A 49850-nucleotide genomic window follows, 5' to 3' on the forward strand; every position below is an offset into this window, starting at 1 on the left:
CGTCTCGCGCGGCATGTCGGCCACTTCATCGATGTAGAGAATGCCGCGATGGGCTTCCTCCAGCGCGCCGACCTTGCGTTCGACGCCGTTCGATTCGGTGCCGAACAACTCGATCTCCATACGCTCAGGCGTGATGTTGGCGGCGCTCAGCGTCACAAACGGTGCACTCTTGCGCGCCGACAGTGCGTGGATGGCGCGCGCCGCCAGTTCTTTGCCCGAGCCGGAGGGGCCAATGATCATGACGCGGCTGTTGGTCGGCGCGACGCGCTCGATGGTCTGGCGCAATTGGCTCATTGCCGACGACATGCCGATGAGGTCGAAAGTCTCGCCGCTGCGCAGCTTGAGATCCGAAACCTCGCGTCTCAATTTGGAGGTTTCGAGCGCCCGTTCGGCAATGAGGATCAGCCTGTCGGCCTTGAATGGCTTTTCGATGAAATCATAGGCGCCGCGGCGGATGGCCGAGACTGCCGTTTCGATATTGCCGTGGCCCGAGATCATCACCACCGGCAGGTTCGGGTGCATCGTCTTGATCTCGTCCAGCAAGGCCAGGCCATCGAGCCGCGAGCCCTGCAGCCAGATGTCGAGGAAGACCAGCCTGGGTGCCCGGTCGGCAACCGCCGCAAGCGCGCTGTCGGCGTCAAACGCCGTGCGTGTTTCGTGACCTTCGTCGCTCAGGATACCGGCGACGAGTTCGCGGATGTCTTCCTCGTCATCGACGATGAGAATATCAGACGCCATTTCCGACCTTTTCAGTTTCTTTTTCGTGTTCCGTCTTGCCCTCGCCGCGTACCGGAACGGTGGCGGCAACCGGCAGGATGATGCTGATCATTGCACCCCGCCCATCGTGGAAGTCCGCTGGTGCATCGTGCAATTCGAGTCGCCCGCCATGGTCCTCCACGATCTTCTTGACGATAGCGAGGCCAAGCCCGGTGCCTTTCTCGCGTGTCGTCATGTAAGGCTCGAGCAAGCGCTGCCGGTTTTCGCGCGGCAAGCCCCTGCCGTTGTCGATGACGTCGATTCGAATCGCGCCATTCTGACGCCCGGCTTGAATCCGGATTATGCCGTGCGGACGATCCTCTGCATCAAGTCCGTCGATGGCTTCGGCAGCATTCTTGATGACGTTGCCGAACGCCTGCGCCATCAGGCGGCTGTCGAACGTGCCTTTGAGCGGCTCATTGCCAAAGACGCGCTCGAAGGTGATGTCGGCGCGGCTCACTTCGACCAGGAACGAGGCCTCGCGCAACGAATCGCGCAGATCGATGGCCTTCATTTCCGGTTTCGGCATGCGGGCGAACGCCGAGAACTCGTCGACCATGCGGCCGATGTCCTCCACTTGCCGGATGATGGTGTCGGTGCATTGATCGAAAACCTCACGGTCCTCGGTGATGACCTTGCCGTAACGGCGCTTGATACGCTCGGCCGAAAGCTGGATCGGCGTCAGTGGATTCTTGATCTCGTGGGCGATGCGCCGCGCCACGTCGGCCCATGCGGAGGAACGCTGTGCCTGGACCAGATCGGTAATGTCATCGACTGTAACGACGTAGGATTTATCCTCCGAACCGTCGTCGCCGGCTTCAATCGTGATCTGCACGTTGAAGGTCCGTTCGGTGCCGGCACGATAGAAGGTGACCTGTTCGCGATAGACCGGCTTGCCCGATTTGCGGCCGATCTCGAAGACGCGGCCGACATGCGGCAGCACGGCGGAAAGGTTCTGCCCAAGCGCTGCCGTGGCGGATATGGCCAGCATCGTTTCGGCCGAACGGTTGACGATGGTGACGATGCCATATGGATCGACGCCGATGACCCCGGCGGTGACGCCGGCAAGCACCGCCTCCGAAAAGCGCCGCCGCTCGTCGATCAAATCCTTGGCCGACAGGATCTCGTTGCGCTGCGATTTCAGCTCCATCAGCATCTTGTTGAAGGTGTCGCCGAGCGAGGCGACGTCACCGTCGGAGGGGCGGACAGGCACGGCTACGTCGAGATTGCCGGTAGCGACCTCATCGGCCGCGCCGATGAGCTGACGAATCGGCCGCACCAGGCGGTCGGCCACCGCAATGCCGGTCCAGATGGCGGACAGGATGATGATCAGCGTCAGCGACAGATAGGGAAGCGCGAAAGCCACTTGCGAGGTGCGGCGATTGTCTTCGAGACCGCGATATTCGGCGGTGTTGGATTTGACGATCTGCCGCGCCTTGATCACCTCGGGATCGACGAGGCGGATGGTGTAGAGATAGAGGCCGTCGATCTCGCGCAGCTTGACGATGGCACCCATGATGTTGCGGGTGCGCGGTTCTATCAGCACCGGCTTGCCGTCGGCAGCGCTTGCCACGGCGCCCTCAGGCGGCTCCGGCATGGCAAAGTCCGCGTCGGTCTTGGCGCTCATAACGAAGGAACCATCGGGCTTGATGAGTGCTGCGTGCGCCAGCGAGCGTCCCACCGCCTCCTTGTTCATGAGGTCGAGAAAACCGGTACGATCGAGGCCGTAAAGCGTGCGCGAAGCGTCGAGGTCGTAAGCCATCGACAACGTCGTGCCCTGAAGATTTCGCGCGTTTTCCTGCACATAGGCGTCAGCGATCGACAACGACGAATTGACGATCGTTTTGGTGCGGATCTCGAACCAGCGGTCGAGGCCGATGTCGAGCGTGATCGACGCGATGATCGCCACCATGATCGCGGGGATGGCGGCGACCAGCGCAAACATCGCCACTATGCGCACATGCAGGCGCGACGCAGCCTTGCCATGCCGTCGTGCCATCAGGATGCGATGCACCTCGCGGCCGACCAGCAAGATCAGAAACAGGACGAACGCCGCATTAAGCGCAATCAGCGCCAGCGTCGTCCTCGCGTCGGGCGTGATCGGCGTCGCGCCGACCAGAATGGCGAAGGAGATCGCCGCCGTCACCAGCGCACCGGCAACGGCGATCACGCCCGGCAGCGCAAGCAGCCGGCGACCGTCTCGCGCGCCCGTATTGCTGAAAAGCGATTTGCTCAGTGTCGGTGCCTGCAGGGCCATGTCGCCGTCTAGAGCCAGTGATTGCGTCGGATGTATGCAACGCATTGTGGCGATTATGCAACAAGTGTGGCCGAGACGGAAATCTTTCGGCAATCGATCCCCTGGAAAGCGCTCGTAAAGGGATTCGTCTAGACCTGCCTGGACGATTTGTAGACGTTGACGCCGAGTTCGCGAATCTTTTTGCGCAGCGTGTTGCGGTTGAGCCCCAGCAATTCCGCAGCCTTGATCTGGTTACCGCGCGTTGCGGTCATCGAGGCGAGGACCAGCGGGTATTCGACCTCGGAGAGGATTCGCTGATAGAGCCCGGCCGGGGGCAAGTCGCCGGCAAACGAGGCAAAATAGCGTTGCAGGAAATGCTCCACCGCCTGGCCGATGGAAAGGTCGTCGGGAATGAGGTTGCCGCCACCTGGAACGACAGGCCTTTCGCCGGTCTTCAACTCCGCCTCGATGATCTCGGCAGAAATCTCGTCCTGCGAATACAGTGCAGCCAGCCTGCGGATGAGGTTTTCGAGTTCGCGCACGTTGCCCGGCCATGGGTAGCGCTTCATCAGCTCGATGCCGCCGGTGGAAATGCGCTTGGTCTGCAGGCCTTCACTGGCGCCGAGCTTGAAGAAGTGCCGGACGAGGTCCGGAATGTCCTCCGATCGCTCGCGCAGCGCCGGCAGCCTGAGCGGCACAACGTTCAAGCGGTAGAACAGGTCCTCGCGGAAAAGCCCCTGATTGATCAGCGTGCGCAGGTCCTTGTTGGTGGCAGCGACGATGCGCACGTCAGTCTTGATCGGCGTGCGGCCGCCGACCGTGGTGTATTCGCCCTGCTGCAGCACACGCAGCAGCCGCGTCTGCGCTTCCATCGGCATGTCGCCGATCTCGTCGAGGAACAGCGTGCCGCCTTCGGCCTGCTCGAAACGGCCAGTGGAGCGGTTCTGTGCGCCGGTAAAGGCGCCCTTCTCGTGCCCGAATAGTTCCGATTCGATCAGGTCGCGTGGGATCGCCGCCATGTTGATGGCGACGAAGGGGCCACCACGACGACGGCCATATTCATGCAGCGCGCGCGCCACCAGTTCCTTGCCGGTACCCGATTCGCCCGAGATCATCACCGTCAGGTCGGTCTGCATCATGCGCGCCAGCATGCGGTAGATGTCCTGCATGGCCGCCGAGCGGCCGACCAGCGGCATGGTTTCAGGCGGCTCGTCGGCACGCGTATCGATCTTGGGCCGCCGCGGCTCGGAAAGCGCGCGGTTGACGATGTTGAGCAGCTCCGTCAGGTCGAACGGTTTCGGCAGATATTCATAGGCTCCGGTTTCGGAGGCCCGGATCGCAGTCATGAACGTGTTCTGCGCACTCATGACGATGACCGGCAGTTCCGGTCGCGCCTTCTTGATGCGCGGCAGCATGTCGAAGGCGTTCTCGTCAGGCATGACAACGTCGGTGATAACCAGATCGCCCTCGCCCGCCGCAACCCAGCGCCACAGCGTCGAAGCATTGGAGGTGACACGCACGTCGTGGCCGACGCGCGAAAGCGCCTGGTTGAGGACTGTGCGGATGGCCGCATCGTCGTCAGCGACGAGAATATTGCCGCGAACGGTCATTTGCGGTCTCCTTCACCGTCGTCGTCGGTGCCAAACTGAGTTTCTTTCCACGCCGGCATCAGAATACGGAAGGTGGTGCCGCGCGGCGTCGATTCGCATTCAATGATGCCGCCATGCTCGCCGACGATCTTTGCGACCAGCGCCAGACCGAGACCGGAGCCGTTCGGCTTGGTGGTGATGAAAGGATCGAACAGGATCGGCAGGATATCCTCGGAGACACCCGAACCGTTGTCGCGCACGCAGAATTCCAATGGCAGCGACACGCGGTCCTGCGTTCCGGGCACGGAAACACGGATGCCCGGGCGGAAGGCGGTCGACAGCATGATCTCGCCCTGCGGATCGCTGCCGATCGCCTCGGCGGCATTTTTTACCAGATTGAGGAACACTTGGATGAGCTGGTCGCGATTGGCAAAGACCGGAGGCAATGATGGATCATAATCCTCTAATATCTTGATCCTCTTGGCAAAACCGTTCTTGGCGATTGCTTTGACATGGTCGAGCACGACATGGATGTTGACGGGGTAGCGGTCGATCGGCCGCTCGTCGGAAAACACCTCCATGCGGTCGACCAGCGAGACAATGCGGTCGGTCTCGTCGGTGATCAGCCTGGTCAGTGCGCGATCCTCGTCGGACGCCGACAGCTCAAGCAGCTGCGCGGCTCCACGAATGCCGGACAGCGGGTTCTTGATCTCATGGGCAAGCATCGCGGCAAGGCCGGTGACCGAGCGCGCCGCACCGCGATGCGTCATCTGCCGGTCGATCTTATCGGCCATTGAGCGTTCCTGGAACATTACCACGACGGAGCCTGGAAATTCCGTCACAGGCGCGACGTAGAGATCGACCACCTTCTCGATGCCGAGCCGCGGCGACGACACGTCCACCCGGTATTCGTTGACTGGCGCCCGGCGCTCGCGCACCTGGTCGACAAGCGTCAGCAGCGGACTGCCGAAAGGAATGAGCTTGTGCAGCGTATTGCGCGCGAGCATCGTGGCGCTCGAACGGAAAAAATCCTCGGCATCGGCATTGGCGAAGGTGATGAAGCCTTGCGGATCGACCATGATCACCGGCCGGCGAATGGTGTTGAGCACAATATGCGCGGCGTCCGCCATATCCGTGCTCTGTGTGACGGTGGCGTTCATGCCGCACTCCGCAGGTTCGCCGCTTCGGGAGCGCTTGAAAATACGTCGCGCAGCAAGGAAATGACGCGCCCAGGCTCGAAAGACGTGAGTATGGCCTTGCGCCGGTCGTCGCTTGTGGCGGCGTGGCGGTCGAGATACCAGCCGAGATGCTTGCGCGCCTGGCGCAATCCGCTTTCCACGCCATAGAGCGTCAGCATGTCTTCGTAATGGGCAATGACGTAGTCGGACAGCGTTTGCGGGCTTTCCGGCATGCCGGATACTGGCTCGGCCAGCGCGGCCGCTACAATGCTGCCGGCGGTCCACGGCGCGCCATAGTGCGCACGGCCGATCATCACCGCGTCGGCGCCGGACTGGTCAAGGATCGACGCAGCCTCTGCCAGCGAGCCGACATCGCCATTGGCAACCACAGGGATCGAGACGGCCTGCTTGACGCGTGCAATGGCACGCCAGTCGGCCGTGCCCTGATAGAACTGGCAACGCGTGCGGCCGTGCACCGTCACCATCATCACCCCGGCCTGCTCAGCGCGTCGCGCCAGCATCGGCGCGTTGAGCGCGCCTTCGTCCCAGCCGAGCCGCATCTTGACCGTGACCGGCACGTCGACCGCGCCGAGTACCGCTTCGATCAGCGACAGCGCGTGGTCGAGGTCTCGCATCAGTGCCGAACCGGCATAGCCGCCCGTCACCTTCTTGGCCGGACAGCCCATATTGATGTCGATGATGTCGGCGCCTTCGCCGACCGCGATTCGCGCGCCCTCGGCCATGTGCACCGCCTCACGGCCGGCAAGCTGGACCATGTGGACAGGCAGCCCGGAATGACGGATGCGCAGGCCCGAGCCAGCCCTGCCCTTTGCAAGCTCCCCGCTCGCCACCATTTCCGAAACAACCAGCCCGGCGCCATGCGCATGGGCGCGCTGCCGGAACGGTTCGTCGGTGATGCCCGACATCGGCGCGAGAAACACGCGGTTGTGGATTCTCACGCCACCCACATCCAGCGGCGAAGCCAATTTGGTCACATCAGGCATGCACAAAAACCAAGCACCTTCGGTTGCTGCACATTCTCTAGCCAGAACGACGGCAATGTGCAACGCGCAATGTCGTGATATTAAGGCGCATTTGGGAAAAATACGGATCGCCGCACCGCATCAATCCTGGGTCTTCCAAAAGCGATACCACTTTTCGGGATCATGCGCTAAGCGTCTCGGCATGAGAGATGTGAGCGAAAAGCAAGCTGCGGACGACAAGGTCGCGGTGGTCATCGTTGCCGCCGGCCGCGGCGCGCGCGCCGGACAGGCCAAGGGGCCGAAGCAGTACCAGCAAATTGGCGGCGGCGCCGTTATCGCACGCACGCTCGGCGCCTTTCTGATGCATCCGAAGATTGGACCTGTCGTCGTTGCTATCCATGCCGACGACGGCGCGCTTTTTCGCCGTGCGGCGGGTGCGAACGCCGACCGTGTCGTCGCGGTGACCGGCGGTACGTCACGGCAGGAGTCCGTCCGGCTTGGACTGCTGGCGTTAAGAAGCCATGCGCCGGGCCGGGTGCTGATCCATGATGCGGCTCGGCCGTTTGTCGACGCGGAACTGATAGACCGCACGATCGCCGCCATTGGCGAGCGCCAGGGAGCACTGCCTGCCTTGCCCGTTGCCGATACGCTCAAGCGCGAAACGGCCGAAGGCATGATCGGCGAAACCGTGTCCAGGGCCGGGCTTCATGCCGCACAGACACCGCAAGGCTTTCCGTTCTGGCCGATCCTGGCTGCGCACGAAAAGGCTCATCATCTGGGCAAAGCGGATTTCACGGACGATGCGGCAATCGCCGAATGGGCGCATATTCCGGTGAAGATCGTTCCCGGCTCGCCGGACAATGTCAAACTGACCTGGGCAAGGGATATTGCGATGGCGGATCAGCGGCTTTCCGGGGGGGCACGTTTTCCGGACATCCGAACCGGCAATGGCTATGACGTCCATGCCTTCGAGCCCGGCGACCATGTCACCCTGTGCGGTGTAGCTATTCCGCACGGCAAGAAATTGTCCGGCCATTCGGATGCCGATGTCGGTCTCCACGCCTTGACCGACGCCCTGCTGGCCACCTGCGGCGCCGGTGACATCGGCACGCATTTCCCGCCCTCCGACCCGCAGTGGAAAGGGGCCGCTTCACGCATCTTCGTCGAACACGCGGTGAAGCTGGTGCGCGAGGGCGGCGGGCGCATTGCCAACGCCGACATCACCCTGATCTGCGAGGCGCCGCGCGTCGGCCCACATCGCGAGGCCATGACCGAAGCGCTTTCGGCAATGCTGCGAATTTCGCGCGATCGCATCTCGATCAAGGCGACAACCAATGAGAAGCTCGGCTTCGTCGGCCGTGAGGAAGGCATAGCGGCCATCGCGACTGCCAGCGTTGTGTTTCCAGGGGATGTCCCTGAATGAGCAATAGCGGTCTCGCAGATGTCCTGCTTAAGGCCTGCCAGCAGCGCGGCATGATGCTGGCGACGGCGGAGAGCTGCACCGGCGGCATGATCATCGCCGCGCTGACCGACATCGCCGGCTCTTCCGCGGTGGTCGATCGCGGCTTCATCACCTATTCCAACCGGGCCAAGACCGAGATGCTCGGCGTCTCGGCCGCTACGCTCGAGGCGCACGGCGCGGTCTCGCGCGAGACTGCGGTGGAGATGGCGGCCGGAGCCTTGACGCATTCGCCGGCCGGGCTCGCCCTGGCGGTGACCGGCATCGCCGGTCCGGACGGCGGCTCTGCGGAAAAACCTGTCGGCCTGGTCTGGTTCGGCGTTGCCGTGGCTGGCCGGCCGGTAGTCAGCGAATGCCAGCTGTTCGCCGACAAGGGCCGTGATTTCATCCGCCGGGAGACGGTCCGACATGCGCTTGAACTGGGTCTACGCGCGCTCGCCGCGGATCAGGCTGCCGATGGCGCGCCGTAGATGATTTCGGCACGTTTCTCGAACGCCTCGGAGAACATGCGGAAGGCGCGGTCGAACATGGTTCCCATGAGCGCACCCAGAATGCGGCTCTTGAACTCATAGTCGATAAAGAAACAGACGTTGCAACCGCCGCCGTCCGCCGGGTCGAAGCGCCAGACATTGCTGAGATATTTGAACGGGCCGTCGATATATTTGACGTCGATGGCGTTCTCGTCAGGCTTCAGCAGCACCTGCGTGGTGAAAGTCTCGCGGATCGCCTTGTAGCCGATGCTCATGTCCGCGATGAGCAGGGTGCGTCCGTTGCGTTCCTTGCGCGAACGAACCGTAAGTGCCTCGCAAAGCGGCAGGAATTGCGGATAGGATTCGATATCGGCAACCAGAGCGAACATCTGTTCCGGCGTATGCGCAACGCGGCGATGGGCTTCGAATTGTGGCATGAAACCAGTGGGTTAGGCGGACTTCCTGAGAAACGCTTCGCGCGCCGCGCGCAACCTGGCAAAGTCGTCCCCGGCGTGGTGCGACGAGCGCGTCAGCGGGCTCGACGCCACCAGCAGGAAGCCCTTGGTCCTGCCGATCGTCTCAAAGGACTTGAATTCCTCCGGCGTGACGAAGCGGATCACCGGATGGTGCTTCTTCGACGGCTGCAGATATTGGCCGATGGTCATGAAGTCGACATTGGCCGAACGCAAATCGTCCATCAGCTGCAGGATTTCGTTCCGCTCCTCGCCAAGGCCGACCATGATGCCGGACTTGGTGAAGATCGAGGGGTCGAGTTCCTTGACCCGCTGCAAGAGCCTGATGGAGTGGAAATAGCGCGCGCCCGGCCGAACCGTCAGATAGTTAGACGGCACGGTCTCGAGATTATGGTTGAAAACATCCGGCTTGGCCGCCACGACGATCTCCAGCGCACCGTCCTTGCGCAGGAAATCGGGCGTCAGGATTTCGATCGTCGTCGACGGGGTTGCTGCCCTGATCGCACGGATGACATCGGCAAAATGCTGGGCCCCGCCATCGGCGAGATCGTCGCGATCGACGGAGGTGATGACGACATGGCTCAAGCCCATTTGCTTGACCGCATGCGCGACACGCGCCGGCTCGTCGGGATCGAGTGCGGTCGGGATGCCGGTGGCGACATTGCAAAAGGCGCAGGCCCGCGTGCAGATCTCGCCCATGATCATGAAGGTGGCGTGCTTCTTCTCCCAGCACTCGCCGATATTGGGGCAGCCCGCCTCTTCGCAAACCGTCACCAGTTTGTGAGACTTCACGATTTCGCGCGTCTCGGCATAGCCTTTCGACATCGGCGCCTTGACGCGGATCCAGTCAGGCTTGCGCAGTACGTCCTGATCCGGCTTGTGCGCCTTTTCGGGATGCCGCAGGCGCGGCGCATTGGCAATCGTGTCGAGGACGGTGACCATGTGAAACCCGGCTCATTGGCAAGCGCTTGTCCAGCGCTCGCTCTACCCACGTCATCTAGGACTTTTCGGCGAAAAGAAAAAGGCCGCGATCACGCATGCCGCGGTGGCCTTTTTCGCATAGCAAGTGCCGACAGAGGTTAGCGGCGCACCAGTCGTCCGACCGCAATCAGAATGCAGGCACCGATGAAGCCGGTGATCAGATAGGCTATCCAGCCGACGCCGAAGATGCCGATGTTCAGGGCCTGCAAGATGGCATTCAACACGATTGCGCCGACAATGCCGAGAACGATGTTCATGAGGATGCCGGTATTGCTCTTCATGACCATCTCGGCGAGCCATCCCGCCAGGCCGCCGATGATGATGGCTGCAACCCAGCCCACGCCGTTCATTTCCATATGCCCTCTCCTTGTATGATGGATGATGCCTGCGAAACGAATTGCTCTGCCGTCGAGTTCCTTTGTGTCTTCCGTGTGAGACTCGCCCAACTAATTTATCATGCATTCAGTGCGCGGCCATAGGCGTCGAGTACACTCTCCTTCATCATCTCCGACAGCGTCGGGTGCGGGAAGATCGTGTGCATCAGCTCTTCCTCGGTGGTCTCCAGATTCATCGCCACGACGAAGCCCTGGATCAGTTCGGTTACTTCTGCGCCGACCATGTGGGCACCCAGCAACTGGCCGGTCTTCTTGTCGAAAATGGTCTTGACGAAGCCTTGGTCCTCGCCGAGCGCAATCGCCTTGCCGTTTGCGGCGAACTGGAAGCGGCCGACGCGGATGTCCTTGCCATCGGCGTTCGCTTTGGCTTCCGTCAGTCCGACCGAGGCGACTTGCGGATTGCAATAGGTGCAGCCCGGGATCTTCAGCTTGTCAATGGCATGCACGCCGGGGAAATTGGCGATCTTTTCCACGCACACCACGCCCTCATGCTCGGCCTTGTGGGCGAGCATCGGCGGTCCGGCGACATCGCCGATGGCATAGATGCCGGGCACGTTGGTCTTGCCGTAGCCGTCGACGACGACGCAGCCGCGTTCGGTCTTCACGCCGAGCGCCTCGAGGCCGAGATTCTCGATGTTGCCCTGTACGCCGACGGCCGAGATCATGCGGTCGGCGGTGATCTTCTCGACCTTGCCGTCCTTCATCTCGACATGCGCGGTGACCGAGTTAGTGCCCTTCTCGACCTTGGTCACCTTGGCTTCTAAGATGATCTTCATGCCCTGCTTCTCGAACTGCTTCTGCGCGAATTTCGAGACCTCGGCGTCCTCGACCGGCATCACAGCCGGCAGCAGTTCGACCACCGTCACCTCGGCGCCCATGGTGCGGTAGAACGAGGCGAACTCGATGCCGATGGCGCCCGAGCCCATCACCAGCAGCGATTTCGGCATCTCTTTCGGCACCATCGCCTCGAAATAGGTCCAGATCAACTTGCCGTCAGGCTCGATGCCGGGCAGCGCGCGCGGCCTGGCGCCGGTCGCCAGGATGATGTGCTTGGCGCTATAGGTGCCCTCGCCCTTGACGCCCTTGGGCGCCGGCGGCTGCGGCTCCATCGGCTTCTTCGACGATTTCGACACGACGATCTCGCCAGGTTTGGTCAGCTTGGCTTCGCCCCAGATGACGTCGACCTTGTTCTTCTTCATCAGGAAGCCGACGCCGCCGTTGAGCCGCAGCGAGACCTTTCGCGAGCGATCGACGACGGCGGCTGTGTCGACGCCGACCTTGCCATCGATCTTCAGGCCGTAGTCCTTCAGATGATCCGAATAGTGCATGATCTCGGCGGAGCGCAGCAGCGCTTTGGTCGGAATGCAGCCCCAGTTGAGGCAGATGCCGCCCAAGTGCTCGCGCTCGACGATCGCCGTCTTGAAGCCAAGCTGGGCCGAACGCACTGCAGTGACATAGCCGCCGGGGCCGGAGCCGATGATGATGACGTCGTAGTTCTCAGCCACGGCTTTCTCCTTCACAATTCCAACATGAGGCGCGCGAGCGGCGCCAGCGCTTGCCCGACGTTCCGCGTGTTTTCCGCGTCCAGGTGGACGCCGTCGAGCGGCGTGGTTTTGGCCACCGTGCCGGCATCGAAGAAGCCGCAGCCGGCCTCGTCGGCAAGGGCGGAATATTGCGGCGCCAGCCGCTTTGACGCGTCATCGCCGCCGGCGAACATTTCCTTGAACTCGGCGTTTTCCGTGCGGCTGACTACGGGCGGCGCGACGATCAGGATCTGCGGCGCCGGCCAATCGAACGGGTAATCATGACCGCGCACGATATCGATCAGGCGTTGCATACCTTGTTTGGCCGCGACCGGATTACCGTGAATCCACGGCTTCATATCGTTGGCGCCGAGCATGATGACGATCAAGTCGATCGGCGCATGCGTCGTCAGGATTGTTGGCAACAGCCTTGCGCCATTGCGGTCCGCTCCGGCCAAGTGATCGTCAAAGGCGGTGGTTCGGCCATTCAGGCCTTCGGCGATGACCTCGACGCCGCTGCCCAATGCCGCCTGCAGCACGCTCGGCCAGCGATCTTCCAGCGGATGCCGGCCGAGGTTTGCCGCGTCATAGCCCCAGGTAAGCGAATCGCCGTAGCAGAGGACCGTCTTCATGTGCCTGCCCCGCCGAAACCTGGTTGCGAGCGCGCCAATCGCCAGCGCACGAAAAGCCACTGGACCAGCACCGTAGCGATGCCTGGCAGGACGAGACCGGCGACGATAGGAAGATCGCCCGACCACTCGCGCTTGCCCGGCGGCTGGGAGAAAGTCCAGCCGATCAGGGAAACTCCAACGAGCACAAAAGATGCTACCCCTATGGTCGCGGTCAGTTTTGTTGCCCGTCGTGGGTCCGACATGAATTGTGCGATGAAGAATGCGAGCGTCGCGAAGATGGTGACGAGAGCCGAGATCATGAATACAAGGATGTACTCCACGTCGGCCTTGGTGGCGACGGCGAGCCACTGCACCACCAATCCGCCGGCCAAACCGGAAAGAAAGAAGGCAAAAAGGCTGGTGAAGAATTTCCGCACCGCCCTGTTTCCCTTCTCTTAAACCAGCATGCCCATTGGATTTTCGATCATACGCTTGAAGGCGACGAGCAGCTCGGCGCCGAGCGCACCGTCGACGGCGCGGTGATCGGTCGACAGCGTCACCGACATGATTGTGGCGATCTTGATCTCGCCGTTCTTGACCACTGCGCGTTGCTCGCCGGCGCCGACCGCAAGGATCGTCGCATGCGGCGGGTTGATGACGGCAGAAAAATCCTTGATGCCGAACATGCCGAGATTGGACACCGCCGTGGTGCCGCCCTGATATTCTTCCGGCTTCAGCTTGCGGCTGCGGGCGCGGCCGGCAAGATCCTTCATCTCGTTGGAGATGACGGACATCGTCTTTTCGTCAGCACGCCGGATGATCGGGGTGATCAGGCCGCCGGGGATCGATACGGCAACGCCGACATCGGCGTGCTTGTGTTTGATCATGGCGTTTTCTGTCCACGACGCATTGGCATCCGGAACCGCCATCAGCGCCATGGCAAGAGCCTTGATGACCATGTCGTTGACCGACAGCTTGTAGGCCGGCGTTTCGCCCTTCTCGGTCTTCTTCACCGGCGCGGCCGCATTGATCTGCGTGCGCAGGGCCAGAAGTGCGTCGAGCTCGCAGTCGAGCGTCAGATAGAAATGCGGGATGGTGGTCTTGGCTTCGACCAGCCGCCTCGCAATGGTCTTGCGCATATTGTCGTGCGGGATCAGCTCGTAGGAGCCTTCGGCAAACAGTTTGAGCACCTGCTCGTCCGACATCGCCTTGGGTGCTGCGGCCGCAGGTGCCGGAGCGCCGGCGGGCGCCGCTTTTGCTGCTGGTGCCGCCTTGGCGCCGCCACTGGAAATTGCGGCATCGACATCGGCCTTTACTACGCGGCCGCGGGGGCCGGAGCCTGTCAGCGCCGCGACATCGACGCCGGCTTCCCTGGCAATGCGCCGGGCCAGCGGCGAGGCGAAGATGCGCTCACCGCTTGCGTGGCCGTTGGCGACCGGCACCGCTTCCGCCTTAGGCGCAGGTGCGGCAGGCCCCTGCTTCGACGCTTCGGGCTTTGATGTTTCAGCTTTGGGGGCTTCCGCTTTCGGAGCCTCAGCCTTGGCCGGCGCAGCGCCATCACCGCTTTTGGCGGCAGAAGCAGCATCCTCGCCCTCGGCAGCCAGCACCGCGATCAGCGCATTGACCTTGACGCCTTCTGTGCCGGCCGGAACCACCAGCTTGGCGACCGTGCCCTCGTCGACGGCTTCGACTTCCATCGTCGCCTTGTCGGTCTCGATCTCGGCAATCACGTCGCCGGGCGAAACTTTATCGCCTTCCTTGACCAGCCACTTGGAAAGATTGCCCTCTTCCATTGTGGGCGACAGCGCCGGCATGGTGATGTTGATCGGCATTTTGTCCTCCCGCCCTGCTCAGCGATACGTGACGGCTTTGACCGCCTCGACGACCTCGCCGACATTGGGCAGCGCCAGCTTTTCGAGGTTCGCCGCATAGGGCATCGGCACGTCCTTGCCGGCAATTGTAATGACCGGTGCATCGAGGAAATCGAAGGCGCGCTGCGAGACCTGATTGGCGATATGGTCGCCGACCGAGTTCTGCGGAAAGCCTTCCTCGACCACCACGAGGCGATTGGTCTTTTTGACCGAGGCGACGATGGTGTCGAAGTCGAGCGGGCGGATGGTGCGCAAGTCGATGATCTCGGCATCGATGCCCATGCCGCGCAACTCCGCCTCCGCCTTGAGCGCGTAGGTCATGCCGATGCCGAACGAGACGATGGTCACGTCCTTGCCGGATTTGTGAATGCGCGCCTTGCCGATCGGCAGCACGAAATCGTCCATCTTCGGCACGTCGAAGGAGTGGCCGTAAAGGATTTCGTTCTCGAGGAAGATGACCGGGTTCGGGTCGCGGATCGCCGCCTTGAGCAGACCCTTGGCGTCGGCGGCGGTATAAGGCATCACCACCTTCAATCCAGGAATATGGCTGTACCAGGCGGCATAGCACTGCGAATGCTGCGCGGCGACGCGGGCAGCAGCGCCGTTCGGGCCGCGAAAGACGATCGGGGCGCCCATCTGGCCGCCGGACATGTAGAGCGTCTTGGCGGCTGAATTGATGATCTGGTCGATCGCCTGCATGGCGAAGTTGAAGGTCATGAATTCGACGATCGGCTTCAGGCCGGCCATCGCCGCGCCAACACCAACGCCGGCAAAGCCGTGCTCGGTGATCGGCGTGTCGACCACGCGTCTCGGACCGAATTCCTGCAACAGGCCCTGTGTGATCTTGTAGGCGCCCTGGTACTCGGCGACTTCCTCGCCCATGACAAAGACGTCGCCGTCGCGGCGCATTTCCTCCGCCATTGCGTCGCGCAAGGCTTCACGCACTGTGGTCGAGACCATTTCGGTGCCGGCCGGGATGTCCGGATCGGCGGCAATTTCCAACCTGGGCGCAGCGGCAACAGGTGCTGCCGCTTCGCTCTTGGCCGCAGCAGCCGCGGGGGCCGGAGCGGCAGCGGGCGCTGCTGCTTGCGCCTCAACAGCCTCCTCGCCGATACCTTCGCCTGCCTCGTCGATGTCTTCGCCATCGACGGCCAGCACAGCGATCAGCGTGTTGACCTTGACACCTTCGGTGCCGGCAGGAACCACGATCTTGGCAAGCGTGCCGTCGTCCACGGCTTCGACTTCCATCGTTGCCTTGTCGGTCTCAATCTCGGCAATGGCGTCACCCGCCGCGACCTTGTCGCCCTCTTTCTTCAACCACTTGGAAACATTACCCTCTTCCATGGTCGGCGAGAGGGCGGGCATGAGAATTTCGATCGGCATGTCCTTGCCCTCTCGTTAAAGTACGATGTCGGTCCAGAGCTCGGACGGATCCGGCTCCGCGTCGTTCTGGGCAAATTCTGCGGCGTCGGCGACAACGTCGCGGACTTCCTTGTCGATGACCTTGAGCTCGTCCTCGCTTGCCCATTTCTTGTCGAGCAGCCGCGCTTTGACCTGCTCGATCGGGTCACGTTCGGAGCGCATTTTCTGCACTTCTTCCTTGGAGCGGTATTTTGCCGGATCCGACATCGAATGGCCGCGGTAACGATAGGTCTGCATTTCGAGAATGAGCGGCCCGTTGCCGGCGCGGCACCATTCGGCGGCGAGGTCGCCGGCTGCCTTTACAGCGCGCACATCCATGCCGTCGACCTGGATGCCTGGAATCTTGAAGGACGCGCCGCGGTGCGAGAAATCCGTCTCGGCCGACGAGCGCGAGACCGAGGTACCCATGGCGTAGCGGTTGTTCTCGATGATGTAGATCACCGGAAGCTTCCACAGCGAGGCCATGTTGAAGCTTTCGTAGACCTGGCCCTGGTTCGCCGCGCCATCGCCGAAATAGGTCAGCGTCACATTGTTGTTGCCGCGATAGCGGTTGGCGAAGGCAATGCCGGTGCCGAGCGACACTTGCGCGCCGACGATGCCGTGGCCGCCGTAAAAATGCTTCTCCTTGGAGAACATGTGCATGGAGCCGCCTTTGCCTCTCGACAGGCCGCTACGGCGCCCGGTCAGTTCGGCCATGACGCCGCGCGGTGACAACTCCATGGCCAGCATATGACCATGGTCGCGATAGGCGGTGATCATCTGGTCGCCGTCGATCAGCGCCATCTTCATGCCGGTAACGACCGCTTCCTGGCCGATGTAGAGGTGGCAGAAACCGCCAATGAGGCCCATGCCGTAAAGCTGGCCGGCCTTTTCCTCGAAGCGGCGGATGAGCAGCATGTGCCGGTAGGCGGCAAGCTCCTGGTCTTTGGTGAATTCAACAGGCTTCGGGGTGGAAAGGCCCGGCATCTTGCCGTCTGATTTGGATTTGGCAGGCGCTTTTCTGGTGGCGGTGGCCATGCATCACTCCCTGTTGGCGTCTCTTGCGGACAGCGAGGGAGATCAGTTCTCCCACCGATTTGAGGCAGGCTAACATGCAGGGAAGGCTTTCGCCATGCCGAAAACGCATGGCTGTCATGCATCTAAGCAATTAAAATCATTGCAAATATCGCTGATTAACTGAGATCAGGTTATCTTGCGACCGGCCGCATGATGGTGATCTCGTCGGCGTGGGACAGATTAAGCGCCTTGCGCGCCTGCTCGTCCAGCATGTCCTTCTCCAGCGTGCCCTCATGCATCAGCTGAACGCGGCGCTCGAGATCGATCCGGCGCGCCCTGACGGCATCGAGCCTGCCCTGCAATTCGGCAGTCTCAGCTTCGAGCTGATACTTGGAATAGATGCCGAACTCGCCATGATAGGCATGGAAACCGAAATAAGTCAGGAACACCACGCAGAGCGAGGGGATGATCAGCCGGCCGGTGTTTCTTTGCTTGTGCTGGCGTGTCCACATGGTCCGAATCCTCTACGCCGCCTTTGTCGCCCGATTGTGCTTAATGGACGGTTACAGCCTGTTGGATTCAGAGCCTGGAAGCAAAAAAGGGCGGGAATGTCCCCGCCCTCGTCGCCACGGATTTTCTCTCGAAATCAGCTTTTCACGATCGACTTGCCGGCATATCGCGCCTGCTTGCCGAGCTCCTCCTCAATGCGGATGAGCTGGTTGTACTTGGCCATGCGATCCGAGCGCGACAGCGAGCCCGTCTTGATCTGCCCGCAATTGGTGGCAACGGCGAGGTCGGCGATGGTCGAATCCTCGGTCTCGCCCGAGCGGTGCGACATCACCGCGGTATAGCCGGCCTTGTGCGCGGTCTCGACGGCGTCGAGCGTTTCGGTAAGCGAGCCGATCTGGTTGACCTTGACCAGGATCGAATTGGCGACACCCATGCGGATGCCGTCGCGCAGCCGCGCCGTGTTGGTGACGAACAGATCGTCGCCAACCAGCTGTGTTTGCTTGCCGATGAGATCAGTCAGTATTTTCCAACCGTCCCAGTCATCCTCGGCCAGGCCGTCCTCAATGGTGATGATCGGGTAGTCGGCCGCGAGTTTGGCTAGATATTTGGCCTGCGCCTTCGGGTCGCGGGTTTTCCTCTCGCCTTCATAGACGTAGTTGCCATCCTTGAAGAATTCGGTCGCCGCGCAGTCGAGGCCTAGCGCAACCTCCTCGCCGGGCTTGAAGCCAGCCTGCTCGATCGATTCCATGATGAAGTCGAGCGCGGCCGGCGCGCTCTTCAGGTTGGGGGCAAAGCCGCCCTCGTCGCCGACATTGGTGTTATGGCCGGCGTCCTTCAGCTTCTTTCGCAGCGTATGAAAGATCTCCGAGCCCCAGCGCACGCCGTCGCGCAGCGTCGGCGCGCCGATCGGCAGGATCATGAATTCCTGGAAATCGATCGGGTTGTCGGCATGCGCGCCGCCATTGATGATGTTCATCATAGGCACCGGCAGCACATGGGCCTTGGTGCCGCCGACATAACGATAGAGCGGCAGGTCGGCCGCTTCGGCCGCGGCCTTGGCCACAGCCAGCGACACGCCGAGGATGGCATTGGCGCCGAGCCGGCTCTTGTTGGGCGTACCATCGAGCTCGATCATGGTCTGGTCGATATGGATCTGATTCTCTGCCTCCATGCCGCCGATCGCCTCGAACAGCTCGCCGTTCACCGCCTCGACCGCCGTGAGCACGCCCTTGCCGAGATAGCGGGGGCCGCCATCGCGCAGTTCGACCGCCTCATGCGCGCCGGTAGAGGCACCGGACGGCACCGCGGCGCGACCCATCGAACCGTCTTCAAGCACGACGTCGACCTCGACGGTCGGATTTCCGCGGCTGTCTAGGATTTCACGCCCGACAATGTCGATGATGGCCGTCATTGCGATGTCCCCGATTGATCGATTGAAGCGTCGCGCACCTCTTAGCCAAAGCGCCGCAAAACGCAATCGGGGCACTTGCAAATATTGCCCGCGCGCTACGGGATTCACGAAGCACGAAGCGCTGTCATCATTTGTCATACGCGGCATGCCGGTTTCTGGTTTATGGCTGTTGTCGCGCGGGGCGAAACAGGAGGAGTTTCGCCATGTCCCAGTTGAGCGGTATTGTGAGTTTGTTCCTGATCGCGGCTGCGTTCCTGACGTCGTGCGACAATCAGCAACCCCCGCAGGGATCGTCGCCTTTGCAGGCCATGCAGATTGCGCAGTAGCATCCCGCCACATCGAAAGGCCCCCGATTTCCCGGGGGCCTTTTTGATTCCAGGAGACTTAGTCAGTGCCAGTAAGGTCAGTGCCAGTAAGGCTCGACCTTGTAGTAGTTGTATGAGGCGTCACGCGCGGCCTCGCCGTCGGCGCCGGTCAGCTCGTTGATCGAATAGGAAGGAGCGGCCATCAGCTGGTCTTTGGTGAACGGCACGACATAGCCGCCCTTGTTCTCATCGTAGTCAAGGCTCGCCCACGGAATGGCGTGGTATTTCTCGCCGATGCCGAGAAATCCGCCAAAACCGATCACGGCAAACATGATTCCGTTCGACAGTTTGTCGAGCATGACGTCCTCGATGTCGCCGATATGAGTGCCTTCCGTATTGTAGACCGATGTGCCGATAACCCGCGAAGCGGCGATGGCTTCGGTGTGTCCCGTCTGGGTCGTCATGGTGTGCTCCTCGTCGTCGTTGACATTAGATTTTGACAATGAGGGCCGCGGGCTAAGGTTCCAGGCGGGTTCGAAATTCTTCAAAGTTTTCTTGGCGGCGCTGCTGTGGCGCAACTGCTGGTTCAACCCACGCTTTTGGCAATGCGATCGAACGCCATCAGCCGTTCAAGCAATGCGGGAAGATCCTTTAGCGGCACCATGTTGGGACCGTCGGAAGGCGCGTTGTCGGGGTCCTGGTGCGTCTCGATGAAGACGCCGGCGACGCCAACCGCGACGGCCGCGCGCGCCAGCGTCTCGACAAAGCGCCGGTCGCCTCCAGACGAACCGCCCTGCCCACCCGGCTGCTGCACGGAATGGGTGGCATCGAAAATCACCGGCGCGCCGATCTCGGCCATGATCGGCAGCGCCCGCATGTCGGACACCAGGGTGTTGTAACCAAAGGATGCGCCGCGCTCGGTGACCAAGACATTGGCGTTGCCGGAGCCGATGATTTTGGCGACGACGTTCTTCATGTCCCACGGCGCGAGGAATTGCCCCTTCTTCACATTGACCACCTTGCCGGTTCTTGCCGCAGCAATCAGCAAATCGGTCTGGCGGCTGAGGAAGGCAGGAATCTGCAGGATATCGGCATGCAGAGCGACGATCGCGCATTGTTCCTCAGTGTGGACGTCGGTCAGGATCGGCAGCGAAAAATTGTTGCGCAAGTCGTCGAAGATCGGCATTGCCGCTTCAAGTCCCGCACCGCGCGTGCCGCCAAGCGATGTGCGATTGGCCTTGTCGTAGCTGGTCTTGTAGACGAGCCCGATTCCGAGCCGTTCCGTCAATTCCTTCAGTGCACCGGCCATGTCGAACGCGTGCTGCCGCGATTCCAGCTGGCATGGACCGGCGATCAGCGACAGGGGCGCGCTGTTGCCGAAAATGACCTTGCCGATCGCAACGGAAGAATTTGGCATCAGAGGATTGAGATTGTTCATGCGATCTCCCGGAAAATGAAGGCTGCGCCCTGCCCTGGCGCCGGCGGCACGATGATATCACCGCCGCGCATGTGGTGTTCGACGGAATTGGCTGCAAGCAGCTTGGCGACGGTGTCGCCGTGCCTAACCGAAAAGACGATCCCAGCAAAGCGGAGTTCAGATGGCGCGCCGGCAGGAATGCCGAAGCGTGCCGAATAGGCTGCAGGATCCAGAACGGTCACGACGGCATTCGGCAGCTCATAGACAGTGCCGCCGCCCTGCGCCTTGATCCCAGCCGCGATCGAAATCACATTGCGTTGTTCGAAGGGTTCGCCACTGGCTGCCACGATTTCGACAATGCCGGTTGCGCCATTAGCGTGGGCCTGCGACGCAGTGCGGTCGACGTTCGGCGCATTGATCCGCTCGCAGGCGAAGAGAAAAGCGTCCGTTGCCTTGCCTGTAGCCGCGAAGGCCAGTTTGAACGATGCGGTGTCGCTCTTTCCCGTCGCATCGGTGAAGGCGCGCGAAAAGCTTAGCGCGTCTCCCGCCGACAGACCGGCTTCCATGTAGCGCGCGTGGTCCGCGGCGGCGCTTTCGGTGCCCAGCGCCACGGCAGAAAATCCTTCATCGCCGTTTTCTTCGCGATACGTGCGATCACGCACGACAAAGACATTGCGGTTCGAGATCGCCGTTGCCGCGGCCTGCCGGTCAGCGACCGCGAGCGGCTCGAGATAGGTGCCGTCGGTGAGGAAGACACAGCAGTTTTCGGTTCCGAAAGGGTGGATACCTGTCGGCGCAACGGTAAAGCCGAGCAAGGTCAAGCGCGCCCGCGCAACATCGAGGCTCGCTGTCGGCAGCACCAGGTGATCGAGCGGATGAGGGCTTGCGGGGGTGTCCTCTGTCATGTCCCGCGCGATGTGCCTCATTCCTGAAAATGGTTCAAGGGCTTGGCCGACGCCTCAGCGGAAAGACCACATCAGCGCGTAGGGGACGGCGGCTCGTCAACTTGCAACGATGTCGGCCGAATAACGCAATTCGCGCAGAGGTTTGACCCGGCTGGTCGTCTCTGCATAGAGCGGATGCGCCTTGTAGGCGGCGAGCGCCGCTTCGTCCTCGAACTCGGCGTAGACGACCACATCGATCTCATCCGAGAGCGGGTCGACCTTGGTGTTGAGCGTTACCTCGAAATGGCGCGAGTGGGGTATCTTGCCGAGCGCCAGCAGACCCGTACGCACTGCCTCGACGTCCACTTTACGCCGCGCGCTGAAGAAAACGATATGCCGGATCAACCCAGCCTCCTGGACCGTTGGACCGGCGTTCTTTTGTGTCAGCGGGAGCGTGCCGTCAATCGGCAGGATGTCGCGTCGGCGAACCGTGGCGAGGAAGAGAAACTACACCATACTGGTTACATAGTGCACGACGCGGGTCACCTCCCTGATGGTCCTGTCGAGGTAGCGGCCTTGGTTGTAAATGCCGTCCCAGATCAGGAAAAAGGTGACGGCAGTGATGATGATGACATAACGCATGGCTAAAACTAGCGCATATGGGTGGTTGCAACCATAGTGATTCCGGCCCTGCTGGGAACCTCCCCGAATTTTAACGGCCTCTGTGGTCTGTCTGCTGCGATGCTTGCTGGCCAGAATGGCGCTACCGCTGCAGGGCGGCTTGGAAAGATAACCCCGCTCGGCTTCGACGACCGCTTCCCGCCTCGATCGACCAACTGCCACACGATTATTCCGGTGGGATTTCGACGGACGCGCTGGATCTGGTCATGCCTGCCGTCAAGCGGCGTTTCGCACCACCTGCTTGAAGAGGCCCCCTGTCTCAAACGGATTGGCCGTATCGGCACACTGTCTTAACCCTGAGACAGTTGGAGCCGACGCTCAAATCCTCGCCTCAAAGAGTGATGCGGTACTTGGAAAACCCCGCTTCGCCCTCGCCCGCCGGCTCGATCTTCAGCGACTTCACTTGCGCAATAAACTCTCTCGCCTTGGCGCCGGTCTCGAACACGACGCTGGTTTCCGGCAGCGGCGCAAACGACCAGTTAGCATCCGCCGACGGGTTGATGGTGCCTTCGCTGACGATATAGCGCACGATCACGTCGCGGTTGGTGTCGGGCGCTTCGTAGATGATCTTCGAGGCATTGATCTCCGGGAAATTGCCCCCGCCGCCGGCTCGGTAGTTGTTGGTGGCGACGACGAATTTCCGCATGGGGCCAATTGGTTTGCCGTCGAACATCAAGTCAATGATGCGGGTCGAGCCAGCATTCACCAGCCCGCCCTTCGAATCATATTTCGGTGGCTGCGACAGATCGATCTTGTATGTGACGCCGTCGATCACGTCGAAATTATAAGACGGGAAGTCGGTGTTGATGAGCGCCTGGTCGGCTTTGCCCGGTTCGATCCGGTTGAAGATGCCGGCCGACATTTCCAGCCATTCCTTCACCTCTGCCCCGGTGATTTCGACGGCGCGCACCGTGTTTGGATAGAGGTAGAGGTCGGCGACGTTCTTGATGGCGATATCGCCCACCGGCACGTCGGTGTAATAGTCGGCGCCGTTGCGCCCGCCCGCCTTGAACGGTGCCGCCGCCGACAACAGCGGCATATCCTTCCACTCTGTGTTCTTCAGGATGTCCTTCAAGTACCAGGTCTGCGCCTGGCTGACGATCTGCACCGATGGATCGTCGGCGACCAGCGCAAAATAGGAATAGAGCGGCGCCGAGGTTTTGCCGACCGGCCGGCGCACATAGGCAAGCGTCGCCTCGTGGTCCTGTTTGAGCGCGTCGACGATGCGCTGGTCGTCCGCGACGGTCGGCTTGTTCGTCTTGTCGACCCGCTCAAAGATCGGCCTGGCCTCAGAGGTCGTCGAAACGATTTTCCACGTCGATCCGTCGCGCTCCAGCAACAGATCGATCAGCCCCATGTGCGAGCCCCAGAAGCCGGCCATGACGGCGGGCTTGCCTTGCAACGTGCCTTTCGCCGTATCGACGGCGTCCAGCGACTGAAAGTCCTTCTTGCCGGGGAAGACCAGATGCTGGTGGCCGGTGAACACCGCATCGATACCTTCGACACCGGCAACGAAGAAGGAGGCATTCTCCATCATGTCGCTTTGCTTCACATCGATGCCGGAATGGGAGAGCGCAATGACGATGTCGGCGCCTTCTTCCTTCATTTGCGGCACCCACGCCTTGGCCGCCTCGACGATGTCGCGCGTCTTGACGCTGCCCTCGAGATTTTTCAGGTCCCAGACCATGATCTGCGGCGGCACGAAGCCGATGATGCCGATCCTGATCGGTTGTTCGGTGCCCGACCCGTCTTTGATGTTCCTTTCGAGGATGACGTAAGGCTTGAGATAAAGCTTGTCGTCGCGCGGGTTCGCGGCGAGCTCCGTGCCGCGGATCAGGTTCGCGCAGACAAACGGGAAATTGGCACCGGCCAGCACCTTGTCCATGAACGACAGGCCATAGTTGAACTCGTGGTTGCCGAGCGTCGAGCATTCGTAGCCGAGCAGGTTCATGCCCTTCATGACCGGATGCAGATCGCCATCCTTCATCCCCCTCTCGTAGGCGATGTAGTCGCCCATCGGGTTGCCTTGCAGAAGGTCGCCATTATCGATCAGCATCGCGTTGGTTGCTTCCTTGCGCACGGCTTCAATCAACGATGCCGTTCGCGATAGCCCCATCGTGTCGTTAGCTTTGTCGGCGTAATAGTCGTAAGGCAGCACATTCACGTGGATGTCGGTCGTCTCCATAATCCTCAGATGCGCCTGATTGGCTTGAGCCCGGGCGGAGAACGGGTGCAGCATGATCAGCGCTCCGCTGGCGGCAACGCCGGCGAGGAAATCGCGGCGTGAGACGAGGTGGCGCAATTGGGACATTCGTTCTCTCTTCCTTCCACGACGTGACAAGTCCTGCCCGAAGCAAAGCTTCGCGCCGAAATCCAGCCGAGTCCAGAAGCCGATTCCATCAAGAGGAGGTGACGCGCCGATGAATGTCCGGCAGCGAACAATCAGCCCTTATCGTCGTCGCCCTGGGTGATCAGCCGCGCGCTGCGCTGACCGGTGAAGTAGATCCATAGCCAACTCAGGGAAACCGCAAGCCGGTTACGAAAGCCGATCAGGAAGTAAATATGCGCCAAGCCCCATAGCCACCAGGCAAGCCGGCCGGTAAGCTTGATCCAGCCGAAATCGATGGCCGCCGCGCGCTTGCCGATCGTCGCCAAATCGCCGTCATGCCTGTAGCTGAAAGGACGCGGTGTCGCGTCACCGGCAAGCCTTGCCTTGATCGCCGTGGCGACGTGCCGTCCCTGCTGCTTGGCGGCGGGCGCGACGCCCGGCACCAGCCGGCCATCCGGTCGCAGGACGTGCGCTACGTCACCGATGACGAAAATCTCCGGGTTTCCCGGTACAGTGAGGTCGGGCTCGACAAGCACCCTGCCCGCGCGGTCCGCTGCCGCGCCGAGCCATTCGGCGGCCGGCGAAGCGGCGACGCCCGCCGCCCACAGGATTGTCCTAGCCGGCAAATGCCTGTCGCCGAAGACGACACCCTCGGCATCGCAGCGCGTAACCGCCCGGCCGAGTTCGACGGTCACGCCGAGCCGTTCGAGCGCCTTCATTGCATAATCGGAGAGTTCCGGCGCGAAATTGGCAAGAACGCGGTCGCCGGCCTCAATCAGCGCCACACGCGTCTGCCGCGTGTCGATGTTGCGGAACTCGCCGCGCAGCGTGTCATGCGCCAGTTCGGCAATGGTGCCGGCCAATTCCACGCCGGTCGGCCCGCCGCCGACGATCGCCAGCGTCAGCAGTGCCTGGCGCTTGGCGGGATCGGTTTCCCGCTCGGCCTGCTCGAAAGCCAAAAGAATACGCCGTCGAATGGTGGTGGCGTCCTCCAGTGTCTTCAGGCCCGGCGCGAACGGCTCCCATTCGTCATGGCCGAAATAGGCGTGCCGCGCACCGGTGGCCAGCACCAGCGTGTCGTAGGCGACCGTGCCGCCGTCCTGCAGCAGCACCCGCTTGCCGGTGCGGTCGATGCCAGTCACGGTGGCAAGCAGCGTCGTCACGTCCTTGCGCCTGCGCAGGAGATGGCGGATCGGCCAAGCCACTTCGGAGGTGGCCAGGGCCGTCGTCGCCACCTGGTAGAGCAGCGGCTGAAAAAGGTGATGATTGCGCCTGTCGATCATGGTGATGCGCACCGGCGCGCCGGCAAGTGCGCGGGTGAATTCGAGGCCGCCGAAACCGGCGCCTACGACGACGACGTGATGGTTGGCTATGTTCATCTCACTCATCCCTCTCGCCAAGGCTGATGTAAGTATCGTTGTGCAGTGCAGCAATGCCTGCGCTGCAACTGCCTGGGACTCGTCTCTTGATGTCGTGAATACGCATGCTGCAGACTCATTCCCGGATATAGCTTACGTCCCAGATACGACTTGGTTGGAATAGTACATTGCAGGTGAAGCATGGCTAGGAATGAAGATGAAGACCCAGCGCAGTACGCCTCGCCGCCTTGTTTTATGCACGAGCTCGATCCGGAGTTCCAAGCGCCGCTATCCGACTGGACCGACGTAAGGCGCTGGCGCAAGGCCGAGCGCGAGCGGTTGATCGTATCCCGCCTTGCCGTTTCGGCCGACACGCGCGCAGCTATGTCGCAGCGCATTGCCGAAGGGCTCGACGCGGTGATCGGCGACATCGCCGGCCGCATGGTCAGCCTCTACTGGCCGTTTCGCGGCGAGCCGGACCTGCGCCCGTGGATGGAAACCGTTAACGCGCGGGGCGGGCGCACGGCGTTGCCCGTCGTCGTCGAGAAAGACCGGCCGCTTGTCTTTCGCGCCTATACCCACGGAGACCGGCTGGAGAAGGGCGTCTGGAATATCCCGATACCGGCCGAGGGTGATCCGGTGTTGCCCGACATCGTCATTTCGCCGATCGTCGGCATCGATCCCGGGCAGTTTCGCCTGGGTTATGGCGGCGGCTTCTTCGATCGCACGCTTGCCGCGATGCCCTTCAAACCGCTGGTCATCGGCGTCGGCTACGAACTGCAGCGCATCGTCACCATCTACCCGCAGCCGCACGACATTCGGATGGACCGTGTGGTGACCGAGGCAGTCAACACCTAGGCGAGTTCGGGGCCTAGGCGAGTTCAGGCTTCATTCCCACGGCCGTGCGATCGACGATTTCGCGCAAGGCAAAAGACGAATTGATCTTCGTCACATGCGGCATTGCCGACAGCCACTCCTTGTGGATGCGTTCGTAGTCGACGAGATCCTTTGCCGCGATGCGCAGGATGTAGTCATATTCGCCCGACATCAAATGGCAGGACAGGACGTTCGGGCAGCGCTTTATCGCTGCCTCGAAATCCGACAACGTCTTCTCGAATTGCCCGGACAGCGATATATGCACGATCGCCGTCATCTGGTGCCCAAGTGCAGCGTTGGACAGCCGTGCGTGATAGCCGCGGATGGTTCCGGATTTCTCCAGATTGTCCAGCCGCCGCGAACAGGCCGACTGCGACAGGCCAACCTTCTCGGCGAGCGCTGCGTTGGGTATCCGCCCGTCTTTCTGCAGCGTCTCGAGAATGGCGATATCAATCCTGTCGAGCGGCATTTTTGCGGGTTCCTGCGATAATTCTAATGTTTTGCGCAACGATTATCGAACAGTGGCCTCTCTGGCAAGCGCATTCGCAAACACTTACCGAACGATTCGTGGTTCACTATCTCTAGACAGGGAACGAGCCCCAAAGGGCCGGATCAGGAGAAAAAGATGCGCGTCGGTTGCCCCCGGGAAATCAAGAACCATGAATACCGCGTCGGCCTGACACCGGGTTCGGTCCGTGAATATGTCGCGCATGGCCATGAAGTGCTGATCGAGACCGGCGCCGGCGCCGGCATCGGCGCCGATGACAACGCGTATCGCGCCGCCGGCGCCACGATTGCCAAAACGGCCGCCGACGTTTTTGCCAAGTCTGACATGATCGTGAAGGTCAAGGAGCCGCAGCCCAACGAATGGGTTCAGCTCCGCGACGGCCAGATCCTCTATACCTATCTGCATCTTGCCCCGGATCCGGAGCAGACCAAGGGCCTGCTGGCCTCCGGCGTGACCGCGATAGCCTACGAGACGGTCACCGACGAGCGCGGCGGTCTGCCGCTGCTAGCACCGATGTCGGAAGTCGCCGGCCGCCTGTCGATCCAGGCGGGCGCAACGGCGCTGCAAAAGGCCAATGGTGGCCGCGGCGTGCTACTTGGCGGCGTGCCCGGCGTGCTCCCCGGCAAGGTCACTGTGCTCGGCGGCGGCGTCGTCGGCCTGCATGCTGCACGGATGGCCGCCGGCCTTGGCGCCGACGTCACCATCATTGACCGCTCGATCCCGCGCCTGCGTCAGCTCGACGACATCTTTGGCGGCCGCGTCCACACCCGCTACTCGACCGTCGAGGCGCTGGAGGAAGAATGTTTTTCGGCTGACATCGTCGTCGGCGCCGTGCTGATCCCGGGGGCAGCAGCGCCAAAGCTGGTGACGCGCGAAATGCTGTCGGGCATGAAGAAAGGCGCCGTGCTGGTCGACGTCGCCATCGACCAGGGCGGCTGCTTCGAGACCTCGCACGCCACCACCCATGCCGAGCCGACCTATGAGGTCGATGGCGTCATCCACTATTGCGTCGCCAACATGCCGGGTGCGGTGCCGGTCACCTCGGCCCACGCGCTCAATAATGCGACGCTGCATTATGGCCTGCAGCTCGCCGACAAGGGCCTCAAGGCGCTGGTAGACGACCACCATCTGCGCAACGGGCTGAACGTCCACAAGGGCAAGATCACGAATCGCGCAGTGGCCGAAGCGCTCGGTTACGACCTGGTCGAGCCGAAGGCCGTTCTCGCCGCCTGAGCTGTCCGAATCTGCCTCTCCAGTGCCCGTCGGATTCGTCCGACGGGTTTTTTCTTATGTCGAAAAACTGAAAAGTGTCGGGCGCGCGGAATAACCGGACAACAAAAAAGTGGAGCCAAAGCCCCGCTTCCTCGGTTGTCGAAAATTCCCGCCGGTTCATCCGCGGTCGGCAAATCGATCGACAGTGTGTTTCTACCGCTTGTATGCGACGGGAGTACGACAGTCCCAAGCCGGTGCAGCCTGTCCGGTTACGCGCGGTCGATCCGGCACTGATAGCAATTGTTGCGCGCCGAGCGGATGTGGACGTAAGCGATGTCGTCGCGTTCGAACAACGTCTCTGCCCGTGCGGCAATTGCGTCGGTCGGAATGACGCCGCCGCTGCCGTAAACGATGCGGTCGTCCTTGCCATAACCACGCACAATGTAATCGCTGCTTTCGAGCATTTCGGGAAGCATTTTCCCCTCGGCGGCGCGTTCGCATTCTTTCGCATGCAGAAAGATCGGCCCCGTTTCGGCATAAGGCTGCAGCTCCGGAAAAGGCCGATAGGCCAAAACAAGATAGGCTTCTCCCACAGCAATATTTTTCAAGCAATGACGGCAAGGCACGCCGTCGCCATCCGAAATTTGCCGCTCTGGCTTCAAGCCATAAGCATCCGGCCCGCCGCGCTGAAGTGCCCGGACAGCATTGGTTGGCAAGGCTTTGAATTTTAGCGTCATGGCAAAATCTCCGGTGTCGTCGACCGGAATTATGCTCGCAAGACAGAGCTTCCCACCCGATTCCTGCCGAAATGGATCAATCCATCAGCGCCTCGAGACCACGAACCAGACCTTTGACCTGCTGTACCCGTCTGATGGCGAGCAGCGTGCCCGCCACGTAAGGCGCCGCGGACGAGCCGGCGTCGTGGCGTATGGTCAGCCGCTCGTCTGGCAGACCGAACAGCGCCTCGCAGGACAGGATGTAGGACGGCAGGCGAAGCGCGTGCACTTGCACCCCCTCGCCTGCGCCGACCGCACCACCGCGTGTGGCCGGCACGCCGGAGACCTCGGAGACCGGCTTTGCCGTTGAGGCCTTGCGGATGTCGGCCAGCGCTTCAGCAAGCTCTCGTGCGGTTCCGGAGGGCGCGTCGGGCTTCTTTGCACTAGCATAATCGATGACCTCGACATCCGGCACGTATTTTGCCGCCATAAGTGCAAACCGCTTCATCAGCGTGGCGGTGATGGAAAAGTTGCCAGCGGCAACAACGCCGACGCCATTGGCGCGCGCCGCGGCGTCGATCTCGGCATAGTCGGCAGCTCCCAGTCCCGACGTGCCGATCACCGTGTGCCGTCCGTTGTCGATGGCGAGCAGCACATGGTCTTTCACGACATGCGGCTTGGTGAAGTCGACCAGCACGTCCGACGGCGCCTCCAGCGCCTCGGCCAGCGAGGCCGAAACGGCAATACCATTAGCCGGCATACCAACCAGCAGACCGGAATCCTGCCCCGCGCCGCTGCGTGATACAGCCCCGGCCAGCGCCATGTCGCCTTGCGCCCCGATCGCCGGAACCAGCGCTTTGCCGACCCAGCCGGTCGCGCCGGCCATTACCACGCGTATTGCCATCGTGCGATCCTCCATCACCCATCGGTTTTTAGACGATAGCGATATGGAAAGAGCCAAGCTCATTCAAGTCGGGCTCGCCTTTGAGTGTTGATCCAGAGACTCTGGGACATTGCAAAGACAAGCTGAAGCTCGGATGAACGGGCCTGAAAATCAGGGCCGCATGACGCTGGCCGCGCGCTCGGCAAAAGACATCGGATGTACGACCTCCTTTTTTTGCGCCACTGGCGTAAAGCCGAGTTTTTGATAGAGCGGCAGTGCTGCTGGGTGATCGAGGGTGCAGGTCTGCACGGTTATCCGCCTTGGCCCGTGCGACCATGCCGCGGCGATTGCCGCACCGAGGAACCAGCGGCCGATGCCTTGCCCGGTCGCGTGCTCCATCATTCCGAAATAAGCGAGTTCCACTTCCTCCGGCAAATGCGGCTTGAGGTCGAAGAAGCCCGCCGGCGCACCATCCAGATAAAGCACCCTGATGTCGCGGTCCTCGCGGTGGATGCCCGCCGCAAGCTCCTCGTCGCTCAGCCTCAACACATTGACCCAGTGCCATTTGCGGCCGACCCGATCCATCAAATAGCGGTAGAAATGCAGGGGAATGTCTTTGGTCTTGAGCAGCGCGATCTGGCGGTTGTACGGCAGCGGCGGCGAATAGGCAGGCGGCACATGCATTTCGAGAAACGTCACGGTGACATCGATGTCTTCCAGCGATCCGTCTTCCATCACCGTCAGTCCTTGCCCGTCACGACAGGCGTGTCGGAAAGCCCGCCCCATTCGGTCCATGAACCGTCATAAAGCCTGTTGTCGGCATGGCCAAGCGTCTCCAAAGCTAGCGTGACGGCTGCCGCGGTGACGCCCGACCCGCAGGAGGTGACGACCGGCTTCGACAGGTCGATGCCGGCTCCTTCGATCACTTTGCGCAGCCTGTCCTTCGGCAACAATTCGCCGTTTTCCGAAAGCGCCGAAAACGGCACGTTGCGCGCGCCCGGCATATGGCCGGAGCGGATGCCGGGGCGCGGCTCCGGCTCGGTGCCGGCAAAACGGCCAGGCGAGCGCGCGTCGGCGATCTGGCTCTCCCCCGTCTCGACGATCCGGCGCATGTCGGCAAGGCTGGCGACGCGGGCGGCATCGAAGTTGGCATAAAACACGCAAGGCGCGATCTTCGTCGGCTCCGCCGTCACCGGCCGTCCGGCGGCTTTCCAACGATCGAAGCCGCCGTCGAGTATATAGACCTGGAACACGCCCATGACGCGAAACAACCACCAGGCGCGCGGTGCAGAAAAGAACCCTGGCCCGTCATAGACAACAATCGTGTCATCGGCCGAAATACCCATCGCGCCGACATATTGCGCGAAATGCTGCGGCGACGGCAGCGTGTGCGGCAGAGCCGCGTCGGGGTCCGAAACCGCATCCTGGTCGAGGAAGCGGGCGCCTGGAATATGCGCTACGTCGTACTCGGCGCGCGCGTCACGCTTTTGCGCCGGCAGGTACCAGGACGCGTCGACAATCGTCAGGCCGGGTTCGCCGAGCCGCTTCTGTAACCAATCGGCATCGATGGTGAAAGGACTGTCGTCGGCCATCTTTTCTCTCCTGTCCCGCCCGTCGCAGTCCTATATCAGGCTGGCGGCATAGGACCAAAGCGAATGCGGAAGCGCCGGTTCTCGCGGCCCTTCTTCTCGATCTTGCCGATATGGATCTCGCCGATTTCGCTGGTGCTCTTTACATGGGTGCCGCCGCAAGGCTGGCTGTCGATCGAAGCGTTCTCGCCGATGCAGACCAATCGGATCCTTCCCGTGCCGGCCGGGGGCCGCACATTCTTGGATTTCACCAAGCCCGGATTGGATGCCAGTTCCTCGTCGGAAATGAGCCGGGTGAAGATCGGGTGGTCGGCTCGCACCAGCTCCATCAGTCTGGCTGTCACGTCTTCCTTGGTAAAGCCGGCGTCCGGGATGTCGAAATCGATACGGCTGTCGTCCTCGGAAACCGCGGCGCCGGTGATCGGGAACGGACAGACGACGGTAAGCAGGTGGCAGGCAGAATGCATGCGCATCAGCAACTGCCGCCGCGGCCAGTCGATGGCGAGCCTCATGCGCTCGCCCACCTTTGGAACTGCCTGCTCCGGCGCCGGCACATGGATGATCTCGTCCTTGGTTTCGCCGGTGATCGTAGCGGCAATCGCTATGCCGGTGCCGTCGGCGCGTTCGAGGCTGCCGGTGTCGCCCGGCTGCCCGCCCGATGTGGCGTAAAACACCGTCCGGTCCAGAATGATGCCGCCGCGATCATTGACTGCGACGACGGTGGCGTCGGCCGTCCCCAGATAGGCGTCGTCACGAAACAGCGCTTCGGTCTTGTGCGCCATCACGCAACCCTTTCGAACGGTACCGAAATCGTGCTCTGTTGCTCCATCCATCCCGGCACCGGCAGCTTCTTTTCGCGCAGGAATTCAGGATTGAACAGCTTCGACTGGTAGCGCGTGCCGTAGTCGCAAAGCATGGTCACGATGGTGTGGCCGGGGCCTAGCTCGCGCGCCAGGCGAATGGCGCCGGCAATGTTGATGCCCGTCGAACCGCCAACGCAAAGCCCCTCCTCCTGGATCAGGTCGAATACGATCGGCAGCGCGTCCTCGTCGGGGATCTGGAAGGCAAAATCGGGTGTAAAGCCTTGGAGGTTGGCGGTGATCCGCCCCTGCCCGATGCCTTCGGTGATCGAACTGCCCTCGGATTTCAGCTCGCCGCTGGTGTAGAAGGAATAGAGCGCTGCCCCCAGCGGATCGGCCAGCGCGATCTTGACCTGGTTGTTTTTGGCCTTCAGCCCGAAACCGACGCCTGCCAGAGTGCCGCCGGAACCGACCGCCGACACGAAACCATCCACCTTGCCGTCGGTCTGGTTCCAGATTTCTTCGGCCGTGGTGCGGATATGGCCGTCACGGTTGGCGACATTGTCGAACTGGTTGGCCCAGATCGCGCCGTTCGGCTCACTCTTCGCCATCTGCTCGGCCAGCCGGCCCGACAGCTTCACGTAGTTGTTCGGGTTCTTGTAAGGCACGGCGGGCACTTCGATCAGCTCGGCGCCGAGCAGTTTGATTGTATCCTTCTTCTCCTGGCTCTGGGTGTCGGGAATGACGATCACCGTGCGGTAGCCGAGCGCCTTGGCAACCAGTGTCAATCCGATGCCGGTATTTCCGGCCGTCCCCTCGACGATGACGCCGCCGGGCCGCAGCAGCCCGCGCTGCTCCGCATCGCGGATGATAAACAGGCCGGCGCGGTCCTTTACCGACTGCCCGGGATTCATGAATTCGGCCTTGCCCAGGATCTCGCAGCCGGTTGCTTCCGAGGCCTTGTTGAGGCGGATCAGGGGCGTGTTGCCGATCACGTCGATCACAGAACGGGGCATGGAGATTCCTTTGTGGGTGCGGCGAAACCCTAGAAACCCGAAGCTTCGGTTTCAAGGCAAGAATTTGCCTGGTCCAGTCGCATTTCGCACACTGCAATTCCTGCAGCCAGGAGCGCCCGACCGGTATTCATTTCAACCATGTACCGAAAAGCACTCTTTTCATTCGATTTCTTCACCGGTAGAGCACAGGCTAAGAAGAGCCGGCGGGGCGCAACATGACACTCTATCGGGCCAATCCGAAGCATGGCGTCGCCTGGATTACGGGCGGCAGCAGCGGTATCGGCCGTTCGCTGGCCAAGGATCTTGCCGCTCGGGGCTATGTCGTCGCGGTGACTGCGCCAGATGACCATCCGATCGATACGCTCATCGTCGAAACGGCGCAGATGGCGGGCCGTGTCGCAGCCTATCCTTGCGACGTGACCGACGAAAAACGCATGGCGAAGACGGTTGCAGCGATCGAGAAAGATCTCGGTCCGATCGTGTTGGCAGTGTTCAACGCTGGAAGCTATATCGCAACGCCGGGCGAGGATCTTGTGGCGCGCAATTTCCGTCGGTCTTTCGAAGTCAATTATTTCGGCATCATCAACGGCCTGCTGCCAGTCATCGAGCGCATGCGCGTGCGCTCGCGCGGCCATGTCGTGCTGATCGGTTCGGTTACCGCCTATTTCGGCTGGCCCACCACCGCCGCCTATGGCGGCACCAAGGCGGCGGTCAATATCCTGGCCGAGTCGCTGAAATACGATTTCGACAAGATGAACGTCCGCATCCAGGTGATTAATCCGGGCTTTGTCGACACGCGGCTGACCGAAAAGAACTTCCTGCCGATGCCGGGCTTGATGCCGGTCAATCTGGCCTCGCGCCGCATCGCGCAAGGCATCGAATACGGCGGCTTCGAAGTCACTTTCCCACGCCGCCTGAGTTGGACGCTGAAGCTGCTCAGGATGCTGCCGAGGCCGTTCTGCCGATGGGTGATCAGCACGGTCACCCGCTGGAATGCGCGGCCGCTGAATTTCGACCGCAAGCCGCCAGTCGAGTAGGATCGGTGATGGGCGAGCGATCGTACTTGCGGGTCGCTGGGGCGCCGCACATGAATTGATGCCGGCCGACGATACCGGCGACCCGGACAACCACGTCATTGCCGGCGACGCGCTGTCGCCATCGACCACGGCTTTCCTCGCGCAGCGGATCGTCGTGGATCGAGGCGGTGGTAAAGTGAACCAAAGGCCCCCAAGCAAGAGGGCGACCGAAGCATCGCTCCGGTCGCCCTCTTCAATCGTGTGTGACCAAGCCAGGCTTGGCCGACCGCAACACGGTCAGATTATGCGGCCCGCGCTGCTGGCCGCTTGCCGCCGAAGCGGCGCTTGTTATTGCCCTTGAAGGGCTTGGCGCCTTCCGGCTTGCGCTCGCCCGCAAAGGCCGGCTTGTCGCCGAACCGCTTCTTGCCGAAGCCATTGTTTGCGCCGCCGGGCCGCCTGCCGTCGCGACGGCCATTGCGGTCGTTGCGATCATTGGCCGGTTCGAAGCTGCGCTCGTTCTTCTCGGCGGGATTGCGCTGCGGATCGGGGCTGCCGAGATGGTCGGCAACGATCGGCAGCTTGGTGCGGATGATGCGCTCGACCTGACGCAGCTTGCTGTTTTCAGACGGGTCGCAGAGTGTGATGGCGATGCCGTCCATGCCGTTGCGGCCGGTGCGGCCGATGCGGTGGACATAGCTCTCCGCCTCGTCCGGCAGGTCGAAATTCACCACATGGCTGATGCCGGGCACGTCGATGCCGCGTGCCGCAATGTCGGTCGCCACGAGAATGCGCACCGAACCCTCACGGAAATCGTTGAGTGCCTTCTGACGGGCATTCTGCGACTTGTTGCCGTGGATGACGGCGGCCTTGAAGCCGTCGCGCTCGAGATCCTTGGTCACCCTGTCGGCGCCATGCTTGGTGCGCGAGAAGATGATGACGGACTTCATCGCCTCATCGGCAAGCATGTTGGCCAGCACCTGGCGCTTCTGCTTGGTGCGGGCAAAGACGACACCCTGCACGATCTCGGCTGCCGCGGTGCTGTGAGGAGCGACTTCGACGCGGATCGGGTTCTTCAGCAGGCCTTTCGCCAGTTCGGCGATCTCGGCCGGCATAGTCGCCGAGAACAGCACCGTCTGACGGTCCGGCGCCGTCGCCTTGGCGATGCGCTTCACGTCGTTGATGAAGCCCATGTCGAGCATGCGGTCGCCTTCGTCGAGCACCAACCATTTGGTGTCGGCAAGCATCAGGTCGCCTTCACGCACAAGGTCGGTCAGCCGACCGGGCGTTGCGATCAGGATGTCGACGCCGGGCGCAACCTTCTTCACCTGGCTGAAGCGCGAGACGCCGCCCAGCACGAGCGCGGTCGATACATGCGCGCCCTTGGCGAGCAGCTTGATCATCTCCTCGATCTGCACCGCGAGTTCACGTGTCGGCGCCAGGATCAGCGCGCGGGCCGTCTTCGGCCGGCGCTTGGTGCCAAGTGCGATGATCTTCGACAGGATCGGCAGCGCGAACGCCGCCGTCTTGCCCGAGCCGGTCTGGGCGATGCCGAAAATGTCGCGGCCTTCGAGCTGCGGCGGGATCGCCTGGGCCTGGATCGGCTTCGGATCGGTAAAGCCGGCGGCATTGGTGGCCTTGAGCAGTGCGCCGGTAATTCCAAGTGCGGCGAAACCGTTCAGTTCCCCAGTGTCCTTACCGATCAAAATGTTCTCATTGGTCAAAATATTCTTCTTTCATGCGGCTTCTGGCCGCAAACATCGATGGCGGCAGGGCGCAACCTGCCGTCGAAAATTGTCATGAAACGACAAGGCGGGCGGACGTCATCGTCCACACGGCTGCGCTGTCGTGCCCGCAGGCTTCATGCCACGGGGCTTTTTCGCCACCTTGCCGATCTGTCGGGAAGAGGGAAAACAGACGCAACCAGTCTCATTCGTCGAGAAGGCCGGATTATCCCGGCCCAAGCGCCTATACGGCCGCATATGGCCCAGTTCGCTTCGGAATGCAAGGGGTCCGATGTTGCAGCGCAACAAAAGCCATGAGGAAGCGGCGCTTGCGCTCTCCCCCAGGCATGATTACCACAATCCAGCTTTCTGTTTCGGGGACCGGTCATGAAGGACGTGCTGAAGGAACTCGAGCGCCGCCGCGAGATCGCCCGCATGGGCGGCGGCCAGGCCCGCATCGACGCCCAGCACAAGAAGGGCAAGCTGACCGCCCGCGAACGCATAGACGTCTTTCTCGACGAGGGCTCGTTCGAGGAGTTCGACATGTATGTCGAGCACCGCTCGACCGATTTCGGCATGGAGAAAACCAAGATCGCCGGCGACGGCGTCGTTACCGGCTGGGGCACCGTCAACGGTCGCCCGGTCTATCTTTTCGCCAAGGATTTCACCGTGTTCGGCGGCTCGCTGTCCGAGGCGCATGCCGAAAAGGTGGTCAAGGTGCAGGAGATGGCGCTGCGCAACCGCGCGCCGATCATCGGCCTCTACGACGCCGGCGGCGCCCGCATCCAGGAAGGCGTGGCAGCCCTCGGCGGCTATGCCGAGATCTTCCAGCGCAATGTACTGGCCTCTGGCGTCATCCCGCAGATTTCACTGATCATGGGCCCCTGCGCCGGCGGCGATGTCTATTCGCCGGCGATGACTGACTTCATCTTCATGGTTCGCGAAACCTCCTACATGTTCGTCACCGGGCCGGATGTGGTGAAGACCGTCACCAACGAGACGGTCACCGCCGAAAGCCTCGGCGGCGCTTCTATCCACACGACGAAGTCCTCGATCGCCGACGGAGCCTACGACAATGACGTCGAGGCGCTGCTGCAGATGCGCCGGCTGGTCGATCTGCTGCCGGCTTCCAACACGGCGGAAATTCCCGAGATCGAATGCTACCAGTCGGTCACCGAACACGATCTGTCGCTCGACAGGCTGATCCCCGACAATGCCAACAAACCCTACGACATCAAAGAGTTGATCCTTAAAGTTGCCGACGAGGGTGACTTCTTCGAGATCCAGCAGAATTTTGCGAAAAACATCGTCACCGGCTTCGGCCGTATCGAGGGCCGCACCGTCGGCTTCGTCGCCAACCAGCCGATGGTGCTGGCCGGCGTGCTCGATTCGGATGCCAGCCGCAAGGCGGCTCGTTTCGTGCGATTCTGCGACTGCTTCTCGATCCCGATCGTCACCTTCGTCGACGTGCCGGGCTTCCTGTCCGGCACCGCGCAGGAATATGGTGGGTTGATCAAGCACGGCGCCAAGCTTCTGTTCGCCTATGCCGAAGCGACCGTGCCAAAGATCACCGTCATCACCAGAAAGGCCTATGGCGGCGCCTATGATGTGATGGCCTCGAAGCATCTGCGCGGCGACATGAACTATGCCTGGCCGACGGCGCAGATCGCGGTGATGGGCGCCAGGGGCGCGGTCGAGATCATCTACCGCAAGGACATCGGCGACGCGGAAAAGATCGCGGCACATACAAAAGCTTACGAGGATCGCTTCCTGTCCCCCTTCGTTGCCGCCGAGCGTGGCTATGTCGACGAGGTGATCATGCCGCATTCGACCCGCCGCCGCATCGCCCGCGCGCTCAGGATGCTGCGCAACAAGGATATGCAAAACCCCTGGAAGAAGCACGACAACATTCCGCTGTGAGGGGTTGATGTCGCGCCTGGTCCTCTATGTAGGAGCGCGTTTCGGCAGGTTTGCCATCCTGCTCTTCGCCATGCCGCTGTTTTGCCCAATACTCCTGTGGTTCTGGTTCCTCGATTGCTATCCGCTCGCTGTTCGCGGCGGGCGGAAATTTACGCAGATCGTCATGCAGCGATGTCCGGCGATGCATATGAAACGGCGCGCGCCATGCTGCTGATCGGTGCTGCCAGTGCGTTCTTCGATGACCAAGTGTATATTCCGCTTAAACGTGAACTGCTTGGCACCATGGTACCGCCTCGTCCACCACTTGAAAGAGTTCTGGCGGCCGCCAGTCACCTGTCGAGGCTTCCCATCCTGCAAGAATATGCGCAAAAGGCCTGGGACGCGCCAGATAACGAAAGCGCGGATCATCCGCCCTGGTCCGAACGTTTGACTGCTCTTGGATTTAGCTCGGCTCCAGAGATAGAACCAGTTCTGGTTTCCGCCTTGTCGAGCCTGCTGAGCGATGAGATCGTCGCCGAACATGTCCGCCATTTCGACGGCGAATGGACATCGAAGATCGCCGACTATCTCGATCGATAGCTATCCACCTGAAACTATAGCGGCTAATGCCCAGTCGGCGCAGGCTATTCCGCTTCCGCCGCTCCGAACCCGGCCCCCCTCGTCGCGCGGACAGCGCCCGACCATGGCGTGGCGTGATTGTCGATGCGCATCTGGAAGATAAAATAAGTCGGCGAGCAGAAGCCGATGCCTTTCACCTTGCCGATACCGGGAATGTCGGGCGGCAGCGACTGGCACATGTAATCCTCGCGGCAGAAATGGTCGGCCGAGCAGGCAGGACGATTGCCGCGATTGACGGCGCCGCCCAGGCACTGGTCGAAATTATTGGTCGCCACGCAGGTGTCGAATTTCTTGCCGCCAACCAGCCCGCAAATCTCGTTCGGCATCGGCTTGCCCGTCTTGAAGGCGGCAAAGCTGCGATCCCGGTCGTCGCAGCCGCGATAGGCGATACCCGCCGGCACACCGATCTTCGGCGGTCGGCAGGTGTAGGCGACGCGCGAAATGCCTGGCGCGAACGCCGCGAACTGACCGGTGATGGTATACCGGTCATTGAAAGGCTGTGCCGGGTTGCTGGCGATGGATCCCGTTAAACAAGGGTGGCCGGAAAACATGTCTTCGCTGTCCTTGGGCAACAGGCATTGCGCCAGCTTGGTGCGCACGCCGGACGCGGTGGTCAACGGCGTGCAGACGGTGCCGGCACCGCATTGCCATGTCGCGCCGAAGCGGGCCGCATCCTGTGGCATCAGGCAAGGCATCGCCATCTCGGCCGGCGAATAGGCGATTTCGCCGGCATCGTTCCATGTCGCCGGCGGCGCGAACGATAACGGGCGAAAGCGGTTCGGTTCCTTGCCGTCGGCAGTCGCGCGCAGCCAGGCGACGCGGCGCGGGATGTCGGCGTGGAGATGCGGGGAGATGCCGACCTCGATGCGGTTGAGCGGCGAGGTCGTCTTGTCGTCCAGGCCGATGAAATGGAAGCCGGCGGTCGAGCCCGCCTGATGGCAGCCCTGGCAGGCGCCGTTGTCCAGCCGCTCGACCAGTGCCTCCGGCGTGCGCACCAGCTTCAGCGCAGAGAAATCGACACCAGCGAAATCCGCGGACTGGAACAGTGGCGTGAACAGGTGGTTGGCCTGCCTCGCACTGCCGAAGGTCGACCACGAAATGACCTTCCTTGCCAAGAATTCATCGGGGATTTGGTAGACGCCGAGATCGACCGCCGCGACACTGGTGCGGACATAGTCCGCAAGTCTTGCTTTCAGCGCGACGTCTTCGGCAAGGCGTGCCGCATCGGGCGTGTTTTCCAACGGCTTTTCGCTGGCAGCCGCGCCATCGATGCCGAAGATACGCATGAGATAGGCAGCCTGCCCGCCGAATTCGGTCTCTTGGCCGGAGGGGAAGCGCACCACTTGCGCATTGAGCTCAAGCTGCTTGAGGGTGAGCGCCGCCCTGTCCAGCGGCCCACCGATCAGCCAGCCGGCATCGACGTTCTCGTCGAGCTGTGGTGCCCAGCGTCCGGCGACGCCGACACAGCCGCCGTCGGCATCCGGCGCGGCATTGTAGACGGCACTGAAATTGAACGGCAGGCGCGAGGCCAGAACCTTGCCGTTTTTCTTGAAACTATAGGATAAGCGATAGACGAAGCGCACTTCGCCGCAACTCGTATCGCCTTGCAGCGCGGCGAAGTCGCGCCGGTCGAGCCGGTTGACGATGCCGACGAGGCGAAAGCGCGCGGCATCGGTCCTCAGCCAGCGCATGTCCATGACACGGCCAACATTGCCGTCGGTCACCTCGTAGAGCGGCCGACCGCCGGCCTTCATCTCGGCCCGCAATGCTGCGACGTCGCTTGCAATCGTTTCGATGATCGCGTGATAGGCCGGCGCCTTGTCGTAAAGCGTCTTCAAATCGCCCTTGCCATCGACGCCGAAAATGCCGGCGAGGCCAAAGCCCTTGGCATCGAGAGCAGCAAGCACCGCTGGATCATCGACGATGGTCACCGGCTGCTCAGCGGCATTCGCCGACAGTGTCGTCAAAGCGGCCATGACAAGCGTGGTGAGAAGGAGAGCAAGGCGTCTCATAGAAGGTCCGGTTGGCTCTCGACCAATTCGCGCAACACCGGCACCAGAGCCAGCGGCAAATCCTCAGCGATCAACCCTGGACCGAGGCGCCTGCCGGCCTCGGCATGGATCCAGACCGCGGCGCAGGCGGCCTGGAAAGCCCGCATCCCCTGCGCCAGCAGCGCGGCAACGATGCCCGCCAGAACATCGCCTGACCCGGCTGTTGCCAGCCAGGGCGCGCCGTTGGCGTTGATCGCCGCCCGGCCGTCCGGCGCCGCGATCACCGAGTCGGCGCCCTTGTAGACAATGACTGCATTGGCACGCGCTGCGGCGGCGCGGGCCTTGGCGAGCTTTGACTGCTTCTTCGATTTGGCAATGTCGGGAAAAAGCCTGGCGAATTCGCCTTCATGCGGCGTCAGCACCAGACTTGGTGCGAAGGTTCGATGTGCTGCTTCAAAGAGAACATCTGGAGCGTCGCGAAACGAAGTCAGGCCATCGGCATCAAGCACAATGCCTCCAAACAGGCCCATGCGTTTGAAATCATAGACCTCGTCCTGCTCGAGCAACCGCAAGGCGAAGTCGCGGGCTTTTTCGCCGACTCCGAATCCGGGGCCGAGAACGAACGCAGTATGCTGCCTTTCGTTGATGAACTCGCCTGCGTCCGCCACCGTATCTACCGCACGCAGCATGATCGAGGTCAGATGCGCGGCGTTCACCTGCATGGCATCGCTAGGCGAAAGCACGGTCACTGCCCCTGCTCCGCTTCTGGCCGCGGCCATCGCTGACAATCTTGCCGCACCAGTCGCATTCGGCCCGCCCGAAAAAACGCCGACTTGGCCGCGTTTGTATTTGTGCGTATCGGCAGACGTTCTCGGAAACTCCCATCGTAGCCAGAGGTCCGGCGTGTTCTCGAACGTCTTGATCTTGAGTTGGTCGACGATCCCATCCGGAATCCCGATATCAGCGACAATGATTTCGCCGCACATACTGCGTCCTGGCATCAGTAGATGGCCTGGCTTTTTCCGCACGAAGGTCACAGTCACCGCAGCGTCGAAATAGGCATTGGTCAATCCGCTCTCGCCCGACACGCCGGATGGCAGGTCGATTGAGACGACTGGCACTTTCTCCGCTGCGCTGAGGCCCGAGACGGCTGACGCATGTAGGGAAATATCCTTCGACAGACCTGCACCGTAGAGCGCATCCACGACGACTTCACCTTGGGTCGGGTGACAATGGGCAATATGGTCCACCGGCAGATTGCAGGCCTCAGAAGCCCGCGCAGCATCGCTCCCCGCTTTCTGCTTGCCTTCGGCCCAAACGGCGACCTTCATCCCGGCCTCTGCCAACAACCGCGCCACGACATAGCCGTCGCCGCCATTGTTGCCGGGGCCGCAAAGCACGTGGACGCGCGTTGCGTTCGGGTAGCGCTTGAGTACCACGGCAGCAACCGCAGCACCGGCATTGCGCATCAGGCCGATGCCGTCGAATGGACCAGCGGCAATCGCCAGCCGGTCGGCCTCGGCCATTTCGGACGGAGACAGAAGTTCATTGCTCATGGAATATCAGGCGACATGCACATCATTTCCCCAAGCATTGTCCAGTTTTTGATCCGACGCAAACAACGAAGGTCGCCAAGCAATTTGGCGGCGTACATCGTTCGGGACGACGGCGCGCAGCTGCCCATGAAATACCCGATCTGCCCAATTTTTGTGCGGACGGCAGGACCGGCGGTGTGTAGGCTCGCGGCATTCATGGCGCATCCAACGCTGCGAATGACGCGAATGTACATTCCCGCGTGGCATGGTATCCAAATCATGTGAGGCCGCTCGGCCCCCCATCAATTGGCACAGTTCGTGCTTGATTGAGGCGCAAGCGGGGCTCACAACCCGTCTTTTTTGGCAGTGGAGGCCACTTTTTACATGAAAAAGATCGAAGCGATCATCAAGCCGTTCAAGCTAGACGAAGTGAAGGAAGCGCTTCAGGAGGCCGGCCTGCAAGGTATCACCGTTACCGAGGCCAAAGGGTTTGGCCGCCAGAAGGGCCATACCGAGCTTTATCGCGGCGCCGAATATGTCGTCGACTTCCTGCCGAAGGTAAAAATCGAAGTCGTGCTCGGCGACGATGCGGTCGAAGCCGCGATCGAAGCCATCCGCAAGGCGGCCCAGACCGGCCGCATCGGCGACGGCAAGATCTTCGTCTCCAACATCGAGGAAGTGGTGCGCATTCGCACCGGCGAAACCGGCATGGACGCCGTCTGAATTTTCCCGTTAAAAGGCCATGTTCAAAACGTCATCACATAGGGAAGCAGGGACATGACGACAGCCAAAGACATCATGAAGCAGATCAAGGACAACGACGTTAAGTTCGTCGATCTGCGCTTCACCGATCCGAAGGGCAAACTGCAGCACGTTACGATGGATGTCGTCGAGGTCGAGGAAGACATGTTTGCCGATGGCGTCATGTTCGATGGTTCCTCGATCGCTGGCTGGAAGGCGATCAACGAGTCCGACATGGTGCTGATGCCGGATTCCGATACTGTGCATATGGACCCGTTCTTCGCGCAGTCGACCATGGTCATCCTGTGCGACATCCTCGATCCGATCTCCGGGGAATCCTACAACCGCGACCCGCGCGGTACCGCCAAGAAGGCCGAGGCCTACATGAAGGCCGAAGGCATCGGCGACCAGATCTTCGTCGGCCCGGAGGCCGAGTTCTTTGTGTTCGACGACGTCAAGTACAAGGCCGATCCCTACAACACCGGCTTCAGGCTGGATTCCACCGAACTGCCGTCCAATGACGACACCGACTACGAGACCGGCAATCTCGGTCACCGGCCGCGCATCAAGGGCGGCTATTTCCCGGTGCCGCCGATCGATTCGGCACAGGACATGCGCTCGGAAATGCTCACCGTGCTCGCAGAAATGGGCGTGCGCGTTGAAAAGCACCATCACGAAGTGGCCGCCGCCCAGCACGAGCTCGGCATCAAGTTCGACACGCTGGTCCGCAACGCCGACAAGATGCTGATCTACAAATATGTCGTGCACCAGGTCGCTAACGCCTACGGCAAGACGGCCACCTTCATGCCGAAGCCGGTGTTCGGCGACAATGGCTCGGGCATGCATGTCCACCAGTCGATCTGGAAGGAAGGCAAGCCGACCTTCGCCGGCAACGAATATGCCGGCCTGTCCGAGAGCTGCCTGTTCTACATCGGTGGTATCATCAAGCATGCCAAGGCGATCAACGCCTTTACCAACCCGCTGACCAATTCCTACAAGCGCCTGGTGCCGGGCTATGAAGCGCCGGTGCTGCTCGCCTATTCGGCACGCAACCGCTCGGCCTCGTGCCGCATTCCGTTCGGCTCGTCGCCGAAGGCCAAGCGCGTCGAGGTCCGCTTCCCCGATCCGGGCGCGAACCCCTATCTCGCCTTCGCCGCCATGCTGATGGCCGGCCTCGACGGCATCAAGAACAAGATCCACCCGGGACAGCCGATGGACAAGGATCTCTACGACCTGCCGCCGAAGGAATTGAAGAAAATCCCGACCGTCTGCGGCTCGCTGCGCGAGGCTTTGCAGAGCCTCGACAAGGACCGCGGCTTCCTTAAGGCCGGCGGCGTCTTCGACGACGACCAGATCGACAGCTACATCGAGCTTAAGATGGCCGAGGTGATGCGCTTCGAAATGACGCCGCATCCGGTCGAATACGATATGTACTATTCGGTCTGATCCAGATCGTTGCAGCCAACAAAAAAACCCCGGAGGAGACGCCGGGGTTTTTTATTGCGATGCGATCGGAGAGAAAGTCACGGCGCAGACCTGAGGTCTACGCCGGGACGAATGCTCAAGCCGCGGCCGAAACTTCGGCGCTGGTAGGGACGGAGGCGATCGTCTTCAATATCTGCGAGGCGATCTGGTAGGGGTCGCCCTGCGAGTTCGGCCGGCGATCCTCGAGATAGCCCTTGTAGCCGTTATTGATAAAAGAATGCGGCACGCGGATCGAGGCGCCGCGGTCGGCGATGCCGTAGCTGAACCTGTTCCACGGCGCCGTCTCGTGCTTGCCGGTCAAACGCTTGTCGTTGTCCGGCCCATAGACGGCGATGTGATCCATCAGGTTTTTGTCGAAGGCCGCCATCAGCGCTTCGAAATACGCCTTGCCGCCGACTTCGCGCATATAGGCGGTCGAGAAGTTGGCATGCATGCCGGAGCCGTTCCAATCGGTGTCGCCGAGCGGCTTGCAGTGATATTCGATATCGATGCCGTACTTCTCGGTCAGGCGCTGCAACAAATAGCGCGCCATCCACATCTGGTCGGCAGCCTTCTTGGAGCCTTTGCCGAAGATCTGGAATTCCCACTGACCTTTGGCCACTTCGGCGTTGATGCCTTCATGGTTGATGCCGGCAGCAAGGCAAAGGTCGAGATGCTCCTCGACGATCTGCCTGGCGACTGAGCCGACATTGCTGTAGCCGACGCCGGTATAGTACGGGCCTTGCGGCGCCGGATAGCCGCTCTCGGGGAAGCCGAGCGGGCGGCCGTCCTTGTAGAAGAAATACTCCTGCTCGAAGCCGAACCAGGCGCCCTCGTCGTCGAGGATGGTGGCGCGCTTATTGGAGGCATGCGGCGTCACGCCATCGGGCATCATGACCTCGCACATAACGAGCGCGCCATTGGTGCGGGCCGGATCCGGGTAGACGGCGACCGGCTTCAGAACGCAATCGGAGCTGTGGCCCTCGGCCTGCATGGTCGAAGAACCGTCGAAGCCCCACAGCGGAAGCTGGTCGAGCGTCGGAAACTCGGCATAGTCCTTGATCTGCGTCTTTCCGCGAAGATTGGGAACCGGGGTGTATCCATCGAGCCAAATGTACTCGAGCTTGTATTTCGTCATTCTAGCCTCTCGTTGCTTGATCACCGAACCCTGGATGGCGCCGGGGCGAGCCGGCCTATCCAGCAGCCGACCTGCCGGATTACTAAAATGCAATTCGTGTGCCATTCTCGCCGGCGATGGATGCGGCAAAAGTGAGGTTGTATCCGCCCAAAATCGCTGGTCCGCCGTCATGCTGCGTTCGGATCATCCACAAGCACATTGTGCACAAATAATGTGCAAGTACTGATCTTTTCGTAATCATGTTGCCTATTTCGGTTGCTGAACCTATGTTGGGGAAAGGTTGAATCGGCAAGGTTCTGTCGAAGAAAGGAAACCGACAATGGAAATCACTTCCACTCGTCAGTCGGCCAAAATCCTGATGTTCCCGGTGGCAGCGCGCGCTTCTGCCTCAAATTTAAGCGGAAAGGCTAAGTTCGCGGCAGAACTTGCTTCTTTACGCAACCGAACGGATTTCGGAAGTGCCTGGTATCATGAGGCAGCGATCGAGGAAGCGAAACAGGATCGGAAGAGCTAAGCCCTGCACTCGATAAATTGAAAAAGCCCGGCGCGATCGCTCGCGCCGGGCTTTGCTTTGAACCGGACAGGCCGGCTACTGTTTGGTGTGCAGGTCCGTTCCGAGCGTATCCCTGACAAAGATCATGCCGATGATCAGCGACATCGCCGCGATCACCACTGGGTACCAGAGTCCGTAGTAGATATCGCCCTTGTAGGCGCTGAGCGCGAACACCGTCGCCGGCAGCAGCCCGCCGAACCAGCCGTTGCCGATATGGTAGGGCAGCGACATGCCGGTGTAGCGGATGCGGGTCGGGAACATCTCGACCAGGATCGCGGCAATCGGCCCGTAGACCATCGTGACGAAGATCACGAGGATGAGCAGGATGCCGATCGTCATCGGCCAGTTGACCGCCGCCGGGTCGGCGAACATGGCAAAGGGACCGCCGCCTGGTACGGTGTAGACGGTGACCTCGGGAGCTCCCGCAGCCTCATCGGCAGTCAGCAGCTTGTCCTTGATCGCCTGGTCGGCCGGAACCATGGCCTTCTCGCCGGCGCGGATCGCGGCCGCATCGAGCTTCAGTTCGGGATTGGCCGCGATGAAGGCTTCGAGCTTCTGATCCGGCACCTTCGCCGCTGCCCGTTTCAGCGGATAGCCGCCGTCCTGAAGCGCCGTGTTTACCGCCTTGGCGAAAACAGCGTCCTTGGCCTTGGCTTGATCGCCGGCTGCGGTGGCGTCATACGACTCAACCGTCTCGTTGCCGATTTTGACCGACGCAGCAGTGCCGGGCGCTGCCGTGGCCACTACGTCATAAGGCACCGAGTTCTTGGTCAGAAACGAGGTGGCGATATCGCAGGACGTGGTGAACTTCGCCGTGCCCACCGGGTTGAACTGGAACTTGCAGTCTCCCGGTGCCGCGGTCACCGTCGCACGGGTGTTCTGCTGCGCGGTGGCGAGCGCCGGGTTGGCTGCCCAGGTCAGCGCCTTGAACAACGGGAAGGTGCAGACGATCGCCAGTGCAAGGCCGGCCATGATAATCGGCTTGCGGCCGATCTTGTCGGAGAGCCAGCCGAACACGACGAAGAAGATCGAGCCAACAGCCAGAGCAATCGCGATCATGATGTTGACCGATTGCGGATCGACCTTGAGCACGTTCTGCAGGAAGAACAGCGCGTAGAACTGGCCATTGTACCAAACTACGGCCTGACCGGCTGTGAGGCCGAGCAGCGCCAGCAGCGCGATCTTGGCGTTCTTCCACTGACCGAAGGCTTCTGACAGCGGCGCCTTGGAGCCTTTGCCTTCGTCCTTCATGCGCTGGAAGGTCGGCGATTCAGAAAGCGACAGCCGGATCCAGATCGAAATGCCGAGGAGGAGGAAGGAAACGATGAACGGAATGCGCCAGCCCCAGGCGGCGTAGGTTTCCTTGGTCATCGACCCCTGGACGATCAGGATGACGATCAGCGACAGGAACAGGCCGAGCGTTGCCGTCGTCTGTATCCACGACGTGTAGTAGCCGCGGCGATCGTCGGGTGCATGCTCGGCGACATAGGTGGCGGCACCGCCATACTCGCCGCCGAGCGCCAGGCCCTGCAACATGCGCAAGATGATCAGGATCACGGGAGCGGCGATGCCCAAAGTCGCATAGCCAGGCAGCAAGCCGACCAGGAAGGTCGACAGGCCCATGATCGTCATGGTGACAAGGAAAGTGTATTTACGGCCGACAAGGTCGCCGATGCGGCCGAACAGCAATGCGCCGAACGGGCGCACGAGGAAGCCAGCGGCAAACGCCAGCAGCGCGAAAATATTGCGCGTCGCTTCCGGAATGGTTGGACTGAAAAAAGTCGAACCAATGAATACTGCCAGCGAGCCGTAGAGATAAAAATCGTACCATTCAAAAACGGTGCCGAGCGAGGAAGCGAAGATGACCTTCTTCTCCTCGCGCGTCATGCCGCGGCTTGTTTTGCCGGCGGTCGATGCCATTGCCATGAGTGTATCCTCCCGTGTGATTCCGTCAGTCCTCGATGCTGCGCGTCATCGTCCGCGTTTCCTCGCAACGCAGACTCAGTGCAGCCACCGGTGCAAAAAATGACAGAAAGCGCCGTCCAGAGGCAGACCGTCTTTGGGATTATGACTTTGGTCTAATGTGCAGTGCGAAATAGAAACGACGGTGCGGTCAGCCTTTGAGAGCTTCGAGCAGGCTGACTGCCGCCATCATGTCGCGCTTGCGGGCCGCGCGGTGCGCGACGGCCTCGGCATCATTGCCCCATTGCTCGGCCTGCCAGTCCTCGTCGACATGACCGGCAGCCCAGGCCGCCTCGCCGTCGAGCTCGCCGAAATCGACAGCCAGCGCCAGCAGCGCCGATCCGGTCAGCGACGTCATGACGTGGATGGCGGCAAGGCGCAGCGGATCGGCACGTTGGGCAAGATGCTGGCCAAGCAGCGCGATACTCTCGCGCGGCTGTTCGACATGGATCACGCCTTCGGCAAGATGGAACCGGGCGCCGAGCGCGCTGCGCACCCAGTCGATGACCGGATCCCAATGCTCGTTCTGCCGGTCGACGAGTCCTTGGGGCGTATCGGCGCGGTAGCAGAGCAGATCGGACGAGGCAAAGCGCAGGATGTCCTCCAGCACGGCCTGGGGATCACTGGCGACGCCATCGATTGCCGTATTGACCAGACGCATCACCGGCATCGTCACCAGGTTGATGGTCTCCGCCTGTGCGGCGAATTCCTCGGCGACGAGAGCAGCCGCCTTTTCGGTCGGCAGCGCCAGCAGCGCCTTGGCCGGCGTGCGGACGGGCTTGCCATCGAGATGGACGGCAAAACCGTCTTCGACCGGTGCTACCGCGACGGTCTTGTAGAAGCGCTTCGGCAGCGGCGTCTTCATCTGGATCTGGGCGCGACGCACCGGGTCCGGATCAGAGAGCTGCTTTCCAGCTTCGAGGTCGTTCAATATATCGCGCATGCTCATCCGGGACTTTGTTTTCGGGCCGGCCGGTTGACGATGATGAGTCCGGCGGCAATGAGGCCGAGTGCCAGGAAGATACGAACGGTCAGCGGCTCGTTCAAGAACACGGCGCCGCACAGCACACCAAACACCGGCGACAGGAAGGTGAAGCTCGACAGTCCAGATGCAGGGTAGCGCCGCAGCAGCCAGAACCACAGCACATAGGTGAACGCGACAACGTAGACGGCCTGGAACAGCAGAGCCAAGGTTGGCAAGACGGTAAAGTTGCGGACGGGCGGCCCGGCAAAAGGCATCACCAAAATGCCGACGACGGCGGCCCCGGCCAGTTGATAGAGCAGCAGCTTTTCGGCGCTGGCCGTCACCAGCTTCGACCGCTTGATGACGATATTGGTCACGGCCCACAGAATGCCGGCACCGAGACTGAGCAAATCGCCGCTCAGCGTCGCGCCGCCACTGGCGCTCAGTTTATCGGAAAACACCGCGATCAGTCCGGCGAAAGCGAGCAGAAGACCAACGAGCTTGCGTGCCGTGATGCTTTCGCCCAGCAGGAAATGACCGCCGACCAGCATCCAGAACGGCATGGTGTTGACCAGCAAGGTATTGCGCACAACCGTCGTGTGCTCGAGTCCGACGTAGAGAAACAGGAACTCGAGACCAAAAAGCGCACCCGCCAGAATGCCGGCGACGAGGGTTTTGTCGGGCGTGAACAGCGCAATGCCGCGCCAGCGGCACCAGCCGAAAACACACAGGCCGCCGATCGCCGAGCGGGCGATGGACAGGAAAACAGGGTCGTAGCCGGCATACGAG

At 61.6% G+C, this 49850-nt stretch carries 49 protein-coding genes (1 of these 49 running past the window's edge); 12 read left to right on the plus strand and 37 right to left on the minus strand.

Annotated features, from left to right (window positions below):
• From ntrX to dusB, 5 genes are all read right to left on the minus strand, one after another.
• A protein-coding gene (gene ntrX / locus NKJ32_RS20705) for a nitrogen assimilation response regulator NtrX (RefSeq protein WP_023675072.1) crosses the window boundary here: on the minus strand, window positions 1-738 show its 5' portion. 624 nt of this gene lie to the left of the window's left edge; 738 of the gene's 1362 nt are visible here — the first part of the coding sequence; the start codon lies at window positions 736-738; its stop codon lies off the left edge, out of view.
• Window positions 728-3013, minus strand: a complete 2286-nt coding sequence (locus NKJ32_RS20710) for a sensor histidine kinase NtrY-like (protein WP_352785039.1) — start codon at window positions 3011-3013, stop codon at window positions 728-730. The genes ntrX and NKJ32_RS20710 overlap by 11 nt, the downstream gene beginning before the upstream one ends.
• A gap of 128 nt (window positions 3014-3141) precedes the next feature.
• Window positions 3142-4602 (minus strand): nitrogen regulation protein NR(I), encoded by a 1461-nt coding sequence (ntrC, locus tag NKJ32_RS20715; protein ID WP_023675074.1) that lies wholly within the window; start codon window positions 4600-4602, stop codon window positions 3142-3144.
• Entirely contained in the window at window positions 4599-5741 is a 1143-nt protein-coding gene (locus NKJ32_RS20720) for a two-component system sensor histidine kinase NtrB (protein WP_023675075.1), read from the minus strand. The genes ntrC and NKJ32_RS20720 overlap by 4 nt, the downstream gene beginning before the upstream one ends.
• Window positions 5738-6763, minus strand: coding sequence for a tRNA dihydrouridine synthase DusB (gene dusB / locus NKJ32_RS20725; protein WP_352828689.1), 1026 nt, complete (start codon window positions 6761-6763; stop codon window positions 5738-5740). Before dusB ends, NKJ32_RS20720 begins: the two co-directional genes overlap by 4 nt.
• 181 nt (window positions 6764-6944) lie before the next feature.
• Between dusB and NKJ32_RS20730 the strand changes: the two genes are divergently transcribed.
• Together NKJ32_RS20730 and NKJ32_RS20735 are read left to right on the plus strand one after the other, a co-directional pair.
• Window positions 6945-8165: a bifunctional 2-C-methyl-D-erythritol 4-phosphate cytidylyltransferase/2-C-methyl-D-erythritol 2,4-cyclodiphosphate synthase gene (locus NKJ32_RS20730; protein WP_352593872.1), complete on the plus strand. Its 1221-nt coding sequence runs from the start codon at window positions 6945-6947 to the stop codon at window positions 8163-8165.
• On the plus strand, window positions 8162-8671 hold the full coding sequence (locus NKJ32_RS20735) for a CinA family protein (protein ID WP_352593871.1): 510 nt from the start codon (window positions 8162-8164) through the stop codon (window positions 8669-8671). The genes NKJ32_RS20730 and NKJ32_RS20735 overlap by 4 nt, the downstream gene beginning before the upstream one ends.
• On the opposite strand, the gene NKJ32_RS20740 is transcribed toward NKJ32_RS20735, so the two are convergent.
• The 11 genes from NKJ32_RS20740 to eno form a co-directional block, all read right to left on the minus strand.
• Window positions 8647-9108 carry a type II toxin-antitoxin system RatA family toxin gene (locus tag NKJ32_RS20740; RefSeq protein WP_352457493.1) on the minus strand — a complete coding sequence of 154 codons (462 nt, stop codon included), beginning with the start codon at window positions 9106-9108 and terminating at the stop codon, window positions 8647-8649. The two genes, NKJ32_RS20735 and NKJ32_RS20740, sit on opposite strands and share 25 nt — an antisense overlap.
• A gap of 12 nt (window positions 9109-9120) precedes the next feature.
• The gene (lipA, locus tag NKJ32_RS20745; protein ID WP_352457494.1) at window positions 9121-10086 is read right to left on the minus strand and encodes a lipoyl synthase; all 966 of its coding nucleotides are present in this window, start codon (window positions 10084-10086) and stop codon (window positions 9121-9123) included.
• Window positions 10087-10223: 137 nt separating this feature from the next.
• Window positions 10224-10481: a GlsB/YeaQ/YmgE family stress response membrane protein gene (locus tag NKJ32_RS20750; protein ID WP_023675081.1), complete on the minus strand. Its 258-nt coding sequence runs from the start codon at window positions 10479-10481 to the stop codon at window positions 10224-10226.
• 98 nt (window positions 10482-10579) lie between these two features.
• Complete coding sequence (gene lpdA, locus NKJ32_RS20755) at window positions 10580-12025, minus strand: dihydrolipoyl dehydrogenase (RefSeq protein WP_023675082.1); 1446 nt, start codon at window positions 12023-12025, stop codon at window positions 10580-10582.
• Between the two features lie 11 nt (window positions 12026-12036).
• A complete protein-coding gene (locus NKJ32_RS20760; RefSeq protein WP_352785032.1) occupies window positions 12037-12675 on the minus strand; it encodes an SGNH/GDSL hydrolase family protein in 639 nt (212 codons plus the stop codon).
• Window positions 12672-13091, minus strand: coding sequence for a hypothetical protein (locus NKJ32_RS20765; RefSeq protein ID WP_023675084.1), 420 nt, complete (start codon window positions 13089-13091; stop codon window positions 12672-12674). The genes NKJ32_RS20760 and NKJ32_RS20765 overlap by 4 nt, the downstream gene beginning before the upstream one ends.
• A gap of 18 nt (window positions 13092-13109) precedes the next feature.
• Entirely contained in the window at window positions 13110-14486 is a 1377-nt protein-coding gene (locus NKJ32_RS20770; protein WP_352785027.1) for a pyruvate dehydrogenase complex dihydrolipoamide acetyltransferase, read from the minus strand.
• An 18-nt stretch (window positions 14487-14504) separates the two neighbouring features.
• The gene (locus NKJ32_RS20775) at window positions 14505-15908 is read right to left on the minus strand and encodes a pyruvate dehydrogenase complex E1 component subunit beta (RefSeq protein ID WP_023675086.1); all 1404 of its coding nucleotides are present in this window, start codon (window positions 15906-15908) and stop codon (window positions 14505-14507) included.
• A 15-nt stretch (window positions 15909-15923) separates the two neighbouring features.
• Window positions 15924-16913, minus strand: coding sequence for a pyruvate dehydrogenase (acetyl-transferring) E1 component subunit alpha (pdhA, locus tag NKJ32_RS20780; RefSeq protein ID WP_352785352.1), 990 nt, complete (start codon window positions 16911-16913; stop codon window positions 15924-15926).
• 221 nt (window positions 16914-17134) lie between these two features.
• The gene (locus NKJ32_RS20785; protein ID WP_352785024.1) at window positions 17135-17455 is read right to left on the minus strand and encodes an FtsB family cell division protein; all 321 of its coding nucleotides are present in this window, start codon (window positions 17453-17455) and stop codon (window positions 17135-17137) included.
• Window positions 17456-17589: 134 nt separating this feature from the next.
• Window positions 17590-18864, minus strand: a complete 1275-nt coding sequence (gene eno, locus NKJ32_RS20790; RefSeq protein ID WP_023675089.1) for a phosphopyruvate hydratase — start codon at window positions 18862-18864, stop codon at window positions 17590-17592.
• 203 nt (window positions 18865-19067) lie between these two features.
• On the opposite strand from eno, the gene NKJ32_RS20795 reads away from it, so the two are divergent.
• Window positions 19068-19190 carry a hypothetical protein gene (locus NKJ32_RS20795; protein WP_352785021.1) on the plus strand — a complete coding sequence of 41 codons (123 nt, stop codon included), beginning with the start codon at window positions 19068-19070 and terminating at the stop codon, window positions 19188-19190.
• Between the two features lie 77 nt (window positions 19191-19267).
• Here the strand turns inward: NKJ32_RS20795 and NKJ32_RS20800 are convergent, their stop codons facing one another.
• From NKJ32_RS20800 to NKJ32_RS20830, 7 genes are all read right to left on the minus strand, one after another.
• Window positions 19268-19633: a PRC-barrel domain-containing protein gene (locus NKJ32_RS20800; protein ID WP_023675091.1), complete on the minus strand. Its 366-nt coding sequence runs from the start codon at window positions 19631-19633 to the stop codon at window positions 19268-19270.
• Between the two features lie 122 nt (window positions 19634-19755).
• Window positions 19756-20607 carry a 3-deoxy-8-phosphooctulonate synthase gene (gene kdsA, locus NKJ32_RS20805; protein WP_352828692.1) on the minus strand — a complete coding sequence of 284 codons (852 nt, stop codon included), beginning with the start codon at window positions 20605-20607 and terminating at the stop codon, window positions 19756-19758.
• Window positions 20604-21491: a VOC family protein gene (locus NKJ32_RS20810; protein ID WP_352754732.1), complete on the minus strand. Its 888-nt coding sequence runs from the start codon at window positions 21489-21491 to the stop codon at window positions 20604-20606. Before NKJ32_RS20810 ends, kdsA begins: the two co-directional genes overlap by 4 nt.
• Window positions 21492-21587: 96 nt before the next feature.
• Window positions 21588-21875, minus strand: a complete 288-nt coding sequence (locus NKJ32_RS20815; RefSeq protein WP_352621726.1) for a Dabb family protein — start codon at window positions 21873-21875, stop codon at window positions 21588-21590.
• A gap of 102 nt (window positions 21876-21977) precedes the next feature.
• Complete coding sequence (locus NKJ32_RS20820; protein WP_352681308.1) at window positions 21978-22112, minus strand: hypothetical protein; 135 nt, start codon at window positions 22110-22112, stop codon at window positions 21978-21980.
• 370 nt (window positions 22113-22482) lie between these two features.
• Window positions 22483-24462: a bifunctional 2',3'-cyclic-nucleotide 2'-phosphodiesterase/3'-nucleotidase gene (locus tag NKJ32_RS20825; RefSeq protein ID WP_352754731.1), complete on the minus strand. Its 1980-nt coding sequence runs from the start codon at window positions 24460-24462 to the stop codon at window positions 22483-22485.
• Window positions 24463-24593: 131 nt separating this feature from the next.
• The gene (locus NKJ32_RS20830; RefSeq protein WP_352698827.1) at window positions 24594-25859 is read right to left on the minus strand and encodes an NAD(P)/FAD-dependent oxidoreductase; all 1266 of its coding nucleotides are present in this window, start codon (window positions 25857-25859) and stop codon (window positions 24594-24596) included.
• Between the two features lie 180 nt (window positions 25860-26039).
• Here NKJ32_RS20830 and NKJ32_RS20835 point away from each other — a divergent pair, with 180 nt between their 5' ends.
• Entirely contained in the window at window positions 26040-26696 is a 657-nt protein-coding gene (locus tag NKJ32_RS20835; protein ID WP_352636694.1) for a 5-formyltetrahydrofolate cyclo-ligase, read from the plus strand.
• Between the two features lie 13 nt (window positions 26697-26709).
• Here the strand turns inward: NKJ32_RS20835 and NKJ32_RS20840 are convergent, their stop codons facing one another.
• The gene (locus NKJ32_RS20840) at window positions 26710-27183 is read right to left on the minus strand and encodes an Lrp/AsnC family transcriptional regulator (RefSeq protein WP_023675099.1); all 474 of its coding nucleotides are present in this window, start codon (window positions 27181-27183) and stop codon (window positions 26710-26712) included.
• Window positions 27184-27339: 156 nt separating this feature from the next.
• On the opposite strand from NKJ32_RS20840, the gene ald reads away from it, so the two are divergent.
• Complete coding sequence (gene ald, locus NKJ32_RS20845; protein WP_023675100.1) at window positions 27340-28455, plus strand: alanine dehydrogenase; 1116 nt, start codon at window positions 27340-27342, stop codon at window positions 28453-28455.
• Between the two features lie 248 nt (window positions 28456-28703).
• Here ald and NKJ32_RS20850 read toward each other — a convergent pair whose 3' ends face one another.
• From NKJ32_RS20850 to NKJ32_RS20875, 6 genes are all read right to left on the minus strand, one after another.
• Window positions 28704-29171: a DUF1203 domain-containing protein gene (locus NKJ32_RS20850; RefSeq protein WP_352457506.1), complete on the minus strand. Its 468-nt coding sequence runs from the start codon at window positions 29169-29171 to the stop codon at window positions 28704-28706.
• Window positions 29172-29247: 76 nt separating this feature from the next.
• A complete protein-coding gene (gene dapB, locus NKJ32_RS20855) occupies window positions 29248-30054 on the minus strand; it encodes a 4-hydroxy-tetrahydrodipicolinate reductase (protein ID WP_352828696.1) in 807 nt (268 codons plus the stop codon).
• Window positions 30055-30204: 150 nt separating this feature from the next.
• On the minus strand, window positions 30205-30768 hold the full coding sequence (locus NKJ32_RS20860; protein WP_023675103.1) for a GNAT family N-acetyltransferase: 564 nt from the start codon (window positions 30766-30768) through the stop codon (window positions 30205-30207).
• 5 nt (window positions 30769-30773) lie between these two features.
• Window positions 30774-31625 (minus strand): 3-mercaptopyruvate sulfurtransferase, encoded by an 852-nt coding sequence (gene sseA, locus NKJ32_RS20865; RefSeq protein WP_352784995.1) that lies wholly within the window; start codon window positions 31623-31625, stop codon window positions 30774-30776.
• Window positions 31626-31660: 35 nt separating this feature from the next.
• Entirely contained in the window at window positions 31661-32404 is a 744-nt protein-coding gene (locus tag NKJ32_RS20870) for an alanyl-tRNA editing protein (protein ID WP_023675105.1), read from the minus strand.
• Window positions 32404-33438 (minus strand): cysteine synthase A, encoded by a 1035-nt coding sequence (locus NKJ32_RS20875; protein WP_023675106.1) that lies wholly within the window; start codon window positions 33436-33438, stop codon window positions 32404-32406. Before NKJ32_RS20875 ends, NKJ32_RS20870 begins: the two co-directional genes overlap by 1 nt.
• Before the next feature lie 215 nt (window positions 33439-33653).
• On the opposite strand from NKJ32_RS20875, the gene NKJ32_RS20880 reads away from it, so the two are divergent.
• On the plus strand, window positions 33654-34475 hold the full coding sequence (locus NKJ32_RS20880; RefSeq protein ID WP_352457508.1) for an SDR family oxidoreductase: 822 nt from the start codon (window positions 33654-33656) through the stop codon (window positions 34473-34475).
• Between the two features lie 281 nt (window positions 34476-34756).
• Here the strand turns inward: NKJ32_RS20880 and NKJ32_RS20885 are convergent, their stop codons facing one another.
• Complete coding sequence (locus NKJ32_RS20885; protein ID WP_023675109.1) at window positions 34757-36175, minus strand: DEAD/DEAH box helicase; 1419 nt, start codon at window positions 36173-36175, stop codon at window positions 34757-34759.
• A 387-nt stretch (window positions 36176-36562) separates the two neighbouring features.
• Between NKJ32_RS20885 and NKJ32_RS20890 the strand changes: the two genes are divergently transcribed.
• From NKJ32_RS20890 to NKJ32_RS20900, 3 genes are read left to right on the plus strand one after another with little or no spacing between them, the layout of a single operon-like run.
• Complete coding sequence (locus NKJ32_RS20890; RefSeq protein WP_352828699.1) at window positions 36563-38095, plus strand: acyl-CoA carboxylase subunit beta; 1533 nt, start codon at window positions 36563-36565, stop codon at window positions 38093-38095.
• A 7-nt stretch (window positions 38096-38102) separates the two neighbouring features.
• The gene (locus tag NKJ32_RS20895; protein ID WP_156937294.1) at window positions 38103-38309 is read left to right on the plus strand and encodes a hypothetical protein; all 207 of its coding nucleotides are present in this window, start codon (window positions 38103-38105) and stop codon (window positions 38307-38309) included.
• Window positions 38300-38674 carry a hypothetical protein gene (locus tag NKJ32_RS20900; RefSeq protein ID WP_156937295.1) on the plus strand — a complete coding sequence of 125 codons (375 nt, stop codon included), beginning with the start codon at window positions 38300-38302 and terminating at the stop codon, window positions 38672-38674. The genes NKJ32_RS20895 and NKJ32_RS20900 overlap by 10 nt, the downstream gene beginning before the upstream one ends.
• Before the next feature lie 44 nt (window positions 38675-38718).
• Here NKJ32_RS20900 and NKJ32_RS20905 read toward each other — a convergent pair whose 3' ends face one another.
• On the minus strand, window positions 38719-40725 hold the full coding sequence (locus tag NKJ32_RS20905) for a hypothetical protein (protein ID WP_352784988.1): 2007 nt from the start codon (window positions 40723-40725) through the stop codon (window positions 38719-38721).
• Window positions 40722-42260 (minus strand): NAD(P)H-hydrate dehydratase, encoded by a 1539-nt coding sequence (locus tag NKJ32_RS20910; RefSeq protein ID WP_352825462.1) that lies wholly within the window; start codon window positions 42258-42260, stop codon window positions 40722-40724. The genes NKJ32_RS20905 and NKJ32_RS20910 overlap by 4 nt, the downstream gene beginning before the upstream one ends.
• Window positions 42261-42623: 363 nt before the next feature.
• On the opposite strand from NKJ32_RS20910, the gene NKJ32_RS20915 reads away from it, so the two are divergent.
• Both NKJ32_RS20915 and glnA read left to right on the plus strand, forming a co-directional pair.
• Complete coding sequence (locus tag NKJ32_RS20915) at window positions 42624-42962, plus strand: P-II family nitrogen regulator (RefSeq protein ID WP_019857988.1); 339 nt, start codon at window positions 42624-42626, stop codon at window positions 42960-42962.
• 54 nt (window positions 42963-43016) lie between these two features.
• A complete protein-coding gene (gene glnA / locus NKJ32_RS20920) occupies window positions 43017-44426 on the plus strand; it encodes a type I glutamate--ammonia ligase (RefSeq protein WP_352784983.1) in 1410 nt (469 codons plus the stop codon).
• Between the two features lie 115 nt (window positions 44427-44541).
• Here glnA and NKJ32_RS20925 read toward each other — a convergent pair whose 3' ends face one another.
• Window positions 44542-45582, minus strand: coding sequence for a glutamine synthetase beta-grasp domain-containing protein (locus NKJ32_RS20925; RefSeq protein WP_352828702.1), 1041 nt, complete (start codon window positions 45580-45582; stop codon window positions 44542-44544).
• A 319-nt stretch (window positions 45583-45901) separates the two neighbouring features.
• On the opposite strand from NKJ32_RS20925, the gene NKJ32_RS20930 reads away from it, so the two are divergent.
• Window positions 45902-46096 (plus strand): DUF2735 domain-containing protein, encoded by a 195-nt coding sequence (locus NKJ32_RS20930; RefSeq protein ID WP_292660390.1) that lies wholly within the window; start codon window positions 45902-45904, stop codon window positions 46094-46096.
• A gap of 75 nt (window positions 46097-46171) precedes the next feature.
• Here NKJ32_RS20930 and NKJ32_RS20935 read toward each other — a convergent pair whose 3' ends face one another.
• The 3 genes from NKJ32_RS20935 to NKJ32_RS20945 all read right to left on the minus strand — a co-directional run.
• Entirely contained in the window at window positions 46172-48061 is a 1890-nt protein-coding gene (locus NKJ32_RS20935; RefSeq protein WP_352593862.1) for an MFS transporter, read from the minus strand.
• A 187-nt stretch (window positions 48062-48248) separates the two neighbouring features.
• Complete coding sequence (locus NKJ32_RS20940) at window positions 48249-49040, minus strand: ATP12 family chaperone protein (protein WP_352825464.1); 792 nt, start codon at window positions 49038-49040, stop codon at window positions 48249-48251.
• Between the two features lie 2 nt (window positions 49041-49042).
• A partial coding sequence (locus NKJ32_RS20945; RefSeq protein WP_352828705.1) for a DMT family transporter occupies window positions 49043-49850 on the minus strand: 808 nt, incomplete at its 5' end.

Source organism: Mesorhizobium sp. M0159 (assembly GCF_040322295.1).
Taxonomy (GTDB): Bacteria; Pseudomonadota; Alphaproteobacteria; order Rhizobiales; family Rhizobiaceae; genus Mesorhizobium.

What these genes read in the sequence shown, in the direction of transcription:
- NKJ32_RS20710 (WP_352785039.1), bottom strand. Translation starts at nt 3,013, where the DNA reads ATGGCCCTGCAGGCACCGACACTGAGCAAATCGCTTTTCAGCAATACG.
- ntrC (WP_023675074.1), bottom strand. Translation starts at nt 4,602, where the DNA reads ATGACCGTTCGCGGCAATATTCTCGTCGCTGACGACGATGCGGCCATC.
- NKJ32_RS20720 (WP_023675075.1), bottom strand. Translation starts at nt 5,741, where the DNA reads ATGAACGCCACCGTCACACAGAGCACGGATATGGCGGACGCCGCGCAT.
- dusB (WP_352828689.1), bottom strand. Translation starts at nt 6,763, where the DNA reads ATGCCTGATGTGACCAAATTGGCTTCGCCGCTGGATGTGGGTGGCGTG.
- NKJ32_RS20730 (WP_352593872.1), top strand. Translation starts at nt 6,945, where the DNA reads ATGAGAGATGTGAGCGAAAAGCAAGCTGCGGACGACAAGGTCGCGGTG.
- NKJ32_RS20735 (WP_352593871.1), top strand. Translation starts at nt 8,162, where the DNA reads ATGAGCAATAGCGGTCTCGCAGATGTCCTGCTTAAGGCCTGCCAGCAG.
- NKJ32_RS20740 (WP_352457493.1), bottom strand. Translation starts at nt 9,108, where the DNA reads ATGCCACAATTCGAAGCCCATCGCCGCGTTGCGCATACGCCGGAACAG.
- lipA (WP_352457494.1), bottom strand. Translation starts at nt 10,086, where the DNA reads ATGGTCACCGTCCTCGACACGATTGCCAATGCGCCGCGCCTGCGGCAT.
- NKJ32_RS20750 (WP_023675081.1), bottom strand. Translation starts at nt 10,481, where the DNA reads ATGGAAATGAACGGCGTGGGCTGGGTTGCAGCCATCATCATCGGCGGC.
- NKJ32_RS20760 (WP_352785032.1), bottom strand. Translation starts at nt 12,675, where the DNA reads ATGAAGACGGTCCTCTGCTACGGCGATTCGCTTACCTGGGGCTATGAC.
- NKJ32_RS20770 (WP_352785027.1), bottom strand. Translation starts at nt 14,486, where the DNA reads ATGCCGATCAACATCACCATGCCGGCGCTGTCGCCCACAATGGAAGAG.
- NKJ32_RS20775 (WP_023675086.1), bottom strand. Translation starts at nt 15,908, where the DNA reads ATGCCGATCGAAATTCTCATGCCCGCCCTCTCGCCGACCATGGAAGAG.
- pdhA (WP_352785352.1), bottom strand. Translation starts at nt 16,913, where the DNA reads ATGCCGGGCCTTTCCACCCCGAAGCCTGTTGAATTCACCAAAGACCAG.
- NKJ32_RS20785 (WP_352785024.1), bottom strand. Translation starts at nt 17,455, where the DNA reads ATGTGGACACGCCAGCACAAGCAAAGAAACACCGGCCGGCTGATCATC.
- eno (WP_023675089.1), bottom strand. Translation starts at nt 18,864, where the DNA reads ATGACGGCCATCATCGACATTGTCGGGCGTGAAATCCTAGACAGCCGC.
- NKJ32_RS20795 (WP_352785021.1), top strand. Translation starts at nt 19,068, where the DNA reads ATGTCCCAGTTGAGCGGTATTGTGAGTTTGTTCCTGATCGCGGCTGCG.
- NKJ32_RS20800 (WP_023675091.1), bottom strand. Translation starts at nt 19,633, where the DNA reads ATGACGACCCAGACGGGACACACCGAAGCCATCGCCGCTTCGCGGGTT.
- kdsA (WP_352828692.1), bottom strand. Translation starts at nt 20,607, where the DNA reads ATGAACAATCTCAATCCTCTGATGCCAAATTCTTCCGTTGCGATCGGC.
- NKJ32_RS20810 (WP_352754732.1), bottom strand. Translation starts at nt 21,491, where the DNA reads ATGACAGAGGACACCCCCGCAAGCCCTCATCCGCTCGATCACCTGGTG.
- NKJ32_RS20820 (WP_352681308.1), bottom strand. Translation starts at nt 22,112, where the DNA reads ATGCGTTATGTCATCATCATCACTGCCGTCACCTTTTTCCTGATCTGG.
- NKJ32_RS20825 (WP_352754731.1), bottom strand. Translation starts at nt 24,462, where the DNA reads ATGTCCCAATTGCGCCACCTCGTCTCACGCCGCGATTTCCTCGCCGGC.
- NKJ32_RS20830 (WP_352698827.1), bottom strand. Translation starts at nt 25,859, where the DNA reads ATGAACATAGCCAACCATCACGTCGTCGTCGTAGGCGCCGGTTTCGGC.
- NKJ32_RS20835 (WP_352636694.1), top strand. Translation starts at nt 26,040, where the DNA reads ATGGCTAGGAATGAAGATGAAGACCCAGCGCAGTACGCCTCGCCGCCT.
- NKJ32_RS20840 (WP_023675099.1), bottom strand. Translation starts at nt 27,183, where the DNA reads ATGCCGCTCGACAGGATTGATATCGCCATTCTCGAGACGCTGCAGAAA.
- ald (WP_023675100.1), top strand. Translation starts at nt 27,340, where the DNA reads ATGCGCGTCGGTTGCCCCCGGGAAATCAAGAACCATGAATACCGCGTC.
- NKJ32_RS20850 (WP_352457506.1), bottom strand. Translation starts at nt 29,171, where the DNA reads ATGACGCTAAAATTCAAAGCCTTGCCAACCAATGCTGTCCGGGCACTT.
- dapB (WP_352828696.1), bottom strand. Translation starts at nt 30,054, where the DNA reads ATGGCAATACGCGTGGTAATGGCCGGCGCGACCGGCTGGGTCGGCAAA.
- NKJ32_RS20860 (WP_023675103.1), bottom strand. Translation starts at nt 30,768, where the DNA reads ATGGAAGACGGATCGCTGGAAGACATCGATGTCACCGTGACGTTTCTC.
- sseA (WP_352784995.1), bottom strand. Translation starts at nt 31,625, where the DNA reads ATGGCCGACGACAGTCCTTTCACCATCGATGCCGATTGGTTACAGAAG.
- NKJ32_RS20870 (WP_023675105.1), bottom strand. Translation starts at nt 32,404, where the DNA reads ATGGCGCACAAGACCGAAGCGCTGTTTCGTGACGACGCCTATCTGGGG.
- NKJ32_RS20875 (WP_023675106.1), bottom strand. Translation starts at nt 33,438, where the DNA reads ATGCCCCGTTCTGTGATCGACGTGATCGGCAACACGCCCCTGATCCGC.
- NKJ32_RS20880 (WP_352457508.1), top strand. Translation starts at nt 33,654, where the DNA reads ATGACACTCTATCGGGCCAATCCGAAGCATGGCGTCGCCTGGATTACG.
- NKJ32_RS20890 (WP_352828699.1), top strand. Translation starts at nt 36,563, where the DNA reads ATGAAGGACGTGCTGAAGGAACTCGAGCGCCGCCGCGAGATCGCCCGC.
- NKJ32_RS20895 (WP_156937294.1), top strand. Translation starts at nt 38,103, where the DNA reads ATGTCGCGCCTGGTCCTCTATGTAGGAGCGCGTTTCGGCAGGTTTGCC.
- NKJ32_RS20900 (WP_156937295.1), top strand. Translation starts at nt 38,300, where the DNA reads ATGCTGCTGATCGGTGCTGCCAGTGCGTTCTTCGATGACCAAGTGTAT.
- NKJ32_RS20905 (WP_352784988.1), bottom strand. Translation starts at nt 40,725, where the DNA reads ATGAGACGCCTTGCTCTCCTTCTCACCACGCTTGTCATGGCCGCTTTG.
- NKJ32_RS20910 (WP_352825462.1), bottom strand. Translation starts at nt 42,260, where the DNA reads ATGAGCAATGAACTTCTGTCTCCGTCCGAAATGGCCGAGGCCGACCGG.
- NKJ32_RS20915 (WP_019857988.1), top strand. Translation starts at nt 42,624, where the DNA reads ATGAAAAAGATCGAAGCGATCATCAAGCCGTTCAAGCTAGACGAAGTG.
- glnA (WP_352784983.1), top strand. Translation starts at nt 43,017, where the DNA reads ATGACGACAGCCAAAGACATCATGAAGCAGATCAAGGACAACGACGTT.
- NKJ32_RS20925 (WP_352828702.1), bottom strand. Translation starts at nt 45,582, where the DNA reads ATGACGAAATACAAGCTCGAGTACATTTGGCTCGATGGATACACCCCG.
- NKJ32_RS20930 (WP_292660390.1), top strand. Translation starts at nt 45,902, where the DNA reads ATGGAAATCACTTCCACTCGTCAGTCGGCCAAAATCCTGATGTTCCCG.
- NKJ32_RS20935 (WP_352593862.1), bottom strand. Translation starts at nt 48,061, where the DNA reads ATGGCAATGGCATCGACCGCCGGCAAAACAAGCCGCGGCATGACGCGC.
- NKJ32_RS20940 (WP_352825464.1), bottom strand. Translation starts at nt 49,040, where the DNA reads ATGCGCGATATATTGAACGACCTCGAAGCTGGAAAGCAGCTCTCTGAT.